The sequence below is a fragment of the Janthinobacterium sp. Ant5-2-1 genome (genome assembly GCF_001445815.1).
Taxonomy (GTDB): domain Bacteria; phylum Pseudomonadota; class Gammaproteobacteria; order Burkholderiales; family Burkholderiaceae_D; genus Janthinobacterium; species Janthinobacterium lividum_E.
Map to the genome: position 1 here is coordinate 1 of NZ_LNCE01000072.1, position 55537 is coordinate 55537.

General features: G+C 62.9%; 54 protein-coding genes and 2 tRNA genes (1 of these 56 cut by a window edge). 37 read left to right on the top strand and 19 right to left on the bottom strand.

The features are described 5' to 3' along the window. Positions 1-46: 46 nt before the first annotated feature. Both leuA and ASN89_RS22140 read right to left on the bottom strand, forming a co-directional pair. Complete coding sequence (gene leuA, locus ASN89_RS22135; RefSeq protein ID WP_046683718.1) at positions 47-1753, bottom strand: 2-isopropylmalate synthase; 1707 nt, start codon at positions 1751-1753, stop codon at positions 47-49. A 352-nt stretch (positions 1754-2105) separates the two neighbouring features. After that, the gene (locus ASN89_RS22140; protein WP_235502041.1) at positions 2106-2372 is read right to left on the bottom strand and encodes a barstar family protein; all 267 of its coding nucleotides are present in this window, start codon (positions 2370-2372) and stop codon (positions 2106-2108) included. A gap of 223 nt (positions 2373-2595) precedes the next feature. Here ASN89_RS22140 and ASN89_RS22145 point away from each other — a divergent pair, with 223 nt between their 5' ends. From ASN89_RS22145 to ASN89_RS22170, 6 genes are all read left to right on the top strand, one after another. After that, positions 2596-3507, top strand: coding sequence for a patatin-like phospholipase family protein (locus tag ASN89_RS22145; protein WP_046683720.1), 912 nt, complete (start codon positions 2596-2598; stop codon positions 3505-3507). A gap of 59 nt (positions 3508-3566) precedes the next feature. Further along, complete coding sequence (locus tag ASN89_RS22150) at positions 3567-3974, top strand: GlcG/HbpS family heme-binding protein (protein WP_046683721.1); 408 nt, start codon at positions 3567-3569, stop codon at positions 3972-3974. A 295-nt stretch (positions 3975-4269) separates the two neighbouring features. Further along, the gene (carA, locus tag ASN89_RS22155) at positions 4270-5448 is read left to right on the top strand and encodes a glutamine-hydrolyzing carbamoyl-phosphate synthase small subunit (RefSeq protein ID WP_046683722.1); all 1179 of its coding nucleotides are present in this window, start codon (positions 4270-4272) and stop codon (positions 5446-5448) included. Continuing rightward, positions 5441-8671, top strand: a complete 3231-nt coding sequence (gene carB / locus ASN89_RS22160) for a carbamoyl-phosphate synthase large subunit (RefSeq protein WP_034786033.1) — start codon at positions 5441-5443, stop codon at positions 8669-8671. Before carA ends, carB begins: the two co-directional genes overlap by 8 nt. Positions 8672-8834: 163 nt before the next feature. Beyond that, positions 8835-9311 carry a transcription elongation factor GreA gene (greA, locus tag ASN89_RS22165; protein ID WP_034757428.1) on the top strand — a complete coding sequence of 159 codons (477 nt, stop codon included), beginning with the start codon at positions 8835-8837 and terminating at the stop codon, positions 9309-9311. Continuing rightward, the gene (locus tag ASN89_RS22170; RefSeq protein ID WP_200969103.1) at positions 9311-9760 is read left to right on the top strand and encodes a DUF4149 domain-containing protein; all 450 of its coding nucleotides are present in this window, start codon (positions 9311-9313) and stop codon (positions 9758-9760) included. The genes greA and ASN89_RS22170 overlap by 1 nt, the downstream gene beginning before the upstream one ends. Before the next feature lie 180 nt (positions 9761-9940). Here ASN89_RS22170 and ASN89_RS22175 read toward each other — a convergent pair whose 3' ends face one another. Then, the gene (locus tag ASN89_RS22175; protein WP_010397237.1) at positions 9941-10411 is read right to left on the bottom strand and encodes a YhbY family RNA-binding protein; all 471 of its coding nucleotides are present in this window, start codon (positions 10409-10411) and stop codon (positions 9941-9943) included. A gap of 42 nt (positions 10412-10453) precedes the next feature. Here ASN89_RS22175 and ASN89_RS22180 point away from each other — a divergent pair, with 42 nt between their 5' ends. From ASN89_RS22180 to ASN89_RS22205, 6 genes are all read left to right on the top strand, one after another. Continuing rightward, positions 10454-11137, top strand: a complete 684-nt coding sequence (locus ASN89_RS22180; protein ID WP_058050784.1) for an RlmE family RNA methyltransferase — start codon at positions 10454-10456, stop codon at positions 11135-11137. A 202-nt stretch (positions 11138-11339) separates the two neighbouring features. After that, positions 11340-13220, top strand: coding sequence for an ATP-dependent zinc metalloprotease FtsH (gene ftsH, locus ASN89_RS22185; RefSeq protein ID WP_035817778.1), 1881 nt, complete (start codon positions 11340-11342; stop codon positions 13218-13220). A gap of 104 nt (positions 13221-13324) precedes the next feature. Next, positions 13325-14158, top strand: coding sequence for a dihydropteroate synthase (folP, locus tag ASN89_RS22190; protein WP_058050785.1), 834 nt, complete (start codon positions 13325-13327; stop codon positions 14156-14158). 39 nt (positions 14159-14197) lie between these two features. Beyond that, positions 14198-15535, top strand: a complete 1338-nt coding sequence (gene glmM / locus ASN89_RS22195) for a phosphoglucosamine mutase (RefSeq protein ID WP_046683725.1) — start codon at positions 14198-14200, stop codon at positions 15533-15535. Between the two features lie 92 nt (positions 15536-15627). Next, positions 15628-15704, top strand: a tRNA-Pro gene (locus ASN89_RS22200). Positions 15705-15798: 94 nt separating this feature from the next. Continuing rightward, positions 15799-15873, top strand: a tRNA-Arg gene (locus tag ASN89_RS22205). 96 nt (positions 15874-15969) lie between these two features. On the opposite strand, the gene ASN89_RS22210 is transcribed toward ASN89_RS22205, so the two are convergent. The 4 genes from ASN89_RS22210 to ASN89_RS22220 form a co-directional block, all read right to left on the bottom strand. Next, positions 15970-16800, bottom strand: a complete 831-nt coding sequence (locus ASN89_RS22210; protein WP_082654691.1) for a PEP-CTERM sorting domain-containing protein — start codon at positions 16798-16800, stop codon at positions 15970-15972. A 147-nt stretch (positions 16801-16947) separates the two neighbouring features. Next, a complete protein-coding gene (locus ASN89_RS29075) occupies positions 16948-17118 on the bottom strand; it encodes a hypothetical protein (RefSeq protein ID WP_161911792.1) in 171 nt (56 codons plus the stop codon). A gap of 160 nt (positions 17119-17278) precedes the next feature. After that, a complete protein-coding gene (locus ASN89_RS29565; RefSeq protein WP_058050787.1) occupies positions 17279-17845 on the bottom strand; it encodes a PEP-CTERM sorting domain-containing protein in 567 nt (188 codons plus the stop codon). Positions 17846-18152: 307 nt separating this feature from the next. Then, positions 18153-18704 (bottom strand): GbsR/MarR family transcriptional regulator, encoded by a 552-nt coding sequence (locus ASN89_RS22220; RefSeq protein WP_185982152.1) that lies wholly within the window; start codon positions 18702-18704, stop codon positions 18153-18155. Positions 18705-18843: 139 nt separating this feature from the next. Here ASN89_RS22220 and cydD point away from each other — a divergent pair, with 139 nt between their 5' ends. The 5 genes from cydD to cydX all read left to right on the top strand — a co-directional run bounded on the left by cydD (position 18844) and on the right by cydX (position 25211). Further along, on the top strand, positions 18844-20532 hold the full coding sequence (gene cydD / locus ASN89_RS22225; RefSeq protein WP_058050788.1) for a thiol reductant ABC exporter subunit CydD: 1689 nt from the start codon (positions 18844-18846) through the stop codon (positions 20530-20532). Further along, positions 20529-22211 carry an amino acid ABC transporter ATP-binding/permease protein gene (locus ASN89_RS22230; protein WP_058050789.1) on the top strand — a complete coding sequence of 561 codons (1683 nt, stop codon included), beginning with the start codon at positions 20529-20531 and terminating at the stop codon, positions 22209-22211. Before cydD ends, ASN89_RS22230 begins: the two co-directional genes overlap by 4 nt. Positions 22212-22326: 115 nt before the next feature. After that, positions 22327-23904 carry a cytochrome ubiquinol oxidase subunit I gene (locus ASN89_RS22235; RefSeq protein ID WP_058050790.1) on the top strand — a complete coding sequence of 526 codons (1578 nt, stop codon included), beginning with the start codon at positions 22327-22329 and terminating at the stop codon, positions 23902-23904. Between the two features lie 13 nt (positions 23905-23917). Continuing rightward, the gene (gene cydB, locus ASN89_RS22240; protein WP_058050791.1) at positions 23918-25072 is read left to right on the top strand and encodes a cytochrome d ubiquinol oxidase subunit II; all 1155 of its coding nucleotides are present in this window, start codon (positions 23918-23920) and stop codon (positions 25070-25072) included. Between the two features lie 22 nt (positions 25073-25094). After that, positions 25095-25211 (top strand): cytochrome bd-I oxidase subunit CydX, encoded by a 117-nt coding sequence (gene cydX, locus ASN89_RS22245; RefSeq protein WP_034757467.1) that lies wholly within the window; start codon positions 25095-25097, stop codon positions 25209-25211. 67 nt (positions 25212-25278) lie between these two features. Here the strand turns inward: cydX and ASN89_RS22250 are convergent, their stop codons facing one another. After that, complete coding sequence (locus ASN89_RS22250; protein ID WP_034757471.1) at positions 25279-25503, bottom strand: hypothetical protein; 225 nt, start codon at positions 25501-25503, stop codon at positions 25279-25281. A gap of 259 nt (positions 25504-25762) precedes the next feature. Further along, the gene (locus ASN89_RS28340) at positions 25763-25951 is read right to left on the bottom strand and encodes a hypothetical protein (protein ID WP_082654701.1); all 189 of its coding nucleotides are present in this window, start codon (positions 25949-25951) and stop codon (positions 25763-25765) included. A gap of 165 nt (positions 25952-26116) precedes the next feature. Between ASN89_RS28340 and ASN89_RS22260 the strand changes: the two genes are divergently transcribed. Beyond that, complete coding sequence (locus ASN89_RS22260) at positions 26117-26836, top strand: hypothetical protein (protein WP_058050793.1); 720 nt, start codon at positions 26117-26119, stop codon at positions 26834-26836. 2 nt (positions 26837-26838) lie between these two features. Here the strand turns inward: ASN89_RS22260 and ASN89_RS22265 are convergent, their stop codons facing one another. Continuing rightward, complete coding sequence (locus ASN89_RS22265) at positions 26839-27213, bottom strand: DUF1294 domain-containing protein (RefSeq protein ID WP_058050794.1); 375 nt, start codon at positions 27211-27213, stop codon at positions 26839-26841. A gap of 59 nt (positions 27214-27272) precedes the next feature. Beyond that, positions 27273-27839: a methylated-DNA--[protein]-cysteine S-methyltransferase gene (locus ASN89_RS22270; protein WP_082127687.1), complete on the bottom strand. Its 567-nt coding sequence runs from the start codon at positions 27837-27839 to the stop codon at positions 27273-27275. A 93-nt stretch (positions 27840-27932) separates the two neighbouring features. On the opposite strand from ASN89_RS22270, the gene ASN89_RS22275 reads away from it, so the two are divergent. Then, positions 27933-28682, top strand: a complete 750-nt coding sequence (locus ASN89_RS22275) for a nucleotidyltransferase domain-containing protein (protein ID WP_058050795.1) — start codon at positions 27933-27935, stop codon at positions 28680-28682. Here the strand turns inward: ASN89_RS22275 and ASN89_RS22280 are convergent. Then, on the bottom strand, positions 28679-30913 hold the full coding sequence (locus ASN89_RS22280) for a TonB-dependent siderophore receptor (RefSeq protein ID WP_161911793.1): 2235 nt from the start codon (positions 30911-30913) through the stop codon (positions 28679-28681). The genes ASN89_RS22275 and ASN89_RS22280 overlap by 4 nt on opposite strands. Before the next feature lie 337 nt (positions 30914-31250). Between ASN89_RS22280 and ASN89_RS22285 the strand changes: the two genes are divergently transcribed. After that, positions 31251-32123, top strand: a complete 873-nt coding sequence (locus ASN89_RS22285) for a hypothetical protein (protein WP_152988649.1) — start codon at positions 31251-31253, stop codon at positions 32121-32123. Between the two features lie 3 nt (positions 32124-32126). Here ASN89_RS22285 and ASN89_RS22290 read toward each other — a convergent pair whose 3' ends face one another. The 4 genes from ASN89_RS22290 to ASN89_RS22300 all read right to left on the bottom strand — a co-directional run bounded on the left by ASN89_RS22290 (position 32127) and on the right by ASN89_RS22300 (position 35943). Continuing rightward, positions 32127-32525 carry a bacteriohemerythrin gene (locus ASN89_RS22290; protein ID WP_082654693.1) on the bottom strand — a complete coding sequence of 133 codons (399 nt, stop codon included), beginning with the start codon at positions 32523-32525 and terminating at the stop codon, positions 32127-32129. A 300-nt stretch (positions 32526-32825) separates the two neighbouring features. After that, on the bottom strand, positions 32826-32981 hold the full coding sequence (locus ASN89_RS29080) for a hypothetical protein (protein ID WP_160309290.1): 156 nt from the start codon (positions 32979-32981) through the stop codon (positions 32826-32828). Between the two features lie 151 nt (positions 32982-33132). After that, the gene (locus ASN89_RS29200; RefSeq protein ID WP_070222074.1) at positions 33133-33318 is read right to left on the bottom strand and encodes a hypothetical protein; all 186 of its coding nucleotides are present in this window, start codon (positions 33316-33318) and stop codon (positions 33133-33135) included. A 111-nt stretch (positions 33319-33429) separates the two neighbouring features. After that, positions 33430-35943, bottom strand: a complete 2514-nt coding sequence (locus ASN89_RS22300; protein ID WP_414842522.1) for a PepSY domain-containing protein — start codon at positions 35941-35943, stop codon at positions 33430-33432. Between the two features lie 196 nt (positions 35944-36139). Between ASN89_RS22300 and ASN89_RS22305 the strand changes: the two genes are divergently transcribed. The 3 genes from ASN89_RS22305 to ASN89_RS22315 all read left to right on the top strand — a co-directional run bounded on the left by ASN89_RS22305 (position 36140) and on the right by ASN89_RS22315 (position 39518). After that, positions 36140-37240 (top strand): branched-chain amino acid aminotransferase, encoded by a 1101-nt coding sequence (locus tag ASN89_RS22305; protein WP_058050799.1) that lies wholly within the window; start codon positions 36140-36142, stop codon positions 37238-37240. Between the two features lie 68 nt (positions 37241-37308). Then, entirely contained in the window at positions 37309-38025 is a 717-nt protein-coding gene (locus ASN89_RS22310) for a ribonuclease T2 family protein (RefSeq protein WP_082654694.1), read from the top strand. A gap of 77 nt (positions 38026-38102) precedes the next feature. Then, complete coding sequence (locus ASN89_RS22315; RefSeq protein WP_058050800.1) at positions 38103-39518, top strand: MFS transporter; 1416 nt, start codon at positions 38103-38105, stop codon at positions 39516-39518. A gap of 4 nt (positions 39519-39522) precedes the next feature. Here ASN89_RS22315 and ASN89_RS22320 read toward each other — a convergent pair whose 3' ends face one another. Beyond that, a complete protein-coding gene (locus ASN89_RS22320; RefSeq protein WP_058050801.1) occupies positions 39523-41157 on the bottom strand; it encodes an acyl-CoA synthetase in 1635 nt (544 codons plus the stop codon). A gap of 114 nt (positions 41158-41271) precedes the next feature. Here ASN89_RS22320 and ASN89_RS22325 point away from each other — a divergent pair, with 114 nt between their 5' ends. The 12 genes from ASN89_RS22325 (at position 41272) to bla (ending at position 52485) form a co-directional block, all read left to right on the top strand. Further along, positions 41272-41973 (top strand): Crp/Fnr family transcriptional regulator, encoded by a 702-nt coding sequence (locus ASN89_RS22325; RefSeq protein ID WP_414842523.1) that lies wholly within the window; start codon positions 41272-41274, stop codon positions 41971-41973. A gap of 62 nt (positions 41974-42035) precedes the next feature. After that, on the top strand, positions 42036-42629 hold the full coding sequence (locus ASN89_RS22330) for a hypothetical protein (RefSeq protein WP_058050803.1): 594 nt from the start codon (positions 42036-42038) through the stop codon (positions 42627-42629). A gap of 36 nt (positions 42630-42665) precedes the next feature. Then, the gene (locus ASN89_RS22335) at positions 42666-43052 is read left to right on the top strand and encodes a DUF2946 domain-containing protein (protein WP_161911794.1); all 387 of its coding nucleotides are present in this window, start codon (positions 42666-42668) and stop codon (positions 43050-43052) included. Positions 43053-43114: 62 nt separating this feature from the next. Beyond that, positions 43115-43711 (top strand): SCO family protein, encoded by a 597-nt coding sequence (locus ASN89_RS22340; protein ID WP_058050805.1) that lies wholly within the window; start codon positions 43115-43117, stop codon positions 43709-43711. A 19-nt stretch (positions 43712-43730) separates the two neighbouring features. Further along, positions 43731-44201, top strand: a complete 471-nt coding sequence (locus ASN89_RS22345; protein WP_058050806.1) for a copper chaperone PCu(A)C — start codon at positions 43731-43733, stop codon at positions 44199-44201. A gap of 121 nt (positions 44202-44322) precedes the next feature. Then, positions 44323-44997: a CerR family C-terminal domain-containing protein gene (locus ASN89_RS22350; protein ID WP_058050807.1), complete on the top strand. Its 675-nt coding sequence runs from the start codon at positions 44323-44325 to the stop codon at positions 44995-44997. Next, positions 44994-46202 (top strand): multidrug effflux MFS transporter, encoded by a 1209-nt coding sequence (locus tag ASN89_RS22355; RefSeq protein ID WP_058050808.1) that lies wholly within the window; start codon positions 44994-44996, stop codon positions 46200-46202. Before ASN89_RS22350 ends, ASN89_RS22355 begins: the two co-directional genes overlap by 4 nt. Positions 46203-46324: 122 nt before the next feature. After that, entirely contained in the window at positions 46325-47671 is a 1347-nt protein-coding gene (locus ASN89_RS22360; protein WP_058050809.1) for a DUF3422 family protein, read from the top strand. 73 nt (positions 47672-47744) lie between these two features. Further along, positions 47745-49265, top strand: coding sequence for a hypothetical protein (locus ASN89_RS22365; RefSeq protein WP_058050810.1), 1521 nt, complete (start codon positions 47745-47747; stop codon positions 49263-49265). Positions 49266-49329: 64 nt separating this feature from the next. Further along, positions 49330-49722, top strand: coding sequence for a BlaI/MecI/CopY family transcriptional regulator (locus tag ASN89_RS22370; protein WP_058050811.1), 393 nt, complete (start codon positions 49330-49332; stop codon positions 49720-49722). Further along, complete coding sequence (locus tag ASN89_RS22375; protein WP_058050812.1) at positions 49719-51473, top strand: M56 family metallopeptidase; 1755 nt, start codon at positions 49719-49721, stop codon at positions 51471-51473. Before ASN89_RS22370 ends, ASN89_RS22375 begins: the two co-directional genes overlap by 4 nt. A 61-nt stretch (positions 51474-51534) precedes the next feature. Next, on the top strand, positions 51535-52485 hold the full coding sequence (gene bla / locus ASN89_RS22380; RefSeq protein WP_235502043.1) for a subclass B3 metallo-beta-lactamase: 951 nt from the start codon (positions 51535-51537) through the stop codon (positions 52483-52485). A 5-nt stretch (positions 52486-52490) separates the two neighbouring features. Here the strand turns inward: bla and ASN89_RS22385 are convergent, their stop codons facing one another. Beyond that, positions 52491-52814, bottom strand: a complete 324-nt coding sequence (locus ASN89_RS22385; protein ID WP_046683746.1) for a tetratricopeptide repeat protein — start codon at positions 52812-52814, stop codon at positions 52491-52493. Between the two features lie 71 nt (positions 52815-52885). Further along, positions 52886-53872, bottom strand: a complete 987-nt coding sequence (locus ASN89_RS22390; RefSeq protein ID WP_058050813.1) for a zinc-dependent alcohol dehydrogenase family protein — start codon at positions 53870-53872, stop codon at positions 52886-52888. Positions 53873-53990: 118 nt separating this feature from the next. On the opposite strand from ASN89_RS22390, the gene ASN89_RS22395 reads away from it, so the two are divergent. Together ASN89_RS22395 and ASN89_RS22400 are read left to right on the top strand one after the other, a co-directional pair. Beyond that, positions 53991-54911, top strand: a complete 921-nt coding sequence (locus tag ASN89_RS22395; RefSeq protein ID WP_058050814.1) for a LysR family transcriptional regulator — start codon at positions 53991-53993, stop codon at positions 54909-54911. Positions 54912-54966: 55 nt separating this feature from the next. After that, positions 54967-55537, top strand: partial view of a TonB-dependent siderophore receptor gene (locus ASN89_RS22400; protein WP_058050815.1) — the start only. Its footprint extends 1520 nt past the window's final position; the window shows 571 of its 2091 coding nt (coding positions 1-571); the start codon lies at positions 54967-54969; its stop codon lies off the right edge, out of view.

Below are 55537 nucleotides of genomic sequence, written 5' to 3' on the forward strand. Positions count from 1 at the left end.
CAAGCCGTACCGCTTTTTCTCCCTATGAGGGATACCCGAGCCGTGTTCAGGCGGCGCTGGCAGCCACGTCGGTCGCTGTTGTTTTTTCGGCGTCCGTCTGCTTGATGCGGCGGTTCACGGCCGACAAGACGGCCTTGAACGAAGCGGTGACGATATTGCTGTCGATGGCGGCGCCGAACAGGGTCGGGCCGTTGTCGAGGCGCAATTCCACATAGCAAGCCGCTTGCGCGTTGGCGCCGGAGCCGATCGAGTGCTCATGGTAATCCATCAGTTTGATGTCGAGACCGAGCGCATTGACGAAAGCATCGATGGGACCGTTGCCGCCCCCTTGCAAGGCCAGCGGCGTCTGGCGGTGCGACAGGCTGATGTCGATTTGCACGGATTCGTCGCTGCTCGTGTCTTCCACCATGCGGTGCGAAGCGTAGGCGTACGGCGCCGTCTGCTCCAGGTATTCCTGCTGGAAGATTTCATGGATATCCTGCGCGGCGATTTCGCGGCCAGTCGCGTCGGCCACGGCTTGCACGGCGCGCGAGAATTCGATCTGCAGGCGGCGCGGCAAGACCAGGCCGTATTCCTGTTCCAGCAAGTACGCCATGCCGCCCTTGCCGGACTGGCTGTTGACGCGGATCACGGCGTCGTAGCTGCGGCCCAGGTCGGCCGGGTCGATCGGCAAGTACGGCACTTCCCAGATGCTGTCCGGTTGTTGCTTGGCGAAACCTTTCTTGATCGCATCCTGGTGCGAGCCGGAGAATGCCGTGAAGACCAGGTCGCCCGCATACGGGTGGCGCGGGTGGACGGGCAACTGGTTGCACTCTTCGACGCATTTGCGCACGCTGTCGATGTCGGAGAAATCCAGGCCCGGGTGCACGCCCTGCGTGTACAGGTTCATCGCCAAAGTGACGAGGTCGACGTTGCCGGTGCGCTCGCCATTGCCGAACAAACAGCCTTCCACGCGGTCGGCGCCCGCCATCACGGCCAGCTCGGCCGAGGCGACGGCCGTGCCGCGGTCGTTATGCGGGTGCACGCTGATGATGATGGAATCGCGGCGCGCCAGCTTGCGCGACATCCATTCGATCTGGTCCGCATACACGTTCGGCGTGCTGCATTCCACGGTTGATGGCAGGTTGATGATCATCTTGTTGGCCGGGGTCGGCTTCCAGATGGCGCTGACGGCGTCGCAGATATGCTTGGAAAAATCGAGTTCCGTCGTCGAGAACGATTCCGGCGTGTATTCAAAGCCCCATTCCGTTTGCGGATGCTGGGCCACCAGCTGTTTGACGAGGGTGGTGCCGGTGGTGGCGATATTCGTGATTTCTTCGCGCGACATGCCGAACACGACCTTGCGGAACACGGGTGCCACGGAGTTGTACAGGTGGACGATGGCGCGCTTGGCGCCGACAACGGATTCCACCGTGCGGCGGATCAGCTCTTCACGCGACTGTGTCAGCACGATGATGGTGACGTCGTCCGGGATGCGGCCTTCATCGACGAGCTTGCGCACGAAATCGAAATCCGTCTGCGATGCCGATGGGAAGCCCACTTCGATTTCCTTCAGGCCGATGGCGATCAGCATTTCGAAGAACCGCAGCTTCTTTTCCGCGCTCATCGGCTCGATCAGCGACTGGTTGCCGTCGCGCAAATCGGTGCTCATCCAGATAGGCGGTTTGCTGATGATCTGGTTCGGCCATTGACGGTCGGTCAATTTGACGGGAGGAAAGGCGCGGTATTTGGAAGCTGGGTTTTGCAACATCATGATCGGGTACTCCTGAAGATAGGGGGAAATCAATGGTTGTGGCGCAAGCTTGCCGGGCGGCCACGAGACACTAGGCCAGGCAAGCGATCGGTAGCGGTAGCAGAGGTGCCGCGATGCCAGCGGAGGCGGTCGCAGTGGGGATTACGTGTACGAATGGGGATGGTGCAAACATCATCAAACCTTCCAGGGTTTTTGAAACACGCCGGCGTGTGGCCAGGCGAAGCAATGCGGCAAACTTATGCGCGTGCTAGGTGTAGTCGTGATAGCGACAGCAGGGAAGGGGATGGATGTTTGAAGGAGGACATGCACTCAATGTAAGGGAAGTCGGGCCGGGCTGTCAAGCGTTTCCGTGCTACACGTAAAGCACGTGGGCTGCCTCGTTCGGCGCATCCAGTGCATCCTGCGCCATGCGCGTGAGGATGCGCCGCAGGGTGGTCGCTTCGTGGGGCAGGCGCGCGGCGAAGGCTGGCCAGCCGCGCAGCTCCAGTTGTTGCGGCATGTCCACCAGGCCCGTGACGGCGTCCCAGAACGCATCCCAGTTCATGCCATAGAAGGAGGGGAAAGCCAGTGCGGCGGCCAAGGCGGCATGCAGCTGGCGCGGCGAGTTGATATCGCTCAAGTCGATTGTTACAAGGGCTCGTCGATTCATGCTATTTGATGTTCTGACATAGTGGGAGCAGGTAAATAAACCAGGCGCCAGTCTAGCAGCAGGGGCGGCGCGCACGCTTCCCTGAACTTGTCACCTTAAACATTTAAGACGGCCTTCAGTGCCGGCGGCCCCGCTTGCGCTACAATCGGCTCTCCTTTATTGTCACTGCCGCGTGCGGTTCTCTTCTGCCACCATGTTCCCTAAACGCCTGACCCTGCTTGCCCTGGCCGCCTTTGCGCTGGCCGGCTGCGATACCACCGCCCCGAAACCGATACAAGTATTGACGCCGCCCGAGCCCATCGTCGTCACGCCGCGCAAGATCAAGATCGGCCTGGCCCTGGGCGGCGGCGCGGCGCGCGGTTTCGCGCATATCGGCGTGATCAAGGCGCTCGAATCGCAGGGCATCCAGGCCGATATCGTCACCGGCACCAGCGCCGGCAGCGTGGTGGGCGCCATGTATGCGGCGGGAAATTCCGGCTTCGCCTTGCAAAAGATGGCGTTCGACATGGACGAGGCGGCCATTTCCGACTGGGCCTTGCCCCTGTTCGGCAAGTCCTCCGGCGTGCTGAAAGGCGAGGCGCTGCAAAGCTATGTCAACAAGGCCGTCGGCGGCGTGCCGCTGGAAAAACTCAAGATTCCATTTGGCGTGGTGGCGACCGATTTGAAAAATGGCCAGCCGATCCTGTTCCAGCGCGGTAACACCGGTATGGCCGTGCGCGCCTCGTCTGCCGTGCCCGGCGTGTTCCAGCCCGTGACGATTGCCGGCCATACCTATGTCGATGGCGGCCTCGTCGCTCCCGTGCCCGTGCGCTTTGCGCGCGACATGGGCGCCGATTTCATCATCGCCGTGAATATTTCCTCGCAAACGGATACCCAGAAAGCCATCAGCTCGATGGAAGTCTTGATGCAGACGTTCGCCATCATGGGCCAGCGCATCAATCAGTTCGAATTGAAAGATGCGGACGTGGTGATCCAGCCCAGCCTGGGCACCATGAAGGGCAACGATTTCAACAGCCGCAACCAGGCGATCCTGGCGGGCGAGCAGGCGACCTTTGCCGTGATGGCGCAGCTCAAGCAAAAGCTGAAAGCCAAGCGTGAGCAGTAAGCGATAGCGGCGCTGCGCATTTCGTATACAATTTTGTTTCAACATAACAAGGATGCACCATGCAATCGAAACCGATTTTGACACTGGACGATGTAAAGAAAATCGCTGCCGCCGCCGAAGCGGAAGCGGTCAAGAATAACTGGGCGGTCACAATCGCCATCGTCGACGACGGCGGCCATCTGGTGTGGCTGCAGCGCATGGATGGCGTGGCGCCGATCTCGTCGCACATCGCCCCATCGAAAGCGAAGACGGCCGCACTGGGCCGTCGCGAATCGCGCATCTATGAAGAGATGATCAATGGCGGCCGCGTGTCCTTCCTGAGCGCGCCGGAAATCGACGGCTTGCTCGAAGGCGGCGTGCCCATCGTGTTCGAAGGCCACTACGTGGGCGCCGTCGGCGTCTCGGGCGTGAAATCCGCCGAGGACGCGCAAATCGCCAAGGCAGGCATTGCCGCTCTGACGGCCTAAGTAGTAGCCGCAGTTGCAGAACTAGCCGCTCCGCGCAAGCCGGGCGGCTTTTTTCATGGGGCGCAGGTTTTATGCTGCTGCGCAAAAAAATGCCGGGGCTTCTGTATTTTCTTCCTTGTGGAAAAGCTTCCTTTTGGTTATAATTCAAAGGTTTAGCCAATCACACATATACCGTAGCGACTACCCATCCCCTCATTCAAAATGACCGTTGAAACACCCTGAGTGCATCTGGCTCGGGTATCTAGGCGGTCGGTCTGACGTGGCGCAGCTACGGTAACTTTATCAGGAGTTGCCCTTGCCGCCATTTTTTTCTGGCCCTGCCGTTCCAGCCATATTAGCGCTTGCTGATGGAACGATCTTTAAAGGTTTTTCGATCGGTGCCGCCGGTCATACCACGGGCGAGGTTGTTTTCAACACCTCGATGACCGGGTATCAGGAAATCCTTACCGACCCAAGCTATTGCCGCCAGATGGTCACCCTGACCTATCCGCATATCGGCAATACGGGCGTCAATCCGGAAGACGTCGAATCTTCCAAGGTCCACGCCTCTGGCCTCATCATCCGCGATCTGCCGTTGCTGGCATCCAATTTCCGTTCCACCCTCTCCCTGTCCGATTACCTTAAAGCTGAAAATATCGTTGCCATCGCCGGCATCGATACACGCAAGCTCACGCGCATCCTGCGTGAAAAAGGTGCGCAGGGTGGCGCCATCCTCGTCGGTACGCAAGGCAACGAGCCATCCTCCGCGCAAGCGCTGGAACTTGCTCGCTCCTTCCCCGGCTTGGCCGGCATGGACCTGGCCAAGGTGGTATCAAGCAAGGCCGCCTACGAGTACCGCGAAACGGAATGGACCTTGGGCGAAGGCTATGGCCAGCTGGCCGACGCGGACGCGAAATACCACGTGGTCGCCTTCGACTACGGCGTCAAGCGCAACATCCTGCGCATGCTGACGGCACGCGGCTGCAAGGTCACCGTGCTGCCCGCGCAAGCGACAGCTGCCGATGCACTGGCGCTGAACCCGGACGGCATCTTCCTGTCGAACGGTCCCGGCGATCCGGAGCCGTGCGACTACGCCATCGCGGCGACCAAGGAATTGATCGAGAAGGGCATCCCGACCTTCGGCATCTGCCTCGGCCACCAGATCATGGCGATCGCTTCCGGCGCGAAAACCTTGAAGATGAAGTTCGGCCACCACGGCGCCAACCACCCGGTGCAAGACCTGGAAACGAAACAAGTCTTGATTACCTCGCAAAACCACGGTTTCGCAGTTGACGCGGCAACCTTGCCCGCGAATTGCCGCGTGACCCATGAATCGCTGTTCGACGGTTCCCTGCAGGGCTTTGCCCGCACGGACAAGCCGGCCTTCTGCTTCCAGGGCCACCCTGAAGCGTCGCCGGGCCCGATGGATGTTGCTTACCTGTTTGACCGCTTCATCAACTTGATGGCTGCGGAGGAGAAAAAGAAAAATGCCTAAACGTTTAGATATTAAAAGTATTCTGATTATTGGCGCTGGCCCGATCGTGATCGGCCAGGCCTGCGAATTCGATTATTCCGGCGCGCAAGCGTGCAAGGCCCTGCGCGAAGAGGGCTACAAAGTCATCCTGGTCAACAGCAATCCTGCGACCATCATGACGGACCCGGAAATGGCTGACGTCACCTACATCGAACCGATCACCTGGTCGGTCGTCGAGCGCATCATCGCCAAGGAGCGTCCTGACGCGATCCTGCCGACGATGGGCGGCCAGACGGCGCTGAACTGCGCGCTGGATCTGTTCAACAATGGCGTGCTGGCGAAATACAACGTCGAGCTGATCGGCGCCTCGCCGGAAGCCATCGACAAGGCCGAAGACCGTTCCAAGTTCAAGGACGCGATGACCAAGATCGGCCTCGGTTCGGCCCGTTCCGGCGTGGCGCACTCGATGGAAGAATCGTGGGCCGTGCAGCGCACCCTGGGCTTCCCGACGATCATCCGTCCATCGTTCACCATGGGCGGTTCCGGCGGCGGCATCGCCTACAACGAAGAAGAATTCGAAACCATCTGCAAGCGCGGCCTGGAAGCGTCGCCGACGAAAGAACTGCTGATCGAAGAATCGTTGCTGGGCTGGAAAGAGTACGAGATGGAAGTGGTGCGCGACAAGGCGGACAACTGCATCATCATCTGCTCGATCGAAAACCTCGACCCGATGGGCGTGCACACGGGCGACTCGATTACCGTCGCTCCTGCGCAAACCCTGACGGACAAGGAATACCAGATCATGCGCAATGCCAGTCTCGCAGTGCTGCGCGAGATCGGCGTCGACACGGGTGGTTCGAACGTGCAATTCTCGATCAACCCGGTCGATGGCCGCATGATCGTCATCGAGATGAACCCGCGCGTTTCGCGTTCGTCGGCCCTGGCATCGAAAGCGACGGGCTTCCCGATCGCCAAGATCGCCGCCAAGCTGGCCGTCGGTTTCACCCTGGACGAGCTGCGCAATGAAATCACGGGCGGCGCCACGCCGGCATCGTTCGAACCGTCGATCGATTACGTCGTCACGAAGATCCCCCGTTTCACGTTCGAGAAATTCCCGACCGCCGACCACCACCTGACGACGCAGATGAAATCCGTCGGCGAAGTGATGGCGATTGGCCGTACCTTCCAGGAATCGTTCCAGAAAGCCTTGCGCGGCCTGGAAGTGGGCGTGGACGGCATGAACGAAAAGACCAAGGACCGCGAAAAGATCGAAGAAGAACTGGGCGAGCCTGGTCCTGAGCGCATCTGGTACGTGGGCGACGCATTTGCCCAGGGTTTCACCCTGGAAGAAGTGCATCAGCTGACCAAGATCGACCCATGGTTCCTGATCCAGATCAAGGAAATCGTCGACCTGGAACTGTGGCTCGATACGCAGAAGCTGGAAAACCTGGACAAGAACACCCTGTATAAGTTGAAACAGAAGGGCTTCTCGGACCGCCGCCTGGGCTTTTTGCTGCAGACGACCGACACGGCCGTGCGCCAGCAGCGCCATGCGCTGAACATCCGTCCTGTCTACAAGCGCGTCGACACGTGCGCGGCCGAGTTTTCGACCGACACGGCGTACATGTATTCCACGTATGACGAAGAGTGCGAATCGAACCCGACCGACAAGAAAAAGATCATGGTGCTGGGCGGTGGCCCGAACCGTATCGGCCAGGGTATCGAATTTGACTATTGCTGCGTCCACGCGGCCCTCGCCATGCGCGAAGACGGCTACGAAACCATCATGGTCAATTGCAACCCGGAAACGGTTTCGACCGACTATGACACTTCCGACCGCCTGTACTTCGAATCGCTGACCCTGGAAGACGTGCTGGAAATCGTCGCCATTGAAAAACCGGTCGGCGTGATCGTGCAGTACGGCGGCCAGACGCCATTGAAACTGGCGCTGGACCTGGAAGCGAATGGCGTACCGATCATCGGCACTTCGCCCGACATGATCGATGCGGCCGAAGACCGCGAGCGTTTCCAGCAAATGCTGCACAAGCTGGAACTGCGCCAGCCGCCTAACCGCACGGCGCGCACGGAAGCCGACGCTCTGGCGCTGGCGCAGGAAATCGGCTACCCGCTGGTCGTGCGTCCATCGTACGTGCTGGGCGGCCGCGCCATGGAAATCGTCCATGAGCAACGCGACCTCGAGCGCTACATGCGCGAAGCCGTCAAGGTTTCGCACGATTCGCCGGTGCTGCTGGACCGCTTCCTGAACGACGCCATCGAGTGCGACGTCGATTGCATCTCCGACGGCGAAACGACGTTCATCGGCGGCGTGATGGAGCACATCGAACAGGCTGGCGTCCATTCGGGCGACTCGGCTTGCTCCTTGCCGCCATACTCGCTGGCGCCGGAAACCATTGAAGAACTGAAACGCCAGACGGCGCTGATGGCCAAGGGCCTGAACGTGGTCGGCCTGATGAATGTGCAGTTCGCGATCCAGAAGCAAGAGATCGATGGCGAAATGAAAGACGTCGTCTTCGTGCTGGAAGTGAACCCGCGTGCGTCGCGCACCGTGCCTTTCGTCTCGAAAGCCACCGGTCTGCAACTGGCGAAGATCGCCGCGCGCTGCATGGTCGGCCAGTCGCTGGCCTCGCAAGGCATCACGCAGGAAGTCGTGCCGCCATACTTCAGCGTCAAGGAAGCCGTGTTCCCGTTCGTCAAGTTCCCTGGCGTGGACACCATCCTGGGCCCTGAAATGAAATCGACGGGCGAAGTCATGGGCGTGGGCCTGACGTTCGGCGAAGCGTTTGTGAAATCGCAACTGGGCGCCGGCGTGAACCTGCCAAAATCGGGCAAGGTCTTCATCAGCGTGAAAGCGTCGGACAAGCCGCGCGCCGTGCAAGTGGCGCGTGACCTGGTCGAGTCCGGTTTCACCGTGGTCGCCACCAAGGGTACCGCCGCCGTGATCGCTGCTGCCGGCATCGCCGTCACGCCAGTGAACAAGGTGATCGAAGGCCGTCCGCACGTGGTCGACATGATCAAGAACCATGAAATCGTGCTGGTGATCAACACCGTGGAAGAAAAGCGCAGCGCCATCGTCGATTCGCGGGCTATCCGCACGTCGGCCCTGGCGTCGCGCGTGACGACCTATACCACCATCGCGGGCGCGGAAGCGGCCGTCGAAGGCATCCGTCACCTGGATGAGCTGCGTGTGTACGATTTGCAAGGCCTGCACAAGACCTTGAACTAAGTGCGTTTGCAGTGACCGCCGTTAGGCGGTACACTGCATGCTTATCAACCACAGAGTTCCGTGCAGAGCAGCGCGCGGCCTCTGTGGTTTTCACTTGGTAAGTCCGTTAACCGTGGCAAAACACGGACAACGGCGCCGATAACTAGCAGATAGTAGAGATAACATGACCTCAGTCCCATTGACCAAATACGGCGCAGAACTCTTGAAAGAAGAGCTGCATCATTTGAAGACCAAGGAACGCCGCATCGTCATCGATGCGATCGCCGAAGCGCGTTCGCACGGAGATTTGTCGGAAAACGCCGAGTACGATGCCGCCAAGGAACGCCAGGCGTTCGTCGAAGGCCGCATCGCCGAACTCGAAGGCAAGCTGGGCGCAGCGCAAATCATCGACCCGACCGCGCTCGACGCGGAAGGCCGCGTGGTGTTTGCCTCGACCGTGAACCTGGAAGACCTGGAATCGGGCCAGAAAGTCACGTACCAGATCGTCGGCCTCGATGAAGCCGACCTGAAAATGAACAAGGTTTCCGTGACGTCCCCGATCGCCCGCGCGCTGATCGGCAAGTATGCCGGCGACGTGGTGGAAGTGCAGGCGCCGTCCGGCCCGCGCGAATACGAAATCCTGGAAGTGCTGTACATCTGATGCTCGCCCGCGTGCGCATCCTCGTTGCCACCCTGTGGGCCGGCAGCCTGTGGACCATCGGCTTCATCGTGGCGCCGACCTTGTTCGCTACCTTGAGCGACAGAGTGCTGGCAGGCAATATCGCCGGCAGCATGTTCCGCGCCGAAGCCTGGCTGTCGATCGCCTGTGCCTTGATACTGCTGGCCTTGCTGCAATGGGCGCCCGGCGCGCTGGAACTCAAGCGCCGCCGCCTGCTGGGGGCGTTGGTGCTGTCGATGCTCGTGTGCGCGCTGCTCAGCCATTTCGGCATCTCGCCGCTGATGGCCGAACTCAAGGCGCAAGCCCAGGGAGCATCCGGCATCATGGACGAGGCCATGCGCAGCCGTTTCGGCATGCTGCATGGCGTGTCGACCGTGATCTTTGCCGTGCAGAGCTTGCTGGCGGGCGTGCTGATCTGGAAGCAGCAGTAATCGTCTGTGGTGTTGTCGGATTACGCGCTGCGCGCTAATCCGACCTACCGGTCAATGCCGTAGGTCGGATTAGCGGCGCCCTGGCGCCGCGTAATCCGACAAGCAATAAAAAAGCGGAGCAGGGAAGATCCCGTGCTCCGCTTCTTGTTTCAACAGCCTTGCGGCTGCTGAACGACAGGCTTACTTGCTGCCCAGTGCGCTTTTCTTGGCGCTTTTCTGACGTGGCTTGGCACGCTTGATGGAACCGCCTTCGGTAACGCGCTCATTGCCCTTGATCATGACTTTCGTCACGCTCGGGCGCTTGGTGCCGCTGGCGCTGGCCTTGACGATGGTCACTTCGCGCATGCCTTTGCCGGCGCTGACCTTCTCCTTAACCACTTCTTTTTTCGGACGGTAGATTACCAGCAGTTTGCCAATATGTTGTACCGGGGCGGCGCCGAGATTGCCGCAAATCGTATCGTACATTCCGACGCGGGCTTCGCGGTCGTCGCCGAACACGCGGACTTTAATCAGACCGTGCGAATCCAGGCCAAGGTCGATCTCTTTGAGGACAGCAGGTGTCAAGCCCGCTTCGCCAATGATGACGATAGGCTTCAGCGCGTGTGCTTCGGCGCGCAGTGCGCTGCGCTCTACGGGTGTAAGTTTTAGCATAATAATATTTAGTAATTCCCTTAAAAGCAGTATTCTACGCGAATGGCAAAGAAGAAATTAAACAAAAACTGGTTGCACGACCACATAAATGATCCTTATGTGAAGTTGGCGCAAAAAGAGGGCTACCGCGCCCGGGCAGCATACAAGCTCAAAGAAATCGATGAAGACGAGAAACTGATCAAACCTGGCCAGGTGATTGTCGACCTTGGTTGCACTCCTGGCAGCTGGGCCCAGTACACGCGGCGCAAGCTGGCCGGCAAGGACGGCGGCGGGGTCAATGGTACCCTGATTGGCCTGGACATGCTGGAAATGGAGCCCATCGCCGATTTCCACTTCATCCAGGGCGACTTCCGCGAAGCGCGCGTGCTGCGCCAGCTGGAAGTGGTGTTGCAGGGCCGTAAGGTGGACCTGGTCCTGTCGGACATGGCGCCCAACCTGTCGGGCATCGCCACGGCGGACGCCGCGCGCATGGAGCATCTGATCGACCTGGCCATCGAATTTTCGCAATTGCACTTGAAGCCGTCCGGCGTATTGCTGGTGAAATGCTTTAAAGACATGGGTTTCAGCCAGATCGTGGAGAAATTCCGCGCTGAATTCAAGGTTGTGGTGCAGAAAAAACCGAAGGCCAGCCGCGATAAATCGTCGGAAATCTTCCTGATGGGGCGTGGAATCAAGAATCCGCTGAAAAATGCCGTTGAAGAAGATGATTCCACCCTTGATATTTAAGAGGGAATCCGCACATGGGAACGAGAAGTGCAGTAGCGTCTGATGGCATAAAAGCCTAAATTGTTTATACTGCATTTTTTTGCGTGAACGCGATTTTTTCGCGCGCACGGATCGGCGGGCTTTGGCACGGCCCGCTTATTGCGAGTAAAATCGTGTTTCTAGCTATAGGTAAAGAGATGCGCACTGCATCCAAGGAGTCTTCGTGAATAACATGTTTTCCAAATCTGCCATCTGGGTAGTCGTATTGCTGCTGTTGTTCATGCTGTTCAAGCAATTCGACAGTCATGGCGCCACAGGCGGCAGCAAGGCCATCGCTTATTCCGATTTGCTGGATGAAGTCAAAGCCAAGCGCGTCAAGGATGTCGTGATCGAGGGTTCGTCGATCACCGCCAAGCTGATGGACGACACCAAGGTGCGTACCACCGCCACCAGCCTCGACAAGGGCCTGATCGGCGACTTGCGCGACAATGGCGTGCATTTCGATGTGCGTCCGCCCGAGGAAGCGTCTTTCCTGCAAACTATTTTTGTTTCCTGGTTCCCCATGCTGCTGTTGATCGGCGTCTGGGTATTCTTCATGCGTCAGATGCAAGGCGGCGGCAAGGGCGGGGCATTCTCGTTCGGCAAGTCGAAGGCGCGCATGATGGATGAAGCCAGCAACACCGTCACCTTCGCCGATGTCGCCGGTTGCGACGAAGCGAAAGAAGAAGTCAACGAAGTGGTCGACTTCCTCAAGGATCCGAGCAAATTCCAGAAACTGGGCGGCCGCATTCCCCGCGGCGTGCTGATGGTCGGTCCTCCGGGCACGGGTAAAACCCTGCTGGCGCGCGCCATCGCCGGCGAAGCCAAGGTGCCGTTCTTCTCGATTTCCGGTTCCGACTTCGTGGAAATGTTCGTCGGCGTGGGCGCCAGCCGTGTCCGCGACATGTTTGAAAACGCGAAAAAGCATTCGCCATGCATCATCTTCATCGATGAGATCGACGCTGTCGGCCGTCACCGCGGTGCAGGCATGGGCGGCGGCAATGACGAGCGCGAACAGACCTTGAACCAGTTGCTGGTCGAGATGGACGGTTTTGAAGCGAACTCCGGCGTGATCGTCGTGGCCGCCACCAACCGCGCCGACGTGCTCGACAAAGCCTTGCTGCGTCCGGGCCGTTTCGACCGCCAGGTTTCCGTCGGCTTGCCCGATATCCGCGGCCGTGAGCAGATCTTGAATGTGCACATGCGTAAAGTACCTATCGGTACCGACGTGAAAGCCGATATCCTGGCCCGCGGCACCCCTGGTTTCTCGGGTGCGGACCTGGCCAACCTGGTCAACGAGGCAGCCCTGTTCGCGGCCCGCCGCAGCAAGCGCCTGGTGGAAATGGCGGACTTCGAAGACGCGAAAGACAAGATCTATATGGGTCCTGAGCGTAAATCGATGATCATCCGCGAGGAAGAGCGTCGCAATACGGCTTACCATGAGTCCGGTCACGCCGTCGTCGCCAAGCTGCTGCCGAAGGCCGATCCCGTGCATAAAGTGACGATCATGCCGCGCGGCTGGGCCCTGGGCCTGACGTGGCAGCTGCCGGAACACGATAACTTGTCCGCCTACAAGGACAAGATGCTGGAAGAAATTTCCATCCTGTTCGGCGGCCGTATCGCCGAAGAGATTTTCGTGGGTCAAATGTCTACGGGCGCGTCGAACGACTTCTCGCGCGCCACCAAGCTGGCCCGTTCCATGGTGACCCGCTTCGGCATGTCCGACAGCATGGGCGTGATGGTCTACGAAGACAGCGAAAACGAAGGTTTCTTCGGTGGCGCCACCAAGACGATCTCGGAAGCGACCCAGCAAAAGGTCGATGCTGAAATCCGCAACATTCTCGACAAGCAATATGCTTTGGCGCGTACTTTGCTGGAAGGCAACCGCGACAAGGTCGAAATGATGACCAAAGCCTTGCTGGAATGGGAAACCATCGATGCAGAGCAAATCAATGACATCATGGCCGGCCTGGAGCCGCGTCCACCGAAAGTCATCCCGCCACGCCGCAATGCGGGCGACAGCGGCACGGGCGGCATCTCGCCGAACGTGACGGCACCAGCTTGATAGCGGCTGCCCTGACCGGCGGCGCGTAATCAAAAGGGTAAGGAGCGATCCTTGCCCTTTTTCGTTGGCGCGCCAGCTTTTCCTGACGACTACAAAAGATTCACATGCGACACTATTTGCAATTCGGCCGTTTCGGCTTCAACCTGCAGGGCACGCAGGCGCTGGTGATGGGCATCCTGAACATCACGCCCGACTCGTTTTCCGATGCGGGCCAGTATCAACACCTGGAATTTGCCATTTCGCGCGCCGAGCAGATGATTGTTGACGGCGTCGACATCATCGACATCGGCGGCGAGTCGAGCCGCCCCGGCGCTCCGCCGCTGCCGCTGCAGGACGAGCTTGCGCGCGTCATGCCGGTGCTGTACGCCTTGCGCGACTGCGGCAAGCCCCTGTCCGTCGATACGTACAAGCCTGAAGTGATGCGCGAAGCCATCCTGGCGGGCGCCGACATGATCAACGACATCAACGGTTTCCGCGCGCCGGGCGCCATCGACGCCGTGCAGGACAGCGATTGCGCGCTGTGCATCATGCACATGCAAAGCGTGCCGCAAACCATGCAGGACCAGCCGCAGTACGAAGATGTGGTGCGCGAAGTCATCGCCTTCCTGCGCGAGCGCATCGACACCATGACGGCGGCCGGCATCGCCCGCGAACGCCTGTGCGTCGATCCCGGTTTTGGCTTTGGCAAGACGGTGGAACAGAACTACGCCTTGCTGCGCGCCACGCGCCAGCTGCGCAGCGAACTGGACCTGCCTGTGCTGGCCGGCTTGTCGCGCAAGTCGATGATAGGCGCCGTCACGGGGCGTCCCGTCGAGCAGCGCCTGGCCGGCAGTGTTGCCGGTGCGCTGGCTGCTGTAGCGCAAGGTGCGGAAATTATCCGTGTGCATGATGTCGCTGAAACCGTCGATGCACTGAAGGTCTGGCGCATGGCGCACTGACCCTGTAAGATTCATTATAAACAACAAAAAGAGAAAACTATGACGCGTAAATATTTTGGCACCGATGGCATCCGCGGCCTGGTGGGCACGGCTCCGATCACCCCCGATTTCGTCATGCGCCTCGGTTATGCGGCCGGCAAGGTGCTGGCCAAGTCGCAAGGCGGCAAGGCGCATCCGACTGTACTGATCGGCAAGGACACGCGCATTTCCGGCTACATGCTGGAAGCGGCGCTGGAAGCGGGCTTGTCGGCCGCTGGCGTGGACGTGATGCTGGCCGGCCCCATGCCGACGCCGGCGATCGCCTACCTGACGCGGGCGCTGCGCCTGTCGGCCGGCGTCGTCATTTCCGCCTCGCACAATCCGTATCACGACAATGGCATCAAGTTCTTTTCCGGCCAGGGCACCAAGCTGCCCGACAGCGTGGAACTGGAAATCGAAGCGGCGCTCGACGAGCCCATGTCTTGCGTGGCGTCGGACAAGCTGGGCCGGGCCAAGCGCCTGGACGATGCCCAGGGCCGCTACATCGAATTTTGCAAGAGCACCTTCCCGAACGAGCTGGACTTGCGCGGCCTGAAGATCGTCGTCGATTGCGCGCATGGCGCCGCCTACCATATCGCGCCGCACGTGTTCCATGAGCTGGGCGCGGAAGTCATCGCCATCGGCAACAAGCCTGACGGCTTCAATATCAATGCGGGCTTCGGCGCCACGGCAACCAAGGCCATGGCCGAGGCTGTCGTCGAGCACGGCGCGGACCTCGGTATCGCGCTCGATGGCGACGCCGACCGCCTGATCATGTGCGACGCCACGGGACGCTTGTACAACGGCGACGAGTTGTTGTACGTCATGGTCAAGGATCGCCTGGCAACAGGTCCCGTGGCTGGCGCCGTCGGCACCCTGATGACCAACATGGCGCTGGAAGTGCTGTTCAAGCAGCAGGGCATCGGCTTTGCGCGCGCCAAGGTGGGCGACCGCTACGTGCTGGAAGTCATGAAGGAAAAGGGCTGGATACTGGGCGGCGAAGGCTCGGGCCATTTGCTGTGCCTGGACCGGCACACGACGGGCGACGGCATCGTCTCCGCGCTGCAAGTGTTGTCCGCGCTCAAGCGCAGCGGCCAGAGCCTGCAGCAATGCCTGGCCGAACTGGTGCTGTTCCCGCAAACCCTGATCAACCTGCGTGTGGCGCCCGGTTTCGACTGGCAAAAAAATGCCGCTATGGTGGCCGAGAAAGAGCTGGTCGAGGCCGAGCTGGGCGACACGGGCCGCGTGCTGATCCGCGCTTCCGGCACGGAACCGCTGATCCGCGTGATGGTGGAGGCGAAAGATAAAGAGAAGGCCGAGAGCATGGCGCGCCGCATCGCCGATAAAGTCGGCGCTTAAGGGGTAGGGACAGGGCAGGGCCGATAGTTATTTCCATCTAATTCGTCTATGGCAATTGACGAAATTGGGTGGGGGCGTTATTATCTTGTCTTCGGAGTGTGGCGCAGCCCGGTAGCGCACCTGGTTTGGGACCAGGGGGTCCAAGGTTCGAATCCTTGTACTCCGACCAAAGTCATAAGCGGGCTGTCAGAGATGACAGCCCGTTTTCTATTCCGCGCAGGCATTTCATTGCCGGCGCGCATGGATTAAAATGCTGCACCTTTCCGCCCATCGTTCAACGGATAGGACAACGGTCTTCTAAACCGTGAATGGGGGTTCGATTCCCTCTGGGCGGACCAGTATGTACTGGCCAGCAATGTCATCAGCGGCGCAATGCCCGCGCTCCATTCATTACCCTTCCCGTTTTTTCTGTGCCGCGCCGACGCTGCCTGTGCTTACGCCATCTGGCGGAGCGCTTGCCGACCCCGTGCCGCCGCCTTCCTGCGCCAGCGCCAGCCGATCAAGCCCAAGCCCGCTAGCAGCATGGCATGTGTCTGCGGCTCCGGCACTGCGGACAGGATCGGCTCGGAATAAATCGTCAGCATGATATCTTGGAAAGCGACATAGGCCAGCGAGGGGCTGGAGATGTAATGGCAGCAAAGATAGGGATCGGGATCGCGCATATGCGCCCATTGTGCCTTTGCATCCGTCGTCAGCATGGCATCAAAGCGGATGGAAAAATCATGTGTCAGCGACAGGCCGGAAGCGCCGACCCATAGCTCGCCGCTGGAATTGAAAAGTGTTTTTGACTGGCCGGCGCCGGTTGCGCTGCCGTCGGCCAAGCGCGTCTCGACGGCCAGTGTTGCCGACGAGTTGGCGTATCCTGGCGCGATTTCATCGTACACATCATCGTAGTTCTCCCATCCCATTGCGACCAGGTTGGCGCTGAATACATTGCTCTGCAGGCTGTATCCTGTGATGCGGTAGCCATCCTTTACGCTGATCTGCATGGTATCGCCATACGGCAGGGTTTTCGGTGCAGGGCTTGGCTCGTAAGGCAGCGCGTCGTCCCATGACTGCAGGGCGTTGGTTTCGTCGTAACCGCCAAAAGCAATGCGGCTGGTGCCTGGCTGGTCCGATACCAGATAATCCGACCAGCTACTTTGTGTTCCGCTTGCCAGGAAGGTAAAGGCATGGGTTTCCTGCCACATATTACTCTGCGCGAAAGCCTGCATGGATGACAAGGTACATAGGATCGCGGCCAGATACAGTCGAACTTGATGCATTTCTTTCCCCTTGGGCGCGGATTCTCGCCGATGACTTTGCCGGCGGTGCCGGCACAAGAGTTATTATCATATTCCTATCGAATTGATGGAAATGCTTCAATTGTCACTTTATTACCATTCCGGCGCGGCGATGCGCGCTGTCGGCGCTTATGGTTGCGCCGACAGGATCGCTGACAGCAGGTAGAGGATGGGTGCCGCGACAAGCATGGCCACGACCAGGGACGCGCGCTTCCTGTTGCTCAGGCGCAGCCTTTCCCGCACGGGCAGGTGCTGGCGGATCACGCTGCGCGCGCGTGGCTGAAACGGTTGTTCATGCATGAGTACTCCCTCGTCGATCAGCAGTGGATGCCGTCGAGCATAGCGAGGGGAGTCTAAAGATGGTGTAAAAAGCGGCTCTTGCGCCGCAAGCGCGGTGTAAACAGGCTGCTAGAGTTGAGGGCGGCAGCGGACGCTGGTGCGCCGCTGCCGCAGATGGCGCTTACTTTCCCTGGCGGCGGCGTGCCAGGAAGCCCAGCAGGCCCAGCCCGGCGAGCAGCATGGCGTAGGTTTCAGGTTCCGGCACGGCGGAAATGAAAGCCCGGTAATTGCTCAGACCCTTGGGCAGGCCTTCCACCGTGAAGGTGGTGCCGGCAGCCACTGGAGCTGCCCAGTGGAATACCAGTTCGCCCTGACCGAAGTGGATGGCCAGGAAGTCATAGGCGGCCGCGCTCGTATAGGAGTTGACGCCGCCGCTCAAGCCTGCCGTGGTGCCGGCAGTGCAGCCCGAGGTGGCGTTGTCGCAATACGAGACGGCGGCGCCCAGGCTGGTGCCGAACACGCCATTGATATAACCCTGGATGTCCGAGGGGCTCTGTGGCACGAGATTATCGTCATAATATTTCACCTGCAGTGCCGGCGATGGCGAATAGGTGACGGTGCTGCCGGCGATGACGAAACCGCTGGCCGGCCCGACATCGACCCAGGTGGCGGCTTGCGCCGCACTTGCCAGTACGGCCATTGCGGCCAGCATGGATGCCTTGATGGCAATGCTCTTTACGCTTTTCATGAAAATCCCCTTGTGCTTGAGACAGTCGCTTCATCGTGTTGGGACGCGTCCCTGCTTGCCGGGGGAGTCATCCCATTGCCCGTTTTTAGTTATTTCCTGCGCGTAGCAAGTACGCAAATGAAAGCTTACTCTTGATATAAATTAATACAATTTTAATAATTCTATTGGTTTGGTTGACAACATCGCATACGGCTATGCATGGCTGTGCTAGCGATAGCCAACATGAGGTCAAGAAATGGCGTGACAAGGCGCGCCAGCTTGTGCTGGCGGTGTCTTGGCTTCGGGGAGAGGGGCGGCGGCGGGTGCTTCAGTCGCTGTTGTTGCTGACGCCAAACAGGCGATCCTTGGCGTTGAGCAGTTTCTGTACCTTGGCGCCCATTTTCATCAGTTGCGCCATCGACTCGGGCGACAGGCGCTGCAAATCGTCGAACCAGGTGTTGGCCAGGTCAACCAGTTCATACATTTCACGCATGCGCTCCTGCGCATATTGATCCACGGGTTCCGTGGCCGGCGCCAGCAGCGATTCGCGCAGCACCGTCAGGGTAGGCGCCACTTCACGGCGGCGACGTTCGGCCGCCACGACGCGGAAGATTTGCCATACGTCGCCCAGCGAGGAGAAATACTCGCGCCGGTCGCCGGGGATGCGCGACTGGCGTATCAAGCCCCAGCCCTGCAATTCCTTCAAGCCGATGCTCACGTTCGAGCGCGAAAAACTCAGGTGCTCCGCGATTTCATCCGCGTGCAAAGGATGCTCCGCGACAAATAACAAGGCGTACACTTGCCCCACCGTACGGTTAAAGCCCCAGCGGCTGCCCATCTCGCCGAAATGGCTGACGAAGGTCTGGATCAGCGGCGTCATTTGGATATGTTGAGTTTTCATAATTATCTGAATTTTTTCACGCCATACTGGTGGGGTCAATTGATATATGTCATGTTTCGCAGTATTATACAAAATATCGAATTTACAGAAAATTCTGAAAACTCAAGAAGTATAGAAGATGCCGACCACGCCCTTGTCCTTGCCCCGCTTTATTCTTCCCCGCGCCGCCAGCCTGGCGCAAGGGGGCGCCGCCTTGTTGTGGCTGCCACAAGCGGCCTTGCTGGCCTGGGCCGTGCAAGCCATGCTCGATGGCGCCGGCTGGCGCGCGGCCCTGTTGCCGGCCGCTGGCGTGCTGTTGCTGGGCGTGCTGCGCGCCGCTTGCGAAGCGTGGGGCGCGCGGCGCATGTATGCGGCGGCGCGCGCGCACCTGTCCACCTTGCGCGCGCAGGTGGCGCAAGCGCTGGCGCGCCGTTCGCCGCTGGACCGCCAGCGCGCCCAGTCGGGCCAGGCGGCCAGCGTCATCGCCGAGCAGGCCGAAGCCATCGTGCCGTACCTGGTGCGCTACAAGCCCGCGCGCTGGAAAGTCATGCTCGTGCCGCTCGTGATCCTCGCCGTGGTGGCGCCGCTGTCGTGGATCGCGGCCTTGATCCTGCTCATCGCCGCGCCCCTGATTCCCGTCTTCATGGCCCTCGTCGGCATGGGCGCGCAGGCGGCCAGCCGCGCGCAGATGGTGGAAATGGGCAGCATGAACGCCTTTCTGCTGGACCGCCTGCGCGGCCTGGCTACCTTGCGCGCGCTCGACGCCGTCGACGCCACGGCCGAACGGCTCGATGCCTCCTCGCAATCCGTGCGCCGGCGCACGATGGTGGTGCTGCGCATCGCCTTTTTGTCGTCCGCCGTGCTGGAACTGTTTTCCGCGCTGGGCGTGGCCATGGTGGCGGCCTTCATTGGTTTCTCGCTGCTGGGCAGCATCAATTTCGGCACCTGGGGCCGCGAACTGAGCCTGGGGCAGGGCTTGTTCATCCTGCTGCTGGCGCCCGCCTTCTTCGAGCCGCTGCGCGAACTGGCCGCCGTCTGGCACGACAAGGCTGCCGGCGAAGCGGGCCTGGCCGGTTTGCACGACCTGGCTGCCGATGGCGTGCCTTTGCCTGGCTTTGGTGTGGAAGTGGCGGCCGTTTCCGCCGCCGCCATGGCCGTGGCGGCGGCGCCCGCCGTGGAACTCCGGCAATTGCGCTTTGCCCATCCCGGCGAAGCGCCCGTGTTCGACGGCTTCGACCTGAAGGTGGGCGCGGGCGAGCACGTGGCCCTGCTGGGCGCCAGCGGCGCCGGCAAGACCACCTTGCTGTCCCTGCTGGCCGGCTTGCTGCCCGCCAGCGGCGGCGACATCCGCATCGGCGGCGTGCGCCTGACCGACAGCACCGTCAATACCTTGCGCCAGCGCATGGCCTGGATGGGCCAGCGTCCGCACGTGTTTGCCGCGTCCGTCAGCCAGAACATGACCCTGGGCCGCGTGGGGGCGAACGCCGCGCAGGTGACGCAGGCGCTGCACCTGGCCGACCTGGCCAAGGTGGCGCAGGCGCAGCCGGCCATCATGCTCAGCGATGGCGGCCAGGGCTTGTCCGGCGGCGAAGCCGTGCGCCTGGCCCTGGCCCGCGTGGCCCTGCATCCGCATGCGGATTTGCTGCTGGTCGATGAACCGACGGCCCACCTGGACAGCGAAACGGCGGCGCGCGTGACGGACGCCCTGCTGGCACTGGCGCAAGGCAAGACGATGATCGTCGCCACGCACGACCCCGTGCTGGCTGGCCGCCTGCAGCGCACGGTGCAGGTCGCTGCACCGGCGCAGGCAGAGGAGTTGCGCGCATGAAAAACTCCATCATATTGAACCCCGTCCTGCGCCAATTGCTGCTGGCCCAGCCCGGCAAGTTGATCGGCGGAGCCTTGCTGGCGGCCCTGACGGCGGTGGCCGGCATGGCCTTGCTGGGCTTGTCCGGCTGGTTCATCACGGCCACGTCGATTGCTGGCCTGCACGCTTCGACGGCCATCGTGTTCGACGTGTTCGGTCCGTCGGCCGGCATCCGCCTGCTGGCCATCGGCCGCACGGGGTCGCGCTATGCGGAGCGCCTCGTCACGCACGACGCCACGTTCGCCGCGCTGGCCAGCATCCGCGTGCGCCTGTTCCGTGGCTGGTCGCGCCCGGAAGCGGCCAGCCGCTTGCTGCGCCAGCCCGCCAAGCTGCTGTTCCGCCTGACGGCCGATATCGACGCGCTCGAATCGCTGTACTTGCGCCTGCTCGTGCCTGCCTTCACGGCCCTGTGCGCGGCCTTGCTGGCCGGCGTGGCGCTGGGCGTGATGCAGTGGCAGCTGGGCCTGGGCCTGGCCGCGTGGCTGCTGGCCGCCGGTGGCGGCATCAGCTGGATCGTGGCGCGCCGCGCCCGCCGTCCCGCCATCGTGCGCTCGCGCGCCATCGAAAAACTGCGTTCCGGCACCATCGATCTGGTGGCGGGCCAGACGGATCTCGTGATGGCGGGCCGCATCGACGCCCAATGCGCGGCGCTGGGGCAGATCGACCGCTCGCTGGCGCAAGCCGATTTTGCTTTGCTGCGCCTCGAGACGGCCGCCGGCGCCGCGTATGGCGTTGCCGGTAGCGCGACTCTGGCTGGCGTGTTGCTGGCCGTGGCCGCGCTGGTGCAACAGCAAACGATGAGTTTGCCTCTGGCGGCCCTGGCCTTGCTGATCGCCCTGACGGCCGTGGAGCCATTTGCGGGACTGCGCCGCGGCGCGCTGGAAGCGGGGCGCATGCTGTTGGCCGTACGGCGTCTGGCGCCGCGCCTCGATGGCGAAGATGTATGTGCGCCGCCTTTTGATGCCGCACCAGGCTTGCGCCTGGAGCACGTCAGCGCCGCGCATGCGGGCAGCAATAATGCCATCTTGCATGACGTATCGCTGCACATCGCCGATGGCGAGCGCGTGGCCTTGATCGGCCCCAGCGGCGCGGGCAAGTCGACCTTGCTGGCCATCGCCGCGCGCGAACTGGCGCCATTGTCGGGCACGGTGAGCGCGCCGCGCGCCTGCCTGTTTACGCAGAAGACGGAATTGTTCCAGGACAGCTTGCGCGACAACCTGCGCCTGGCCGCCCCGTCCGCCAGCGACGCGCAACTGTGGGCGGCGCTGCAGTCGGCCGGCCTGGACGAGGAAGTGCGCGCCTTTGCGGGCGGCTTGGACACCATGCTGGGCGAGGGCGGCCTGGGCCTGTCGGGCGGCCAGGCGCGGCGATTGGCGCTGGCGCGGCTGTTCCTGCATGAATCGACCTTGTGGCTGCTGGACGAAGCGACGGAAGCGCTGAATGCCCAGACGGCGACCGACGTCCTGCAGCGCCTGCGCGCGCGCAGCGAAGGACGCAGCTTGCTGATCGCAACCCACTTGCGGCGCGAAGCGGCGCTGGCGGACAGGCTGGTTAGTCTGCGCGATGGCCGTATCGTGGGCGACGCGCGGCGTGGCACACCGGCCTTCGACACGGCCATGGCGGGATTGCGCGGAGATTAAGACAGAACGGAGACACAGGCGCTGCCGTCCGCCGGCATGAGGGGCGGTAGCAATCGAATTACATCAGATAGATACCAAGTCTACAATTACATTAGGGAAACACCAAGGAAATCATATGGACTTCGATATTGTCGCTTTATCCAGACTGCAGTTCGCGCTGACAGCTCTGTACCACTTTATATTCGTTCCGCTGACGATCGGCCTGTCAGTGATCCTCGCCATCATGGAGACGGTCTACGTGATGACGAACCGCCCCATCTGGCGTGACATGACCAAGTTCTGGGGTGTCTTGTTCGGCATCAACTTCGCCATGGGCGTGGCGACGGGCATCGTCATGGAATTCCAGTTCGGCATGAACTGGAGCTATTACAGCCATTATGTGGGCGACATTTTCGGCGCGCCGCTGGCCATCGAGGGCTTGATGGCCTTCTTCCTGGAAGCGACCTTCGTCGGCCTGTTCTTCTTCGGCTGGGACAAGCTGTCGAAGCGCGGCCACCTGGTCACGACCTGGCTGGTGGCCATCGGCTCGAACTTCTCGGCCCTGTGGATTTTGATCGCCAACGGCTGGATGCAAAATCCCGTCGGCGCGGCCTTCAATCCGCAAACCATGCGCATGGAAGTGACGGACTTCGGCGCCGTGCTGACGAACCCGGTGGCGCAGGCGAAATTCGTGCACACGGTGTCGGCCGGCTATACGGCCGCGGCCGTGTTCGTGCTGGGTATTTCCGCCTGGTATCTGCTGAAGGGCCGCCACGTGCAACTGGCCAAGCGTTCGATGACGGTGGCCGCCTCGTTCGGCCTGGCCGCCTCGCTGTCGGTGGTGGTACTCGGTGACGAAAGCGGCTACCTGTCGTCCGAACATCAAAAGATGAAGCTGGCCGCCATCGAAGCCATGTGGACGACGGAGCCGGCCCCGGCCGCCTTCACGGCCTTCGGCTTTCCCGACGCGAAAGCGCGCGAGACGCACTATGCCGTGCACATCCCGATGGTGATGGGCTTGATCGGCACGCGTTCGCTGTCGACGGAAATCCCCGGCATCGAGCAATTGGTCGACCGTGGCGAACTGCTGATCAAGGATGGCATCAAGGCGTATGACGCGCTGCAAACCATCCGCGGCGTGGCGCCGGGCAGTCCCGTGCCGCAGGACGCGAAGGACATGTTCGAATCGAAAGGCCAGTCCATGGGCTATGCCTTGCTGCTGAAGCTCTATGTCGACGACCCGCGCCAGGCCACGCCCGAGCAGATCCGCAAGGCCGCGCTCGATACCGTGCCGCCCGTGGGACCATTGTTCTGGTCCTTCCGCGTGATGGTGGGCCTGGGCATGTTCTTTATCTTGCTGACTGGCACCTTCTTCATCCTGTCGACGCGCCGTACGCTGGACAAGCACCGCTGGCTGCTGAAACTGGCCGTGTTCGCCATCCCGCTGCCGTGGGTGGCCATTGAAGCGGGCTGGATCGTGGCCGAGGTGGGCCGCCAGCCGTGGGTGATCGAAGGCGTGCTGCCGACGGCCGTGGCCGTCTCGAACCTGGGCGCTTCGACCCTCTTGATTACCATCGCCGGCTTTGCCGCCATCTACACCGTGCTGTTGATTATCGAAATGAAGCTCATGCTCAAGGCCATCCGCAAGGGGCCGGAAGAGAAGGCGCCGGCCCCCGTGCCAGCGGCTGCAACCATTCATACCCAACGCGCCTGAGGAGGGCCAGACCATGATTTTGCATGAAATGATTTCGTATGAAACCCTGCGCCTGATCTGGTGGCTGCTGATCGGCATCCTGCTGGTGGGCTTTGCCATCACGGACGGCTTCGACCTGGGCACGGGCATCCTGCTGCCGTTCGCCGGCAAGACGGACCTCGAGCGCCGCGTCATCATCAACAGCATCGGTCCCGTGTGGGAAGGCAACCAGGTGTGGCTGATCCTCGGCGGCGGCGCCATCTTTGCCGCCTGGCCGCAACTGTACGCCGTTTCGTTCTCGGGCTTTTATCTGGCCATGTTTGTCATCCTCGTGGCGCTGATCGTGCGTCCCGTGGCGTTCAAGTTCCGCAGCAAGCGCGAAGATCCCCGCTGGCGCGCCCGCTGGGATGCGGCCCTGTTCGTGGGCGGCTTCGTGCCGGCCCTGATCTGCGGTGTGGCGATCGGCAACGTGCTGCAAGGCGTGCCGTTCCGTTTTTCGGCGGACATGCACATCTTCTATGACGGCAGCTTCTTTGCGCTGCTCAATCCGTTTGCGCTGCTGTGCGGCCTCGTCTCGGTGGCCATGCTGGTGATGCACGGCGCCACCTGGCTGCAAGTGAAGACGGACGGCGCCGTGGCTGAACGCTCGCGCCGCTACGGCAGCGTGGCTGCGCTCGCCACCGTCGTGCTGTATGCGCTGGCAGGCGTGGCCCTGTGGCTGTGGGTCGATGGCTATCGCGTCACCAGCGCCGTCGTCGTCGATGGTCCGTCGAACCCGATGCTGAAAACGGCGCAAGTGCACGTGGGCGCCTGGTTCCTCAACTTTGCCGCCCATCCGTGGACCTGGATCGCCCCTGCGCTGGGCTTGCTGGGCCCCTTGCTGGCGTTCGCCTTGCTGCGCGCGCGCCGCGAAGTGCCCGCCTTGCTGGCCAGCGCGGCCAGCATCGCCGGCATCATCCTCAGCGTGGGCGCGGCCATGTTCCCGTTCATCCTGCCATCGTCGATCGATCCCCGCGCCAGCCTGACGGTGTGGGATTCCTCGTCCAGCCACATGACCCTGTTCATCATGCTGGTCGTCACGGCCGTCTTTATTCCCCTCATCGTGGCCTACACGACGTGGGTATATAAAGTGTTGTGGGGTAAGGTTGACGGCAAAGCGATTGCCGACGACAGCGGTCACGCCTACTAAGAATTTACGAAAGGAATTAACTATGTGGTATTTCGCCTGGATACTGGGTCTTCCGCTGGCGGCGACCTTCGCCGTGCTCAATGCGATGTGGTATGAAATCGCCGATGGCGACACGACGCCCGAGCAGTACCGCGACTAGAGGAGCTGGCCGCGTTACATCCTGAACAGCCCCGCCTGGCGCAATGCCCGGCGGGGCTTTTTGCTTACTAAAGCAAAATAAATTCGCCGCGGATGCGCAGTTTCATGCCGCGTGGGGCGTCGGCGCCCGCTGCCACGGCCCAGGCCGTAATCCAGCGCGCACAGCGTTCGCGCGCCGCCGCATCGGCCAGCGCCTCGTTCAGCCGCCGGAGGCGCGCATCGGCACGGTCGATGCGCTGGGCCAGGTACAGGCGCTGGTCCATGGGATCCGTCTTTTTGCTGTAATGCTGCATGGCTTTCCCTTTCCGCGTGGTAACAAATCAGGTGATGGCATAGCCATCTACGCACGGGAGCGCCATTTGGATGCGGTGCAGGCATAAAAAAACCGCCATGCTGGTGGCTTTGCGAGCTTGCAATGGTGGCGTCGTCGGCTTACGCGCTGCGCGCTAAGCCGACCTACGGGCTGCTGGTGATGGGAAGTAGGTCGGATTGGCGGGGCAAGGCCAAGCGTAATCCGACAATATTGCTGGCCGCGACGGTGGCGTCGTCGGCTTACGACCTAGCGGCAGGCGGCTTGCTCGGCGGTTTGGGTGTTGCAATGGCAATCGGGTCGCTGGCCGGAAAGCTTTCCTTCAGCGCTTCATCGAGGATTTCCTCGGCGTGGCTTTCGCTGGCCGGCGTGGGTGAATCGCGCTCCGGTGGCGGGGCGGGTGCGGTGGCGGCGTTGGTGCTGGAATGCATGGTGATTCCCTCGCGGTGGTGCGCCACGCTGCCGGGGTGGCCGTGGCACGTGCTGATGTTTCCAGCCTAGCACATCGCGCAAAAAAAGCGCGTCCGCTGCGTTTGCGGAAGGGGCGAGGGCGTCAGTCTGCTACACTGCGCTCCACTTTTATCGACGGATTTGCCATGACCTCCCACCCTTTGCCATATCGCGCTACCGCACTTGAAGCCTGCGCCTGGCTGGCCGAACAGACGGGCTCCCCGTGGACCCTGGCGCGCTTGCTGGAGCAGGGCGGCTTGCCGTTTGTCTGGCTCGATTGCAGCGAAGCATGGGCCGAGCTGTTCCATGACGGCGTGATGCGCTATGCGGCGCCCGTCGTGTTTATCGAGGACAAACAGCACCTGGCCTCGGGCGCCGGCGACGTATGGCTGCGTTTTACGCGCGACTCGGGCAATCTCCCCATCGAACTGAAAGGGCAGGGCTTGCGCGTGCCGCTGGACGGCTTGCATTTCCAGGAGCGCGATCTTTTGCGTTTGCTCAAGGAGCTGCGGCATCCGCAGCCGGCCGAGGAAACGGCGGAGAAGGCGCCCGTCGTCCTGCCCAGCGCCTTGAAGGGCTTGGGGCGCGAGCAGATTTTGATGGCCTTTGCCGGCGTGGGCAAGGTCGACCTGGACCAGGGACTGGCCAGTGGCGTGGGCATTTTTGGCGACGATGGCGCGCGCGTGCGCAAGAATTCGCGTGGCGGTAAGAACAGCCACCTGTGGCATCCCGTGACCTTGGCGTTCGGCTTGCACGACGTGCACCGCGTGCCGATGGCGCACCTGAAAAAGGCCTTCGCCACGCAGCCCTTGCTGCGCGAGTGGAAGGCGGACTGGCTGGAATCGCTGCGCCTGCTGGGCGAGTAAGCCTACAGCTCGATCGGCGCCACCTCGGTGCCGATATCGGGCGCCGCATAATGCATGCTGAAATACACGAAAGCGCCGATATTGATGGCGACCGTAATCCAGAACAGCATGCGGAACGAGCGCTTGCTGGACTTGTGGCGCAGCCATTGCTGGGCCAGCACGGCGCCAGGCCAGCCGCACAACAATCCCAGCAGCAGCAGAGTGCGTTCCGACGTGCGCCAGCGACCCTCCTTGGCGGCGGATTTGTCGATGGCATAGGCAACGAAGCAGCCGAGGCTCAGCACGCCATACGCGAGGGCGACAACGGCGGGGATGTGGAAAAAGAACGTGGCCAGCAAATACAGGATGACAAAGAACAGGATGACAAGATAGGGCATAGGATGTGTTTGCTTGAGCGGAGGGCGTCAGTATCCCACAAGGGGAGCGATGCCGCCGCTTAAAACAAGCAGCCTTGCGCCGTATCGACGTGCACGGCGCGGCGGCGGGCGTGGCCCGTCTTCAGCGCTTCGCGGTCGCTGGACAGGGAAATGCCTTCCAGCGCCAATAACGTTTCCTTGGCATGCAGGCCGCCCGCAAAACCCGTCAACTCGCCCGTAGCGCCGATGACACGGTGGCAGGGGGCGATGATGGAAATGGGATTCTTGCCGTTGGCGGCGCCCACGGCGCGCACGGCGGCGGGGCGGCCGATCTGGCGCGCGATCTCGCCATAGCTGCGCGTCTGGCCGTACGGTATGGTCAGCAGCGCGCGCCAGACTTCCTGCTGGAATGGCGTGCCGGCAAAATCGAGCGGCACGTCGAATTGCTGGCGCGTGCCGGCGAAATATTCAGCCAGCTGGCGCGCCGTTTCCTGCAGCACGGCGCAACCGTCATCGACGCGCATCGCGCCCAGGCGCACGCGGTTCGGCTTGTCGTTTTCCCACAGGATGGCGGTCAGGGCCGCGCCGCGCGCCACCAGGGTCAGCTCGCCCACGGGCGAGGGCACCACGATGCAGTCGTATTCCATGTTTGTTCCTCGGTCAGATGGCGCCAGTGTAGCAGGATGGCGGCATGCCGCATATTGCGTGTAGGATGGCGTTTTCGGCATGGAGCACAGGCTTTGACGACGATCCCCACTTATGACGATATCCGCGCGATTGCCCTGCGGCTGGTGCACGAACGCTATCCTTCGGCCGTGGCGGCCATCATCGGCGGCTCGTTCGCCACGGGCCGGCAAACGGCCACTTCCGATATCGACCTGCTGCTGCTGTTCGACCACGTCGATTGCGCCTGGCGCGACACGCTCGTGACCGAAGGGCGCACGGTGGAACTGTTCGGGCACGACGTGGCCACGTTCACGTATTTCTGCCATGAGATGGATGCGCCCCGCGGGACAGTGCCGCTGGCGATGATGGTGGTCGAAGGGGAAAACATCCTCGCCTCCGGCGATGCCTACGCCCGGCTGCATGCGCTGGCGCACGCCATTGATACGGCTGGCCCGCCCGTGCTCGACGTGGAAAACCTGCAGCGCCGCCGCTACGCCATCACCACCGCGCTGGAAGACCTGGTCGACAGCACGCACCCGGGCGAGTCGCTGGCGGTCGCTTGCCAGCTGTACGAAGCGCTGGCGGACCTGCACTTGCGCGCGGCCGGCGAATGGAGCGGCGGTGGCAAGCATTTGTTCCGGCGCCTGCAGGCGTTCGACGCCGCCATCGCCGCGCAGCTCGACGGCGCCTTGCGCTTGGCGGCGGCCGACTTGCCAGCCGGCCAGCGTGCCTTCGAGCAAGTCGTCGCCGCCGTGCTGGCGCCCGTGGGCGGCCCCTTGCTGGAAGGATTTACCCTGCCGGCGCCCGCGCACTGGCGTGCTTAGAAAGCCGTGCGCACGGAGAGGCTGATGTTGCGCGGCTCGCCCCAGAACACGCCGTCGAAGAAGCCCACGTTACGGTAGTACTTTTTGTCGAGCAGGTTATTCACGTTCAGTTGCACGCTGGCGTGCCGGTTGAGCGCGTAGCTGGCCATGGCGTTGACCAGCGCATAACCGGCTTGCGGGATATTCGTGATCTCGCCCGATGGCGGGCGGCCGTACCACGACTCGCTGTAGGTGGCGCTTTGCGCCGTCATGCTGGCGCCCGCCCTCAATCCGGCCAGCTTGCCGTCGAAACGGTAGCTGGTGGCCAGGCGCAGCAAGTGGCGCGGCTGCGTGGTGGCGGCGCGGCGGCCATCGGCCTCGGCCGCGTGCAGATAGGTATAGCCGCCGCTCGCTTCCCAGGCGGGCGTGATCTGGCCGGAGACGTCGAACTCGACGCCCTTGGCCGTCACGCCGGCGCCATTGGCCACCATGGCCTGGCCGCCATCGGGCAGCAAGAAGCCGGGCGGCACCGTGCGGTCGAGCTCCGCCAGGTTCTTTTTCTTCGTGTGGAACAGGGCCGCCGACGCGTTCAGCTTGCCTTCATAGAATTCGCCCTTGACGCCCAGTTCCGCATTGTCGCCCGTTTCCGGCGCCAGGAACTGGTTGTTGCGGTCCTTGCTCGTCTGCGGATTGAACAGCTGCGTGAAGCTGGCGTAGGCCGAATACTGTTTGTTGATGTCGAACACGGCGCCCACATAAGGCGTCACTTCATTGCGCGTCTCCACGAGGTCGCTGCTGCCCGTGTACATGCCCTGCGTGTTGTAGTTGCGCGTATCCGTGCGGTAGCTGCTGCTGCGCGCGCCGATGATGACATGCAGGGGATCGGCCAGGCTCAATCGCGTGGCTACATAGCCGCCCGCCAGGCGCGTGACGGCTTCCGTGTGCGAGCCGTCCGGATGGAAGACGGGGCGGGGAATGTTGCCCGTCCAGCTGCGGTAATCGGGAACGAAGGCCGGGTAATCGATGTCCGCCTCGCCACCCAGCGAGCGGGCGCGCTGGTTGCCGCCGTTCCAGCCGATGATGGCCGTATGCTTGCGCCCCAGCAAGGTGAACGGGCCGCTGGCGTACAGGTCGAAATTGTCGTTGATGGTCTTGCCTGGCCCATAGGCGCCCGTCCACAGGAGCATGCCTTTGCCCGTGGCCGGGTCGGGATGGCCGCCACCCGCATAGGCGACCGTGGTGCGGTTCGTGCTTTCCGTTCGCGCATAACCGAGGTGCATATTCCAGTTGCCGGGCAGGCGCTGGTCCAGCGACGTGAACAGCGTGTGCTGCTTGTTGGCCCAGGTGCTCCATGGCGTCGTGAGGCTGGTGTTGCGCGGCAAGTTGGCCAGGCTGCCGTCCGCGTTCCAGTAGGGCACGGCGCCCCAGGTAGCGCCCGTGGGCTTGTTGTCCTGGAAGTCGACACCGGCCGTCAGCAGGGTGCCGGGGCGCAAGTCCGCCTCGACGATGACCATGCCGACCATCTTGCGTTCGTGATACATGTCCAGGTAGGAATCGCGTTTTTGCCAGGCCAGGGCAGTGCGCGCACGCACGCTGCCCTCCGCGTTCAGCGGCGTTGACAGGTCGGCTTCGAAGCGCTGGTCATCCCAGCGGCCCATGATGAGACCGGCGCTGGCCTGGAAGGTTTTCGTTGGCCGCTTGCGTATCATATTGATGGTGGCCGATGGATCGCCCTTGCCGCCCATCAAGCCGGTGGCGCCGCGCACAACCTCGATGCGGTCGTACAAAATCGTGTCTTGCAGCGGCGCATTGCCGCCGCGCGCCATGCCGTCGATCTGGAGATTGTTGATGCCGAAGCCGCGCGCATAAAACCGCGTGCGTTCCGTGTCGTTCTGGCCCACCTGGATGCCCGTTGTCTGCGCCAGCGCCTGGTCCAGGCGTACGGCGCCCAAGTCGTCGAGCAGCTGGCGCGTGATGACGCTGACCGATTGCGGCGTTTCGCGCAGGGTCAGCTCCATGCGCGTGGCACTGCGCGCTTCGCCTGCCGTGTACGACTGCGTCCCTTCCGTCGTAGCCGTCGACTGGCCCAGTACGGTGACGGCCGGCATGGTGACGTCGGCCGCGGCGGCGTCGGCAGCCTGTGCGGGCAAAACCACGCCGGCGGCAAGGCTGAGCAAGCTGATGTGTAACAGATGGGGGAGGGGGCGCAAGGCGGGCTGGCGCGAAGAAGAGAGGACTGTCGTTGATTGCATCATTTTCCTGGAATATTTTTAGTCGTGAGTGTTCCTATCTCGTCTGGCGAGGTGCGCAGTAGCTGGGGGATGGCGTGACGCTGGCCCGTGGTCTGGCTTGGATAGCAGTTCCACCGCAAGGCCCGGCGCGGTCGGGCAGTGGAAAAGAAAGGCGCGCGATTCTTGCTTGTTTTGTAAATAAGAATCATTATCAATATAAGTGATATTTGCCAAATAATCAAGCGTACGCACCGAAAGAGTGCAGGCAGGAGTGCGGGCAGGCTAGTGGCGGCGCATCGGCTGGCCTTCTGCGATAATGCAGGCGCTGACAAAATATTTTCCTCACTGAAAGAAATGCATGCGTACATGGATCGCTTGTGCCGGATGGTTGTGTGTCGTGTCGCTGGGCCAGGCCCAGGAACACGCGCCGCCGCCGGCTGTTCCCGCGCCGCTGCAGAGCGCCAGCGTGCCGCCCGCCGCCGCCGTCGTATCGCCACCCGTATCGCCACCCCTTGCGCCGGCCACATCCGCAGCGTCAGCGCCAGCGGTACCGGTGCCAGCAGACGAAGACTTGCCACCGCAAACGGTGACGATCACTGCCAACAGCGACGCCAAGGCGCCGCGCGTGCGCTTCACGGCTTACCGCGAAAGCTATCTGACGGCCAGGAAAGTGTGGCAAGTGTCGAGCGGCAGCGTGGTCATGGCCCTGCGCCTGATTCCTGCCAAGCTGAGCGCTACCATCGACGACGTGCGCGTGGCCTTGCAAGGCAATGGCGCGCCCATGCCGATCAAGGTGTCCGACGGCGGCGTGTTTGTCGTGCCGCTCAACGATGACATCGCCGCGCAGGATGGCACTTTCCTGGTGAACAAGGGCAGGGGCGAGCTGACGGCGAATATCGTCCTGCAGCCCGCCGTGGCGCGCGATGCGTGGAACGTCACGCGCGTGGGACAAGTCTTGCGCGACGCCCGGCGCGCCGTGCGGGCCATTACGCCGTGGTACAAGCGGCCGTTCGCCAGCGACGTGCAATCGCTGGCCTTTTGCGCAGCCGAGCGGGGCAGCGCCTTGCAGTTGATGGATGGCGAGCAATTGATCGCCACCTTGCCCATGAACGAGGCGGCCGTCAACGACATCAACCAGCCCGTGTTTTGCAAGATTTTCGACGGTGAAGACAAATACCCGGGACACTACCGCGTGGTCATGCCCGAGCAGGCGACGGTGTTGCTGCTGTAGAAACTAGTTGGGCTGGCGCTGCACCAGTTCCAGCGCCGCCGCCAGGGCCAGGTCCATGGTGGCCTGGTGAAAGATCAGCCATTGCGGCAAGAGCGACAGCGCATGGCGGCCCTGTTCCAGATCGCCTTCATCGACGGCGGCCCAAGCATGGTGCAGGCCGCTGAGCACACGGGCATGCTGTTCGCGGTGGTTGGCCAGCGAGGGAAAGGCGATTTCTTCCATCAAATCCTCCTCCTCGCGAAAATCGCGTTCGACGGCCGCAATCAGCTCGCGAAACGCCACGCTGAAATGCTGGTCGCCCAACTGCTGCAGCCGCACCAGCTCCTGAAACAGCGCCTCATGCGCCTCGTCGATGACGGGAACACCCAGCGCCATCTCATCCTTCCAATGCGATTTACCCATGCCGATGCTCCCGGTTAAGTCCGTCACGGTGCGAAGCGGACTGTTCCAGTGTGGACGCAGCGAAGAGAGAAATCCATGACCTGGATCAAATGTGTAGTGGAGAGCGTTTGAGGAAAACTAGAAAAACTGATCGGTGAAGAAAACAAATTCCCACCGGCAACAACGCGGTTTTTGAATGTGAACGTCACTACCGAGCGCCGCTGAAAAACGTTGCTGGCAAGGCGCCGTGCCGAAGGCAGTACGAATGTACGACTAGGCACGGCAACGCCGCCAGCGGCGTTTTCTCAGCCGCCCGTATTATTAATGCTTGGGCCAGTGGGCCCATAGGGCTTGTGCATCGACATTCGGTACCTGCAACTGCTGCCCGGCGGATAGCTGCATCGTATCCCTCAATACAAGGGGTGCCAGCATCAGGGCCGACAGGGCAAGGCAGGCCAGCACTTTGAGCGTCAACATGGTCGTCTCCCGGTGTCCCGGCGGCGGCGCGGGGATGCGGCGCCTGCCGGTCACTTCCTTATGTACTACCATGCTTGCAGTTTAGTTCACCTGGTCGTAACTTCAACTTATTGCTGTGATGCACTGCACCAGTTCGCCTGCTGCCAGGGGCCTATTTGGCCTTGCGGCTGCGCCGTGGCTTGCCCGCCGCGGGCAGGAAGGAATCGAACCACACTTGCGTCAACTGTCGCGTATTTTTTGCCGCCTCACGCTTGACGGCGGCCGTCGCGTGGCCGCGCGCCGTGTTGGCGATGCGGTTGGCGGCGCTCAGGTACATGCTCATCCAGGGGTTTTTCATGGCTAGCCTCGCAGACAGTGGGTGGGAATGCCTACACTCTAGTCCGATGGGCGGCGCTGACTGTGCGCCTGCCCACATAGCCGGGCCGTGCTGGTAATCGGCTGAGCCAGATCAATACACGTCGCGGCGGTAGCGTCCGGCCGCCAGCAGGGCGTCGACGCCATCCTGGCCCAGCACTTCTTGCAGTACAGCATCGATTCCTGTGGCCATGCCTTGCAGGCTGCCGCACACGTAGACAATGGCGCCTTGCGCCAGCCAGTCGCGCAGTTCATTCGCGTTGGCGCGCAGGCGGTCTTGCACGTATTGCCGGGTTTCACCATCGCGCGAAAAGACCCTGTCCAGACGCGCCAGGTGGCCAGCGTCGAGCCAGCCTTGCAACTCCGCGCCGCAGACGCTGTCAAAAGCTTGCTGGCGTTCGCCAAACAGCAGCCAGTTGCGGGCCAGCCCCGCCCGCTGGCGCGCGCGTAAATGCGCACGCAGGCCGGCCAGGCCGGAACCATTACCGATATAAATGCAGGGCACGTCGACCAAGGCGGGCGCGAAGGCGGGATTGGCTTGCAGGCGCAGGCGGATGGGGCTGCCCAGCGGGGCGAAACGGGTCAACCAGCCGGAAGCGAGGCCATGGCCCTGGTTTGCCTCGCCCGCATGGCGTTCCTGGCGCACCAGCAATTGCAGTTCGCCATCGGATGGCAAGGAAGCGAGCGAATAGCTGCGGGGCGCGTGGTGGGCATTATCTGCATCGCCATCGCTGCCATCGGTATTGCAGGCGATGATTTCGGCCAGTGCGCCCGCTTCCCAGGTGGCGCCGGCCGGGCCCGTCAAGGTGATTTCATGCAATTCGCCGCCCAGGCTGCCAGGGTTGAGCAGCACGCGGCGCGCCAGGCGCCACTCGGCATAAGACGCTTCTTCCTGCACGCCGATGGCATCGATGGCGCTGCCGCTGCAGCGTGCCAGTGCTGTGGACCAGTCGGCCAGGGCGGCGGGGTCGTGCTTGTCGACTTCGATCAGGGGGAACAAGGGCGTGGCGCCCAGCGCCTGCAATTGTTGCGCCAGCGCATGACCGAAGCCGCAGAAGGCGCTGTAATGGCGGTCGCCCAGGGCCAGCATGCCAAATTCGAGGCCCGCCAGCGGCGTGCCGGCTGTTGTTTGCAGCAGGCGCGCGAAGCGGCGCGTGCCGTCCGGCGCCTCGCCTTCGCCAAAGGTGCTGGCAACGATCAGGGCCCGTTCGTACTGGCGCAATTGCGCGGGATCAAACCGGTCCAGCGACTGCACGTTGACGGCCACTCCGGCCTGCTGCAGGGCGCGCACGCTTTCCAGGGCCAGGCGCTCGGCTTGGCCCGACTGGCTGGCGTAGGCGACGAGGGTAGGTAAACCTGTGTCCGTCTTGCCCGGCGCGCCGGCGCCCAGCATGGCGCGCTGCGCCTGCACAGCCCGTTTTGCCTTGCGGCGGCCCAGGTACAGCATCCAGCCCGTGACGGCGAACAGGGGCAGGCCCAGGCTGGCCAAGGTAACGATGATGCGGCCTGGCAAACCAAAATACGTGCCCATGTGTAGCGGATAAATGATGTTGACGAGACGCGCACCGAACCCCTGCTGGCTGTACGGCTCGTTTTCCGTCACCGTGCCGTCGGCCGGTGCAATGCTCATGCGGCTGCGCGCCCGCTCGTGCGGCGCATCGCTGGCCAGCCACGTGAATTGCACGGCTTCGCCGGCGCGCGTGGGCAGGCGCACGCTGGCCAGGGTCCAGCCGGCGGCGTGCTGCTGGAAGCTGGTCCAGGCCAGGCCGATGTCGACGGCGGGCGCCTGCTCCTTGCCGCCGCCTTTTTTCGCGGGTGCCTGTGCCATCCTCGGCGGCTTGCCGGCCCAGGCGTCGATATTGTCGCGCACCACATCATAGCTCCAGTAAATGCCCGTCAGGGTCAGCGCCACGTAGACGACCAGGCACCAGGTGCCGGCCACGGCGTGCAGATTCCACAAAAAGGAACGGCCCTTCAGGGCGGGATCGAAGGTCAGCCAGGTGCGCCAGTCCAGCGGACGGCGGGGCCAGCGCAGATACAGGCCGGACAGGGCTAACCCCAGCAGGCACAGGGCCAGCGCGCCCGCCACTTGCCGACCCGGATCGCGCGGCAGCAGCAGCCAGCGGTGCAGCGATTCCGTCCACTCGAAAAATTCCGCACCGGTCAAAGCAGGCTGGGTCGCGCCCGTGTACGGATGCACATAGATGGACTCGCCGCGCCGCTGGCCGTTCTTCGGCGCGAAGAACAGGCGTGGCGCCGTGCCCGCTTGCGCATACATGGTGATCGAGGCCACGCGCTGGCCGTGTTCGGCAGCGGCAATGTTGCTCAGCTGGGCAGGCGTCAGCGGGGCGAGGGTTTCCACGGCGACATGGCGCACGCCTGGGTTCATGAGGTCCAGCAATTCATCCTTGAAGGCCAGGGTGGCGCCGCTCAGGCCAATGATCACCAGCACCGTGCCGGCCGTGATGCCGATGAACCAGTGCAATTGAAACCATACCTGCTTCCAGCTCCAGTGCCAGCGCCGCTGTTTTTGCGTAGCGGCAAGCTGGTGCATCGCGGGCACGGCGTCGGTGCTGGCGCGCAACTGGGGGAGGGAGGAACTGGTCATGGCGGCTTTCGATAGCGCCGCCATGCAGGACGTCAGGCATGGCGGGGAAGAAGGAAGGCTGATATTTTAACGCAAACGAGAATCATTCGCAAATGATGCCGCCCTGTTGTCACGTGGCGGGGGCCACCCTCGTTTGCCTGATCGGGCGCCATAGGCGCTACAATAGGGATACTGTTCACTAGTTCCCATTGCTGCCATGACCACTTCCACACCGAATCTCGTCGTCACCCCGTCCGCCCACCCCTTGTCCGACGCCGAGCGCGCCGCGCGCATGGTCAATCCCGCCTTTGGCCGCATCTTCACCGACCACATGGTGGTGATTCCTTACCGCGACGGCAAGTGGCAGCAGGGCGAACTGAAAGCCTACGGCCCGCTGATGCTGGACCCGTCCGCCTCGTCCCTGCACTACGGCCAGGCCATCTTCGAAGGTTACAAGGCGTTTGCCCAGCCGGACGGCAGCATCAAGACTTTCCGTCCGGAACAGAATGCCGAGCGCTTCAACCGCAGCGCCGCGCGCCTGGCCATGCCGGCCATTCCTGTCGAGCTGTTCCTGGAAGCGGGCGACGCGCTCATTTCGCAAGACCGCAACTGGGTGCCGAAGAACACCGGCGAGAGCCTGTACATGCGTCCGCTGATGATCGCCACCGATCCTTACCTGGGCGTGCGTCCATCGGAAGAATACCTGTTCGTGCTGTTCGCCTCGCCGGCCGGCGCCTATTTCCCGAAAGGCGTCAAACCCGTCACCGTATGGATCAGCGAAGACTTCGTGCGCGCCGCGCCGGGCGGCACGGGTGAAGCCAAGTGCGCGGGCAACTACGCGGCCAGCTTGATGGCCCAGTCGCAAGCGCAAGAAAAGGGCTGCGACCAGGTCGTGTGGCTCGACGCCGTGCACCGCGAATTCATCGAGGAAATGGGCGGCATGAATTTGTTCTTCGTCTACAAGGATGGCGAGAAGATCACCGTCGTGACGCCGGAGCTGACGGGCACCTTGCTGCCAGGCATCACCCGCCGCAGCCTGCTGGAAATGGCAAAAGACCTGGGCTATGCGACGGAAGAGCGTAAATTGTCCGTCCAGCAATGGCGCGACGACATCGCCTCGGGCCGCATGACCGAAGTGTTCGCCTGCGGCACGGCCGCTGTCATCACGCCGGTGGGCGTGGCCAAGGCCAACGGCTTTGAAATGACCATCAACAACAATGAAAACGGCGCCGTCACCCTGGCCCTGCGCGAAGCGTTGCTGGGCTTGCAGCATGGCACGGCGGCCGATACGCATGGCTGGATGCATAAAGTTTGCTGATGTACACGTTTGACTGATACCGCGCCGGCACCCAGTTGCCGGCGTTTTTATATCTTGAAGGAATTACGATGAAAATTCGCTCTGTCTTGCCCGCGCTGGCCGCCGTTTTCCTCAGCCTGTCCGCTGGCGCCGTCCACGCGGCCGACGCCAGCTGCGCCATTCCGCGCAACGTCAGCTATTACGATTACGACGTGAAACCGTCGGACGAGAAAAACACGTGCTACAAGCAAAGCACCACCGTGCCCACCGATTACTTCATGCTGGCGCTGTCGTGGTCGCCGGGCTTTTGCGATAGCCAGCGCCGCCGTGGCGCCGTGTCGAAAAAGGCTGCCTTCCAATGCGCCGAGAGCAACCAGTTTGGCTGGATCGTGCATGGCCTGTGGGCGCAGTCGAACAATCCCTCCACGTGCGAAGACATTTCCGTGACGCCGCCGCGCAAGACGGACATGCATCCGCGCTACTGCAAGGGCAATCTGCCGAAACTGGCGCCGTCGGACATCCTGCCCTACATGTGCATGCAGCCGGGCGAAGCCTTGCTGCAGGGCGAATGGGAAAAGCATGGCGCCTGCGATTTCGATACGGCGAAGGAATATTTCGAGAAGGAACGGGAGCTGTTCCAAGCCTTGAAGCTGCCGGACTCCACCATGCCAAAGAACGAGCTGTTCCAGTGGATGAAACAGCACAACCCGCAGCTGAAAGGCCGCTGGCTCGGCTATGAAAAGCATTCGGGTGAATTGCGCATCTGCTATTCGAAAGATTTTAAAGTGATCGACTGCCAGAAGTAATGGCGCTTGCCTGCCCGGCAGAGTCCGTCCATCCATGCTAGTGTATTGCCCGGATCAGCAAGATGAACAGGTAGTTTATGCAGCAGACTAGGCAGTGGCAAACGCAAGCCGTCATGGTGGGCGAGGACGGCTTGCCGCCGGGCGCCCGTTTATGGGCCATGCTGGCGCTGGCCATCGGCGTGGGCATGGCCTCGCTCGATACGGCCATCGCCAACACGGCCTTGCCGGCCATCGCCAGCGAGCTGCACACGACGCCGGCTGCCTCCGTCTGGATCGTGAACGTGTACCAGCTGGCCATGGTGGCGACCCTGCTGCCGTTCTCGGCGCTCGGAGAAATCGCCGGCTACCGGCGGGTGTTCATCTCCGGCATGTTTCTGTTTACCTTGGCCTCGCTCGCTTGCGCGCTGGCCTGGTCCTTGCCGTCGCTGGTGGTGGCGCGGCTGTTCCAGGGCGTCGGCGCCAGCGCCATGATGAGCGTCAACACGGCGCTGCTGCGCACCCTGTATCCGAAGCATTTGCTGGGTCGCGCGTTTGGCAACAATGCGCTGGTGGTGGCCGTCGCGTTCGCCATCGGGCCCACGGCCGCCTCGCTGATCCTGGCGACGGCCTCGTGGCCGTGGCTGTTCGCCATCAATGTGCCGCTGGGCGTGGCCGGTTTTTTCCTCGCCAGCCGCATGCTGCCGGCGACAAAACTGTCCGGTCACACCTTGGATGCGCGCACGGCGCTGTACAACGTGGGCGCTTTTGGCTTGCTGATCCTGCTGTTTGGCGATGCGGCCCATCACGCGGCCCTGTCGACCTTGCTGCCGGAACTGGTGGCCGTGGCGGTCTTCTTTGTGTTGCTGCTGCGCCGCCAGGCGGGGCATGCGGCGCCCATGCTGCCGATCGACCTGTTTCGCCGTCCATTATTCCTGCTGTCGTCGCTGACGGCCATCTGCACGTTCGCCGCGCAGGGGCTGGCGTTTGTGTCTCTGCCATTCTATTTCGAAATGACACTGGGCCGTTCGCCCGTCGAGACGGGGTTTTTGATGACGCCGTGGGCCGTGCTGGTGGCCGTGATGGCGCCCGTGGCCGGACGCCTGAGCGACCGTTATTCGCCGGGCGTGCTGGGTGGCATCGGCCTGGCGGCGCTGGCCGGCGGCTTGCTGACCCTCGTGTGGATACCGGCGCACCCCAGCGTTTTTGACATCGGCTGGCGCATGGCCTTGTGCGGCATCGGTTTCGGTTTTTTCCAGGCGCCCAATCTGAAAGCCATCATGGGCAGCGCGCCGCCCGAGCGGGCCGGCGGCGCCAGCGGCGTGGTGGCCACGTCGCGCCTGATCGGGCAAGCCACGGGCGCCGCGCTCGTCGCGTACTGCTTCACGGTTTCCGCCAGCCGGGGCACGACGTATGCGCTGTGCCTGGCGGCAGGGTTTGCCGCCGTGGCCAGCATCGCCAGCTTCTCGCGCCTGGTGGTGGCGCAGCCGGCGTGGCTGACCGGCAAGGGCGGCTAAACGGCTAGACGTCGATGGCCTTGTCCGACTGCATGCGCTTGCGCAGTTCGAACTTCTGGATCTTGCCCGTCGACGTACGGGGCAGGGGACCGAAATAAATGGCTTTCGGCACCTTGAAACCGGCCAGGTTATTCTTGCAAAAGGCGATCAATTCCGCTTCCGTCACCGTGCCGCCCTCCCGCAGTTCGACGAAGGCGCACGGCGTCTCGCCCCATTTCTCGTCCGGCTGGGCGATGACGGCGGCGGCCAGCACTTGCGGGTGGTGGTACAAGGCGTCTTCCACCTCCACGCTGGAAATGTTTTCGCCGCCGGAAATGATGATGTCCTTGCTGCGGTCCTTCAGCTTGATATAGCCGTCCGGATACATGACGCCAAGGTCGCCCGTGTGGAACCAGCCGCCCGCGAACGCTTCCAGCGTCGCCTTTTCATTCTTCAGATAACCCTTCATGCAGATGTTGCCACGGAACATGATCTCGCCGATCTGTTCGCCGTCGGCCGCCACGGGTTCCATGGTGTCCGGGTCGAGCACGGCGACGGCGCTTTGCAAGTGGTAGCGCACGCCCTGGCGCGATTTCAATATGGCCCGCTCTTCCTGCGACAGCGCTGCCCACTCGTCCTGCTCGGCGCAAATGGCGGCCGGGCCATACACTTCCGTCAAGCCATACGAGTGGATCAAGTCAAAGCCCATGGCTTCGATCTTCGCCACCATGGCCGCCGGCGGCGGCGCGCCAGCCACCATGCCGCGCACGGTCCAATCGATGCCCTCGCGCCAGTTGGCGGGCGCGTTGGCCAGGGCCGCGTGCACGATGGGCGCGGCGCAATAGTGGGTGATGCGCAATTCGCGCATCAGGTCGAACACGAGTTTCGGTTCGAATTTGCGCAGGCACACGTTCACGCCAGCGCGGGCGGCGACGGTCCACGGGAAGCACCAGCCATTGCAGTGGAACATCGGCAAGGTCCACAAGTAGACGGCATGCTTGGGCATGTCCCACTCTAATATATTCGACAAGGCATTGAGGGCCGCGCCGCGGTGGTGGTAGACGACGCCTTTCGGATCGCCCGTGGTGCCGGACGTGTAGTTCAAGGCGATGGCGTCCCATTCGTCGGCCGGCGGCTGCCAGTCGTAATCGGGGTCGCCGCTGGCCAGCAAGGCTTCGTAGTCCAGGTCGGAAAAAGAATCCACTTCCGGCCCCAGCACGTCGTTGACCTGGACCACGCGCAAGCCGGGAATCTGCGCCGCCATCTGGCGCGCCAGCTCGGCAAATTCCGTGTCGGCCAGCAAGACTTTCGCCTGGCCATGGCGCAGCATGAAGGTCAATGAGGCCAGGTCGAGGCGGATATTCAAGGCATTGAGGACGGCGCCAGCCATGGGAACGCCAAAGCTCGCTTCCACCATGGCGGGCGTGTTCGGCAACATCACGGCCACCGTATCGCCCGTGCCCACGCCCAGCTTGATCAATCCCGAGGCCAGGCGGCGCGTGCGCGCATACGTTTCTTGCCACGTCTGCCGCACGGCGCCATGTGCAATTGCCAGGCGATTGCCATATACTGCGGCTGCCCTGGCGATATAGTCGAGCGGGGTGAGGGCGGCGTAGTTGGCGCTGTTTTTGCCGAGGCCGGTGTTGAAATCAGCTGTCATGCTTGTCTCCTGGTAAAAGAATCTTGTAGCTCCCTGTTTCGGGATTGATACCGGTTAGCATAGCACCGGTGCTGGAAAATCACTGTCATCTTAGTGACAGGTCTGAAGGATGGAATGGATAGCAACGATAGTGTAGAACGTGCGATGCCGGAACTCGACAGCCACGACTGGTTCGCGGCCCTCGATCCCCGGCATCAAGCCCTGTTGCGCGCCGGCAGCGTGATCAAGCATTACGAGGCGGGCGCCGTCATCACGCGGCGCGGCGAACCGTCGGCGCACTGGATCGGCGTGCACACGGGCTTGATCAAGCTGGCCGTCTACAATGCCGACGGGCGCGGCGCCACGTTTTCCGGCGTGCCGGCCGGCGGCTGGTGCGGCGAAGGCAGCGTGCTCAAGCGCGAACTGCGCCGCTACGACGTGGTGGCCGTGCGCGCATCGAGCATCCTCCTCGTGCCGGTGGACCTGTTTCATCTGCTGCTGGCCGAGAGCCTCTCCTTTAACGCCTTCGTCATCCGCCAGCTGAACGAACGCATGGGGCAATTCATCGCCACCATCCAGAACCAGCGCTTGCTGGCCGTCGACGCGCAAGTGGCGCAAGCCATCGCGCAGCTGTTCCACCCCATGCTATATCCGCGCACCTCCAGCGTGCTTGAGCTGTCGCAGGAAGAAATCGGCTTGCTGACCGGCATTTCGCGCCAGCGCGTGAACCAGGCGCTGGGCCATCTGGCCGAACTAAAGCTCATCAGCATCGCCTACCAGTCGATCCGCGTCGTCGACCTCGACGGCTTGCGCCGTTATGGCGTAGCGTCGCTGTGATGACAGACTGCTTGCGCGATGTATGGCATGCTGGCGGCTCGTTCACCATATTGACCTGACGCATGGCCCTCGTTTCCGATCATCCCTTGCACCTGCTGGGCTTGCGCTTTCCGCTCCGGCTGCGCGTCACCGTGCGCCAGGGTTTTGTGACCTTGCATAATGAAATCGCCACCAAGAAACTGGCCAGCGGCGACAGTTTCGTCGTGCCCGCCTTCTTGCGCTTTGCCTGTGACGTGATGCCGGGGCGGGGCAAGCCGGCCGTGTTCACCCTGGCGCTGGAAGACGATGAGTCCGATGGCGGCCACGGCGGCGGCAAGCGCTGGAGCCAGGCGCTGGCGCAGCACATCTTCGATACGCCGCAAGGCAAATGGACGGCGGCGCGCCTTGCCACCCTGTGGCAAGTGACGCCGCACAAGGCCAGGGCGCGATTGTTTTCCGAGGGCGAGGCATTGCTCAGCCTGGTGCGCGAACAGCGCCTGGCGCACGCGCTGCACACGGCGGCGCAAGCGGATGCCGATGGCGAACAGGGCGAGCGCGACCTGGCGCAAGTGGCGGCCGGCTCCGGTTTTGCCTCGATCCCCGCGTTTTGCGACGCTTGCGTGGACGTGGCCGGCGTGCGCCCCAGCCTGTTCCTGCGCGGCCAGGCGCCCGGATAGCCAGACTCCGTTATAATCGGGGCCATGGGATACTTATTGAAGCGCAAACAGTGGCACATGTGGTTCGCCTGCCTGGCGATACTGCTCAATGCGCTGTCGCCGTCCCTGTCGTATGCGTTTGCCTCGCACCATGCGAACGCGAACAATGCCGCCGTCGACATCTGCTCGGCCAGCGGCGCCGTCTACAAGCAGGCGGACCTGGCGCCAGCCGCCACATCCACCACCGGTTCCGTGCTGCACCACATCGAGCATTGCCCGTTCTGCATGAGTCATGCAGGCAGCGTGGGCTTGCCGCCTTCGCCAGCATCGGCGCTGGCCGTCATCACGGGTCACGACCTGTATCCGCCCTTGTTTTACCAGGCGCCGCGGGCGCCGTTCGCGTGGCTGGCCGCCAGCCCGCGCGGTCCGCCTTTGGCTGCCTGAACGCCCAGTCACGCCTTCCACGTCTTAACTGTATCCACTACGCCCATCGGGCCGGAATTATCATGAAACGTCGTCTTTTCCTTCTCGCCGGCACGGCGGGATTGCTTACGCTTGCCGCTTGCGAACCAGCGCCGAAACCCCATTACAACGGCCTTGACTTGACGGGAGGCGATTACAAGCCCGACTTCAAATTGAGCGGCCCCGACGGCAAGATGTACACCCTGGCCGACTTCAAGGGCAAGTATGTGATGGTCTTCTTTGGCTTCACGCAATGTCCGGACGTGTGCCCGACAGCCCTGTCGCGCGCGCTGGAAATCCGCCAGAAACTGGGGCCGGATGCCGATAAACTGCAAGTGATCTTCATCAGCATCGATCCCGAGCGCGATACGCCAGAGTTGCTGGGCGAGTACATGCGCGCCTTCGACCCCAGCTTCCTCGGCTTGCGCACGGATCCGAAAAACACGGCGCAGACGGCCTTCAACTACAAGGTCTTCTACCGCCGCGTGCCCAGCGGCAGTTCCTACACGATGGACCATACGGCCATCAGCTATGTGCTCGATACCGAGGGCCGCATGCGCCTGGGCTTGAAGCACCAGTTGACGGGCGACGAGTGCGTGCAAGACATCAAGACCCTGATGAAATCGAAATACACCTTATAACTATCGCGAGGAAATAATCATGACCCATCTGAAAACCCTGCTGGCCACGGCCCTGGCCGTGCTGTCCTTCTCCGCCATCGCACAAACCAGCGTGCAGATCACCGACCCGTGGGTGCGTGCCACCGTGCCGCAGCAAAAAGCCACGGGCGCCTTCATGCAGATCACGGCGCCGAAAGCCATGCGTTTGCTGGAAGTGCGCTCGCCCGTGGCCGGCGTGGCGGAAATCCATGAAATGAGCATGGCGGACAATATGATGCGCATGCGCCAAGTCAAGGAAATCGCCTTGCCAGCCGGTAAAGCCGTCGAGCTGAAGCCGGGCGGCTACCACGTCATGCTGCTGGACCTGAAAGGACAAGTGAAGGCGGGCGACAAGATCCCGCTGACCCTGGTCGTCGAAGGCGAGGACAAGCGCCGCGAAACCATCGAAGTCAATGCCGTGGCGCGTCCGCTGGGCGCCACCTCGGCCCCGATGCCTGCCATGAAGCACTGATCGCCATCATTTTGGCCAGAAGCCCGGTGCGCCGGGCTTTTTTGCGTCCGCCTGGAAGTTAAACGGTTGTTTGATATAATTCCCCACAATATTAAACAGCTGTTTAAATGATGGGAATGGCATGACGCAAGACAAGGAAAACGAAAGAGAAAACGAACCGGCGCGCGCGCGCATCCTGCAGGCGGCCGTCCAGCTGTTTGCCGACGATGGCTACAAGCTCGCGTCCGTGCGCAGGATCTGCGAGGCGGCCCACGTCAATGTGGCGATGGTCAATTATTATTTTCATGGCAAGGAAGAGCTGTACCTGGCCGCCTTCGACCATGCACGCGACCTGGCGCGCGCCTCGGCTGCCGACGTGGCCGCCGCCAGCGCGCAGGCGCAGCTGCCGCCCGTGGAACAATTGCGCCTGGCCATCGAGGCGCTCGTCTCCGACATGCTGCGCTCCGGTTCCGCATCCCTGTTCAGCCGCCTGGTGGCGCGCGAACTGATCGAGCCGACGGCCGCCATTCACAAGCTGGCCGAGCGCAATGTGCGGCCGCAGCATGCGCTGTTCACTCGCCTGATCCGAGGCGTGGTGGGGCCGGCAATGCCGGACGACGTGGTGCAGAAATGCGTGTTCAGCGTGATTGGCCAGGTCGTGTTTTATGCCCGTTCGCGCATCGTGCATGAACTGGTGGTGCCCGAGATTACCTATGACGAGGCGGGCATCGCCGATATCGCCCGGCATATTGCCGCCTTCTCGCTGGCGGCCCTCGACGGCTTGCGCCGCCAGCATCCTGCGCAGGAGCTTGCATGAAGACGAGAAACCTGACCCTCGTGCTGGCCGGGCTGGCCATGCTGGGCCCGTTCGCCACGGATACCTTCTTGCCGTCGTTTCCCGCAATCGGCACGCATTTCGACGTCAGCAGCGTGCTGGTGCAGCAGACCTTGAGCGTCTATCTGGCCGCCTACGCCTTCATGACCTTGTTCTACGGCACCTTGTCCGACTCGTTCGGCCGCCGTCCCGTGATCCTGGGTTCCCTGCTGATCTTTGCCGCCGGCTCCATCGGCGCCGCGTTCGCGCCCAGCTTTGGCTGGCTGCTGTTCTTCCGCGGCATGCAGGGCGCTTCGGCAGGGGCGGGCAGGGTGATCGGACAAGCCATCGTGCGCGACAGCTTGTCGGGCGCGGCCGCGCAAAAGATGCTGGCCAATATCATGATGGTGTTTGGCATCGCGCCGGCCATCGCGCCCATCATCGGCGGCTGGCTGCATGTGGCCTACGGCTGGCAATCGACGTTCGTGTTCACCTTTTCCGTCACCGTGCTGCTGTTGCTGGCTTGCCTGAAAGGCTTGCCGGAAAGTTTGGCCGTCGAGCAACGTCACCCCTTCCACCCAGGCATCATCGCGCGCAATTACTGGCTGGCCTTGCGCCACCGGGCGTTCCTGCTGCGTTCGCTGGCCGTGGCCTTCGCTTTTGGCGGCTTTGCCTTGTACATCGCATCCGCGCCGCATTTCATTCTGGAATTGTTGCGCCTGCCGGAAACGGCGTTCGGCTGGATGTTCATCCCCATGGTGGCCGGTCTGGTCTTGGGTTCGGCACTGTCGGGCAAGCTGGCCCATGCGGTCAAAAGCACCGTGCTGGTGCGCTGGGGCTTGCTGGCTATGGCGGCCACGGGGGCGCTCAATATTGCTTACAACCACTGGTTCGCGGCCAGCATCCCGTTCGCCGTCGTGCCCGTGATGCTGTACGCGTTCGGCATGTCGCTGGCCTTGCCGGGCATGACCATGTCGACGCTCGATATATTCCCGCAGATGCGGGGCCTGGCCGCTTCCCTGCAAAACTTCGTGCAAATGCTGGTGTTTGCGCTGGTGTCCGGTTTTGTCGCACCGTTGCTGTTCGACAGTGCGTTCAAGCTGGCGCTGGGACAGGCTTCGGCCGTGGCGCTGGCCGCCTTTTTCTGGTGGCTGGGCACGCACCAGAGCGCGGTACAGGGTGCGACGGGGATTGTCAAAACGGCATGACCGGGGTTTGAAAAGGTAGGCATGCTTCCTGCTTTGTTACACTGTGACAATCAGACCCGTGTTGCGGGCGCTACAGCACGTGCGCGGGTCTAAGCAGTTTTGCAACTTTACCTTTGGCTATCATGCACTTGATTAACTCCAGTTTGAACCACGCCTTGCGCGTGCCGCTGGCTGCGGAAATCCACTCGCGGCCGTTTTTGCAGCTCGACGCCCCCGAGCTGATCACCCATCTGGCCGTGTATAAAGATGACAGCGCGGCGCCGGGCGCCTCGAATATGGCGGCTCAGCACGCCACCTTGGCCGCCCTGTGCACGCATTTCGGCGTCACGCCGCCCGCTGCCGAAGCCAAGTACTTCTATTACGACTTTGGCCGCTTCCGCCTGAAATGGGAATGCCACACGGAATTTGCCACGTTTACCTTCGCCGAACATCCGGGGCAAGCCTTGCCCCTGGAACAGGCGTTCGAGCGCATGCCGCTGGAGCAATTGCCGCAGCAGTGGCTGGTAGGCTTGAAGGGCAAGCTGATGGTGGCCGCGCACGTGGTGCTCGAGCAGGCGACCGAGCCTGCCGAGATCTTCATGCAGGGTTTGTCGCGCGTGTTCGAGGGCAATACCCTGGCCGGCAGCAAGGTGCTGCAGGGCGGCGAATTGTGGACGGATTTCACGATCCAGTCGGACGGCTTCAGCCGTTTCGTCATCCGCGATGCGGGCATGCGTTCGCAGCAGTCAGGCCGCCTCGTGCAGCGCGTGCTGGAAATCGAAACCTACCGCATGATGGCTTTGCTGGGCTTGCCCTACGCCATGCAGGCGGCGCCATCGTTGAATGCCATCGAAAACGAACTGGCGACCCTGGCCGCCGCCATGGTCGATACGGACGACGCGCCAGGCCTGGCCAAGAGCGACGACGGTGTCTCCGAGCAAGCCTTGCTCGACCGCATCACGCGCCTGGCCGCCCGCATTGAAAAGCTGTCGCTCGACAATAGCTACCGTTTTTCCGCCTCGAAAGCCTACATGGGTCTGGTCAGGGCGCGCATCGACGAGTTGCGCGAAGTGCGCATCGAAGGCATCCCCACGGTCGAGGAATTCATGGATCGCCGTTTGACGCCGGCCATGAACACGTGCGAAGCGATGTCCAGCCGCCAGGAAGCGATGGCGCAGCGCATTGCCAACACGAATGACTTGCTGCGCACGCGCGTGGGCATCGTGCAGGAATTGCAGAACCGCCAAATCCTGCAATCGATGAACGCCCGCGCGGCGCAGCAGCTGCGACTGCAGCAGGCGGTGGAAGGCTTGTCCGTGGCGGCGATCTCGTACTACGTGATCGGCCTGTTCAGCTACACGGGCAAGGCGGCCAAGGTGATGGGCTTGCCCGTGAATCCGGAAATCCTCGTCGGCGCCCTGGTGCCGTTCGTGGCGGCCGCCGTCTGGCTGGGCTTGCGGCGCATGCATCACAAGCTGCACGTGGACTGAGTCGAACGACAGGGGCGCTGAAAATTTGCTATGTTTCAACATTCGACCGTCAGGTGTTCTGAGAGGAAATTGCGTGCTACCGAATGTTGGCGATGTTTACAGTGTGTTTTCGTCCGAGCTGCAGCAGTATGTGGCTTGCCAGGTCACCCGCATCAAGGATGCGTCCTCGTCCAGGCCGGTAGCTGCCGTGCTGGAGCTGGACTGGACCGGCGACGCCTTGCCCGATGCGGCGGCCGTGCAAGCCATGCGGCCGCTGCTGTGCGACTATTTCTTCTGGAATAATCGCCACGACCACTGCTATGCCACGGCAAACGTGCCGCCTGGCCATACCTTTGTTGGCAATGTCGCGCCGCTGGTGGATGTGGAAGTCAACAGCTACCGCAGCGGCTGGAACGTGGGCGACAGCGTGCTGCGCCAGCGCAACTGGGAGCGCATCGACCCGCTGCGGCGCCAGCAATTCAAGGCCGCGTCGGACGAGCGTGAAGTAACAGTTGGCGGCCAGGTCTTGCGGCAGGACGCGACGAAAATCGATGACACCGTCTTGCAGGCGCTGGGCGACGTGTCCGAGTTGGAGCAGCTGCCTTGCCTGATGTCCATCGGGACCAGCAATGGCACGCAGGCCTTGATGGAGTTTATCCAGGGAAATCCCTTCATCAATGAGCTGCACTGGCAATCATCGACGGTGCATGCGCTCGATTTCAGCGGCAGCGGCTTGAGCCGTTTGATCCTGCAGCCTGATGGCGTCACCAGCCTGGTCTTGAATGAAGGCTTGAGCCTGCTCGCGCTGCGCGGTGTGCCATCGCCGGCGCTGCGCGTTGCCGACGGCGCCGGTGGCCGCCATCTGACACTGCAGTGCACGCACACGCTGCCGCCGTTCCACGGCCTGGAGCAACTGGGTGGCCTGTCGCTGGTCAGCATGAAAGACGTCGACCTGGCGCAAGTGGCGCAGCGCTTTCCCCATCTGACGGCCTTGCGCATCTGGGGCAAGCCGGGGCTGGCATCGCACATGGCCAGCCTGGCGCAGCTGACCGCGCTGCGCATGTTCACCGCCTATGACCTGTTCGGTTACACGGCGGAAGAGTTTCCATCTGCCACGCAATTGCCGCAGCTGTCGGCCTTGTGGCTGACCAGCTTGCCCGCCGATGTGGCCAAGGCCATCAAGGCCGGCTACAGGAGGGCGGCGGCGCTGGGACTGGACTTGTCGGTGACCAAGGCACGCAAGCCGGAATGGCTGGCGGACAACCTGCTCAACCCCTTCCGCGACTGGGATGGCCGTGAGCATATTTCCCCCGCGTATGCGAAAAAGGCGGCGCTGGCCTACAAGAACATGCTGGCCGTGACGCGCGGCATCGCCGCCGCCATGGAGGCGACGGCGGCGACGGCCGCGCTGGAGGCGATGGTCACCGCCTATGTCGATGTATTCAGCAAGATCGAGCGGCGCGCGAGCATCATCGAGACGGTCGAACGCGAGGAAATCTACTCGGTACTGGCGGAACTGCTGGCGCAGCTAAGTGGGCAACTGAGCGGGCAGGGCGCGGCGCTGGTCGATGAGGCTGCCTTGCTGGACTTGTTCGACCGCTTGCGCGAATTTTAGTCTCGCACGGCAGTCTAGAAAAAAAGTTCTAGACATGGCGTTCTAGACTGGGTATTCTAGCGGCATGTTAAAAAATACCTCCACTCCCCATCCCACGGCCGCCGAACTGGACCTGCTGCGCATCCTGTGGCAGCGCGGTCCGTCCGACGCCCGCGTCGTGTATGACGCCCTGGCCGCCGAGCGTGCCGACGCCAGTTACGCCACCGTGCTGCGCCAGTTGCAGCTGATGCATGGCAAGGGCTTGCTGAGCCGCGATGAAAGCCAGCGTCCCCAGCTGTATGCGGCCGTCGAAGCGCAGGAAAAGCTGCAAACGAGCTTGCTCAAGGATTTGATCGGCAAGGTGTTTTCCGGCTCCGGCAAGGCGCTCGTGCTGACGGCGCTGCGCGAGCACGTGAGCGACGCGGAACGCCTGGAAATTGAAAAAATCCTGCGTAGCAAGGATGGCGGCGCGCCATGAATCTGGACATGGGCTTGGGCATTGAGTTGGGCAAGCTTGTTCCTGCGCTGGGCTGGGTCCTGCTGTATTTCGTCTGGCAGGGCGTGATCGTCGGCGCCGTGTCCGCTGTCCTGCTCTGGCTGCTGCGCCACGCGAGCGCGCGCTGGCGCTATGCCGTTTGCGCGCTGGCGCTGCTGCTGTGCCTGTGTATTCCCTCGCTCCACCTGCTGTCTCTGCTGTCGGGCACATCACTGGCCCAGTTGCCCGTGGCCGCGCCGCCGGCCTGGCGCGCCGCGCTGCAAGCGTGGATGCCGGCCCTGGTGCTGGCCTGGAGCGCCGGCGTTGGCCTGATGAGCTTGCGGCTGTGCCTGGGCCTGGCCTGGGTCGGCAAGCTGCGCCGCCAGGCCGTGGCTGCCCCGGCCGTCTGGCAGGCGCGCCTCGATGCGTTGGCGCAGCGCATGGGCCTGCAGCGGCGGCCGCCGCTGAAGCTGCATGCGGGCCTGGCCAGCCCCGTCACCGTGGGATTCTGGCGTCCCGTCATCCTGCTGCCGGCAGCCTTGCTGAGCGGCATGCCCGTCGCCTTGCTCGAAGCGCTGCTGGCGCATGAGCTGGCGCACGTGCGGCGCTGGGATTACCTGGTCAATCTGTTGCAAAGCGTGGCCGAGGCGCTGCTGTTCTTTCACCCCGTCGTGTGGTGGTTGTCGGCGCGCATGCGGGCCGAGCGCGAACAGGTGGCCGACGCCCTGGCCGCGCAAGCGCTGCAAGACCCGCAGCAACTGGCCACGGCGCTGCATGCCTTGTCCCTGCAGACGGCCGCGCCGCAGCACTCCGGCTTGCTGATGTCGGCTCGGGGCGGGGCGTTGCTCACGCGTATCGAACGCTTGATGGCGCCCGGTCTGGATGCCGGCAGCTGGAAGCTGGCCGTGCCCGCCTTGCTGCTGGCCTGTGCCACCTTGCTCCTGCAGACGCAGGGCAAGCCCGAAGTCAGCGGCGCGACTTTGGCCGAGGCTGCCGCCGGCATGCTGGACTTGCCCGTCAGCGCCAAACACATGCTGGTGTTCGATGACGCCAGCGGCAAGGTATTGATGGCGAAAGATGCGGACGCCGTCGTGCCCATCGCCTCGATCACCAAGCTGATGACGGCCATGGTGGTGCTCGACGCGGGGCAGGATCATGATGAGCAGGTGCGCATCGTGCGCGCTGATGGTGGTGCGTCCTTGCAACGCCGCAGCCTGCTGGCCGATGGCGTGGCCGTGTCGCGCGGCGCGCTGTTGCAACTGGCGCTGCTGCCGTCCGAAAACCGCGCCGCCGCCGCGCTGGCGCGCACTTATCCCGGCGGCAGCGCGGCTTTTAATGACGCCCTGCAGGCGAAGATCCGCCACCTGGGCTTGCTCCGCACCACCTTGCTGGACCCCGTCGGCAGTTCGCCCGCGAATACGTCCACGGCCAGCGAGGTGGCCAAGATCGTCGCGGCCGCCGCGCGCTATCCGGACATCGCGCGCATCACCAGCCACCCGCAAGCGAGCGTGGCCGTCAATGGCAAGGTCCGCACCTTGCACAACACCAATCCATTGGTGGGCGGCAAGGGCTGGGACATCGTGTTGTCGAAGACGGGCAGCAGCCACGAGGCGGGCAGTTGCCTGACGATGCGCATGCGCAGCGGCGGCAAGCACGTCACCGTGGTGCTGCTGGACGCCGACGGTGCGCAGCGGCGCTCCCTCGACGCCGGACACATCCGCGACACCCTGGCCGACAGGACCGGCCGCATGTAGATACCCCCCCCCCCGGGCGCGCCAGTGCGGGCGCCCTTCTTTTTACACTCTGGAGATGAAGATGACACTATTGGCGAAGTTGATGCTGGCTACGGTTGCGACCATGACGGCTGGCACGGTGCAGGCGAAGGCACCCGCACAGGTGCAGGATAAACCGGTAAATTGCGACAATTGCAAGGAATGGAACGCGCCCGTCAAGCCGTTCAATGTCTTTGGCAATACCTGGTATGTGGGCACGGCCGGCCTGTCCGCCGTGTTGGTGACGAGCCCGCAAGGCCATATCCTGCTCGACGGCGCGCTGCCGCAATCGGCGCCCTTGATCATCGCAAACATCAAGGCGCTGGGCTTTCGCATCGAGGATGTGAAATACATCCTCAATTCGCACGCTCATTGGGACCATGCGGGCGGCATCGCCGCGCTGCAGCGGGCCAGCGACGCCACCGTGATGGCCAGCGCGGCGGCCGCCCCGGTGCTGCAAAGCGGCACCAACGGCAAGGACGATCCGCAGTACCAGGCCGATCCCGTCGTGCATGTGGCCAAGGTGAGCAAGGTCAGCCTGGTAGGCGAGGGCGATACCGTCAAGGTGGGACCGTTGACCTTGACGGCCCACATGACGCCGGGCCACACCCCCGGCGGCACGACGTGGACGTGGACGTCGTGCGAAGGCCAGCGCTGCCTGGACGTCGTATATGCGGATAGCCTGAACCCGTATTCCAGCGGCGATTTCACGTACACGGGCAAAGGCGGCAAGCCCGATATTTCGGCCTCGTTCGAAGCGAGCATCGCCAAGGTGGCCGCTTTGCCATGCGACATCATCATTCCCGTGCATCCGGGCACGACGGACGTGCTGGGCAAGGCCGCCAAGCGCAGCGGTCAAGACAATCCCCTGATCGACGCCAACGCCTGCCGCGCCTATGCGGCCGAAGCGGGCGGCTTGCTGGCCAAGAAGCTGGCGAAAGAGCGGGGCGTGGCGTTACCAGCCGAAGCCAAGGGCGCCGCGCATGCGCATTAAGCTTTTTACTCTGCCGCCTGCCGCTGTTTGTGCAGGCGTTTCAGGAATACCGTCATTTCCTTGACGGCTTGCAGGTCGCCTTGCTGCTGGGCCACGGTCACGCCGGTGGTCCACGCAGCCTGCGCTTCGTCCAGCCGGCCCAGCTGGTGCAAGGCCTTGCCCAGCAGTTTCCAAGCGGCGGAATAGCCGGGCTGCTGCACGGTGGCTTGCGCCAGGTGCAGGGCGGCTTGCTCGGCATCATGGTCTTTCAGGCAGGCATCTCCCAGGCCAAAGCGCAGCAGCGCGTTGTCGCGCCCCTGCGCCAGCAGTTTTTCCAGATTTTCACGCATCAAGAGTCCTATTAATATGCAAGTTTATTCTTGTATATTAACGTTTCCGCTTGCAAGTAACAAGCCCGCGTTCAATCCCGCACCTCCACCACCAGCTTGCCGCGCGCGCTGCCGTCCATCTGCGCCGCATGCGCATCGTGCGCCGTGCGCAGGGTAAAGCGGCGTGGATCGAGCCGCACCTGCAGCTTGCCCGCCTCGATTAACTTGTTGGCTTCGCGCAGGATGGCGCCATGGCGCGCGTGGCCTTGGCCGCTCAACAGGGGCAGCAGGGTGAACACGCCCGAGTATGTTGCCGCGCGCGCCGTCAGCGGGCTCAGGGCGAACGTGCCCCAGCCCAGGCAACTGACGACGTGGCCGCCGTAGAGGCGTGCCGCCTGGAAGCTGGCGTCCAGGGTGGCGCCGCCCACCGTGTCGTAGACGATGTCGAAGCCGGCGCCGCCCGTGTGTTCGGCCACGTAGTCATCCACCGTGCTGGTGCGGTAATCGATGAAATGGGCGCCCAGCGCCTCGATGGCGTCGCGGCTGGCCGCGCTGCCCGTGGCATACACTTTGGCGCCAAGGGCGACGGCGAGCTGCACGGCCATGTGGCCCACGCCGCCCGCGCCGCCATGCACGAGCACGCTGTCGCCCGCCTTCACGTGGGCGCGGTCGACCAAACCTTCCCAGGCCGTGATGGAGACGAGGGGCAGGGCGGCCGCCTCGCGCATGCCCAGCGCTGGCGGCACGGGCGCCAGCAGCGCGGCGTCGAAGACGCCGTACTCGGCCAGCGAGCCCTGGATGCCGGCTATGCCGCCCGCCATGCCATAGACTGTTGCGCCAACGTGAAAAGTCGTCACGCCATCGCCCACGGCCGCCACCGTGCCGGCCACGTCGATGCCGAGGATGGCGGGCAGGCGGGGCCGGGCGTGCGGGGCGGCGCCGGCGGCGATTTTCGTGTCGAGCGGATTGACGCCGCTGGCGGCGATGCGCACGAGGACTTGCCCGGGGCCGGGCTGCGGCACGGGAACGTTTTCGATGGTCATGGGGGCGGCAAAGCTGGTGAGGACGAGGGCTTGCATGGGGTTCTCCTGTGGTTGATGCCCCAGTCTAGGCGGAGCCGGCGCAAAGAAAAACGGGGCGCGGCCCCATACACTATTTCGATATCGTGGATAATCATAGTCAAACAGGAGGAAATGCATGGACAGGCTGGAAGCGATGCAGGTGTTTTGCGCCGTGGTCGAGGCGGGCGGTTTCAGCAAGGCGGCGCAGCGCCTGGGCATTTCGACCTCGTCCGTGACGAACCAGGTGGCGGCGCTGGAAAAACACTTTGGCGTGCGCCTCTTGCAGCGCACCACGCGCAGCATGTCGCTGACGGCCGAAGGCCGGCAGTGCCATGCGCAGGCGCGCCAGATGCTGGCCGATATGGCCGCACTGGAGTCCAGTCTTGAACAGGCGGCCGGGAAACCCTCGGGCAGCTTGCGCGTGGATATGCCCAGCAGCATCAGCCGCAACCTGGTGGCGCCCGCCTTGCCCCGTTTTACGGCCGCCTGTCCCGACATTTCCCTGCGCCTGACGGTCAGCGACCGCCTGGTCGACATGGTGGAAGAGGGCATCGACGTGATGCTGCGCATCGGCGAGCCGCAGGATTCGTCGCTGGTGGCGCGCAGCCTGCTGAAGATGGATTACCTGTGCTGCGCCTCGCCCGCCTTTGTGGCCCGGCATGGCCTGCCGCGCACGCCGCAGGAGCTGGACCAGTTTGCCTGCCTGCATTTCCTGTACCCGAAATCGCGCCAGGTGCGTCCGTGGCTGTTCCAGGCCAAGGAGGGAGAGGCGGGCGCTGCCGCGTATGCGCACACGCCGCCGGCCGCCCTGGCCTTCGACCATATCGAATCGATGATCGCCGCCGCCCAGGCCGGCTGCGGCATCGTGCAGGCGCTGTCTGTTTCCGTGCTGCGGCCGCTGCGTGAGGGCAGCCTCGTGCCCGTGCTGCAACCGTTCCGCACGCGCGGGCCGGACCTGTGGGCGCTGTTCCACCCGCGCCAGCTGCGCGCGGCCAAGGTGCAGGTGTTCGTGGAGTTTTTGGCGCAGATTATTGATGAAGGCTTTAATGAGAATTGATTATCAATTATAATGCAAGCCTATTGCATTGAATTGCCCATTGTCAGGAATCCCCATGTCCGTGTTTTTACGCCGCCCCGTGGCGCTCTTGCTGGCCGCCGCCAGCCCCTGGTCACTGGCAGTCGATGGTGCGCAGCCCGATGATGTCGTCACCGTCAAGGCCGAGCGCCAGCACTACCGCAGCCTGTCCGCCACGGGCGCCACCAAGACGGACGCCTTGCTGATGGACTTGCCGCAAAGTGTGCGCGTGCTGACCGGCGACCTGCTGCGCGACGCGGGCGTGACGACCCTGGCTGGCGCCCTGGACCTGGCCAGCGGTATTGCAAAACAAAGCCCGCTGGGCGGCCTGTGGGACAGCTACGCCATGCGCGGTTTCACGGGCGATCCGAATTTCGGTTCCGACTACATGGTCAACGGTTTCAGTTCCAGCCGCGGCTACAACGGCATGCGCGACGGCGGCAACACGCAAGCCGTCGAAGTGCTGAAAGGCCCGGCCTCCGCCCTGTACGGCCGGGGCGAGCCGGGCGGCACCGTGAATATCACGACGAAAAAACCGAAGTTCGCGCCTGAATACAGCGCCGATGTTTCTCTCGGCAGTTTCCAGACGCGCCGCGCCGCGCTGGACT

What these genes read in the sequence shown, in the direction of transcription:
- folP (WP_058050785.1), top strand. Translation starts at nt 13,325, where the DNA reads ATGCGACACTATTTGCAATTCGGCCGTTTCGGCTTCAACCTGCAGGGC.
- ASN89_RS22385 (WP_046683746.1), bottom strand. Translation starts at nt 52,814, where the DNA reads ATGCGTGAAAATCTGGAAAAACTGCTGGCGCAGGGGCGCGACAACGCG.
- ASN89_RS22355 (WP_058050808.1), top strand. Translation starts at nt 44,994, where the DNA reads ATGAAGACGAGAAACCTGACCCTCGTGCTGGCCGGGCTGGCCATGCTG.
- ASN89_RS22285 (WP_152988649.1), top strand. Translation starts at nt 31,251, where the DNA reads ATGCGTACATGGATCGCTTGTGCCGGATGGTTGTGTGTCGTGTCGCTG.
- ASN89_RS22235 (WP_058050790.1), top strand. Translation starts at nt 22,327, where the DNA reads ATGGACTTCGATATTGTCGCTTTATCCAGACTGCAGTTCGCGCTGACA.
- ASN89_RS22310 (WP_082654694.1), top strand. Translation starts at nt 37,309, where the DNA reads ATGAAAATTCGCTCTGTCTTGCCCGCGCTGGCCGCCGTTTTCCTCAGC.
- ASN89_RS22170 (WP_200969103.1), top strand. Translation starts at nt 9,311, where the DNA reads ATGCTCGCCCGCGTGCGCATCCTCGTTGCCACCCTGTGGGCCGGCAGC.
- ASN89_RS22395 (WP_058050814.1), top strand. Translation starts at nt 53,991, where the DNA reads ATGGACAGGCTGGAAGCGATGCAGGTGTTTTGCGCCGTGGTCGAGGCG.
- ASN89_RS22315 (WP_058050800.1), top strand. Translation starts at nt 38,103, where the DNA reads ATGCAGCAGACTAGGCAGTGGCAAACGCAAGCCGTCATGGTGGGCGAG.
- ASN89_RS22350 (WP_058050807.1), top strand. Translation starts at nt 44,323, where the DNA reads ATGACGCAAGACAAGGAAAACGAAAGAGAAAACGAACCGGCGCGCGCG.
- ASN89_RS29075 (WP_161911792.1), bottom strand. Translation starts at nt 17,118, where the DNA reads ATGCATGAACAACCGTTTCAGCCACGCGCGCGCAGCGTGATCCGCCAG.
- ASN89_RS28340 (WP_082654701.1), bottom strand. Translation starts at nt 25,951, where the DNA reads ATGCATTCCAGCACCAACGCCGCCACCGCACCCGCCCCGCCACCGGAG.
- ASN89_RS22360 (WP_058050809.1), top strand. Translation starts at nt 46,325, where the DNA reads ATGCACTTGATTAACTCCAGTTTGAACCACGCCTTGCGCGTGCCGCTG.
- ASN89_RS22220 (WP_185982152.1), bottom strand. Translation starts at nt 18,704, where the DNA reads ATGACGCCGCTGATCCAGACCTTCGTCAGCCATTTCGGCGAGATGGGC.
- greA (WP_034757428.1), top strand. Translation starts at nt 8,835, where the DNA reads ATGACCTCAGTCCCATTGACCAAATACGGCGCAGAACTCTTGAAAGAA.
- ASN89_RS22330 (WP_058050803.1), top strand. Translation starts at nt 42,036, where the DNA reads ATGGCCCTCGTTTCCGATCATCCCTTGCACCTGCTGGGCTTGCGCTTT.
- ASN89_RS29200 (WP_070222074.1), bottom strand. Translation starts at nt 33,318, where the DNA reads ATGAAAAACCCCTGGATGAGCATGTACCTGAGCGCCGCCAACCGCATC.
- ASN89_RS22180 (WP_058050784.1), top strand. Translation starts at nt 10,454, where the DNA reads ATGGCAAAGAAGAAATTAAACAAAAACTGGTTGCACGACCACATAAAT.
- ASN89_RS22145 (WP_046683720.1), top strand. Translation starts at nt 2,596, where the DNA reads ATGTTCCCTAAACGCCTGACCCTGCTTGCCCTGGCCGCCTTTGCGCTG.
- ASN89_RS29565 (WP_058050787.1), bottom strand. Translation starts at nt 17,845, where the DNA reads ATGAAAAGCGTAAAGAGCATTGCCATCAAGGCATCCATGCTGGCCGCA.
- ASN89_RS22320 (WP_058050801.1), bottom strand. Translation starts at nt 41,157, where the DNA reads ATGACAGCTGATTTCAACACCGGCCTCGGCAAAAACAGCGCCAACTAC.
- glmM (WP_046683725.1), top strand. Translation starts at nt 14,198, where the DNA reads ATGACGCGTAAATATTTTGGCACCGATGGCATCCGCGGCCTGGTGGGC.
- ASN89_RS22375 (WP_058050812.1), top strand. Translation starts at nt 49,719, where the DNA reads ATGAATCTGGACATGGGCTTGGGCATTGAGTTGGGCAAGCTTGTTCCT.
- ASN89_RS22300 (WP_414842522.1), bottom strand. Translation starts at nt 35,943, where the DNA reads ATGACCAGTTCCTCCCTCCCCCAGTTGCGCGCCAGCACCGACGCCGTG.
- ASN89_RS22345 (WP_058050806.1), top strand. Translation starts at nt 43,731, where the DNA reads ATGACCCATCTGAAAACCCTGCTGGCCACGGCCCTGGCCGTGCTGTCC.
- cydB (WP_058050791.1), top strand. Translation starts at nt 23,918, where the DNA reads ATGATTTTGCATGAAATGATTTCGTATGAAACCCTGCGCCTGATCTGG.
- ASN89_RS22280 (WP_161911793.1), bottom strand. Translation starts at nt 30,913, where the DNA reads ATGCAATCAACGACAGTCCTCTCTTCTTCGCGCCAGCCCGCCTTGCGC.
- ASN89_RS22150 (WP_046683721.1), top strand. Translation starts at nt 3,567, where the DNA reads ATGCAATCGAAACCGATTTTGACACTGGACGATGTAAAGAAAATCGCT.
- ASN89_RS22305 (WP_058050799.1), top strand. Translation starts at nt 36,140, where the DNA reads ATGACCACTTCCACACCGAATCTCGTCGTCACCCCGTCCGCCCACCCC.
- ASN89_RS22340 (WP_058050805.1), top strand. Translation starts at nt 43,115, where the DNA reads ATGAAACGTCGTCTTTTCCTTCTCGCCGGCACGGCGGGATTGCTTACG.
- cydX (WP_034757467.1), top strand. Translation starts at nt 25,095, where the DNA reads ATGTGGTATTTCGCCTGGATACTGGGTCTTCCGCTGGCGGCGACCTTC.
- ASN89_RS22175 (WP_010397237.1), bottom strand. Translation starts at nt 10,411, where the DNA reads ATGCTAAAACTTACACCCGTAGAGCGCAGCGCACTGCGCGCCGAAGCA.
- cydD (WP_058050788.1), top strand. Translation starts at nt 18,844, where the DNA reads ATGCCGACCACGCCCTTGTCCTTGCCCCGCTTTATTCTTCCCCGCGCC.
- ASN89_RS22210 (WP_082654691.1), bottom strand. Translation starts at nt 16,800, where the DNA reads ATGCATCAAGTTCGACTGTATCTGGCCGCGATCCTATGTACCTTGTCA.
- leuA (WP_046683718.1), bottom strand. Translation starts at nt 1,753, where the DNA reads ATGATGTTGCAAAACCCAGCTTCCAAATACCGCGCCTTTCCTCCCGTC.
- ASN89_RS22230 (WP_058050789.1), top strand. Translation starts at nt 20,529, where the DNA reads ATGAAAAACTCCATCATATTGAACCCCGTCCTGCGCCAATTGCTGCTG.
- ASN89_RS22265 (WP_058050794.1), bottom strand. Translation starts at nt 27,213, where the DNA reads ATGCCCTATCTTGTCATCCTGTTCTTTGTCATCCTGTATTTGCTGGCC.
- ASN89_RS22325 (WP_414842523.1), top strand. Translation starts at nt 41,272, where the DNA reads ATGGATAGCAACGATAGTGTAGAACGTGCGATGCCGGAACTCGACAGC.
- bla (WP_235502043.1), top strand. Translation starts at nt 51,535, where the DNA reads ATGACACTATTGGCGAAGTTGATGCTGGCTACGGTTGCGACCATGACG.
- ASN89_RS22390 (WP_058050813.1), bottom strand. Translation starts at nt 53,872, where the DNA reads ATGCAAGCCCTCGTCCTCACCAGCTTTGCCGCCCCCATGACCATCGAA.
- ASN89_RS22290 (WP_082654693.1), bottom strand. Translation starts at nt 32,525, where the DNA reads ATGGGTAAATCGCATTGGAAGGATGAGATGGCGCTGGGTGTTCCCGTC.
- ASN89_RS22250 (WP_034757471.1), bottom strand. Translation starts at nt 25,503, where the DNA reads ATGCAGCATTACAGCAAAAAGACGGATCCCATGGACCAGCGCCTGTAC.
- ASN89_RS22270 (WP_082127687.1), bottom strand. Translation starts at nt 27,839, where the DNA reads ATGGAATACGACTGCATCGTGGTGCCCTCGCCCGTGGGCGAGCTGACC.
- ASN89_RS29080 (WP_160309290.1), bottom strand. Translation starts at nt 32,981, where the DNA reads ATGTTGACGCTCAAAGTGCTGGCCTGCCTTGCCCTGTCGGCCCTGATG.
- ASN89_RS22260 (WP_058050793.1), top strand. Translation starts at nt 26,117, where the DNA reads ATGACCTCCCACCCTTTGCCATATCGCGCTACCGCACTTGAAGCCTGC.
- ASN89_RS22370 (WP_058050811.1), top strand. Translation starts at nt 49,330, where the DNA reads ATGTTAAAAAATACCTCCACTCCCCATCCCACGGCCGCCGAACTGGAC.
- carB (WP_034786033.1), top strand. Translation starts at nt 5,441, where the DNA reads ATGCCTAAACGTTTAGATATTAAAAGTATTCTGATTATTGGCGCTGGC.